At 36.0% G+C, this 55172-nt stretch carries 57 protein-coding genes, 2 tRNA genes and 10 pseudogenes (2 of these 69 only partly in view); 33 read left to right on the forward strand and 36 right to left on the reverse strand.

The genetic code is table 11. The features are described from left to right. The 3 genes in view from RHABOEDO_RS09810 to RHABOEDO_RS09820 are tightly spaced (at most 16 nt apart) and all read right to left on the reverse strand, a layout consistent with a single transcriptional unit that may run on beyond the window. Positions 1-119 carry the beginning of a dihydrolipoamide acetyltransferase family protein gene (locus RHABOEDO_RS09810; protein WP_215217419.1) on the reverse strand. It extends 1045 nt beyond the left edge of the window, so the window shows 119 of its 1164 coding nt (coding positions 1-119); it begins with the start codon at positions 117-119; the stop codon falls past the left edge of the window. Then, positions 116-1165, reverse strand: coding sequence for a tetraacyldisaccharide 4'-kinase (gene lpxK / locus RHABOEDO_RS09815; RefSeq protein ID WP_215217418.1), 1050 nt, complete (start codon positions 1163-1165; stop codon positions 116-118). The genes RHABOEDO_RS09810 and lpxK overlap by 4 nt, the downstream gene beginning before the upstream one ends. Before the next feature lie 16 nt (positions 1166-1181). Next, positions 1182-1784, reverse strand: a complete 603-nt coding sequence (locus RHABOEDO_RS09820) for a D-sedoheptulose-7-phosphate isomerase (RefSeq protein ID WP_215217417.1) — start codon at positions 1782-1784, stop codon at positions 1182-1184. Between the two features lie 81 nt (positions 1785-1865). Between RHABOEDO_RS09820 and RHABOEDO_RS09825 the strand changes: the two genes are divergently transcribed. After that, entirely contained in the window at positions 1866-2876 is a 1011-nt protein-coding gene (locus tag RHABOEDO_RS09825) for an aspartate-semialdehyde dehydrogenase (RefSeq protein ID WP_215217416.1), read from the forward strand. A 1-nt stretch (position 2877) separates the two neighbouring features. Here RHABOEDO_RS09825 and RHABOEDO_RS09830 read toward each other — a convergent pair whose 3' ends face one another. The 3 genes from RHABOEDO_RS09830 to RHABOEDO_RS09840 are packed head-to-tail and all read right to left on the reverse strand — an operon-like array spanning position 2878 to position 5139. Next, complete coding sequence (locus tag RHABOEDO_RS09830; RefSeq protein WP_215217415.1) at positions 2878-3528, reverse strand: RluA family pseudouridine synthase; 651 nt, start codon at positions 3526-3528, stop codon at positions 2878-2880. After that, entirely contained in the window at positions 3506-4330 is an 825-nt protein-coding gene (locus RHABOEDO_RS09835) for a TrmH family RNA methyltransferase (RefSeq protein WP_245397613.1), read from the reverse strand. Before RHABOEDO_RS09835 ends, RHABOEDO_RS09830 begins: the two co-directional genes overlap by 23 nt. Then, positions 4327-5139 (reverse strand): class I SAM-dependent methyltransferase, encoded by an 813-nt coding sequence (locus RHABOEDO_RS09840; protein ID WP_215217414.1) that lies wholly within the window; start codon positions 5137-5139, stop codon positions 4327-4329. Before RHABOEDO_RS09840 ends, RHABOEDO_RS09835 begins: the two co-directional genes overlap by 4 nt. Positions 5140-5478: 339 nt before the next feature. Here RHABOEDO_RS09840 and RHABOEDO_RS09845 point away from each other — a divergent pair. Both RHABOEDO_RS09845 and RHABOEDO_RS11900 read left to right on the forward strand, forming a co-directional pair. Further along, positions 5479-5622: pseudogene (locus tag RHABOEDO_RS09845) on the forward strand (DUF4277 domain-containing protein); the annotation flags it as partial. Between the two features lie 142 nt (positions 5623-5764). Beyond that, positions 5765-5855, forward strand: a pseudogene (locus RHABOEDO_RS11900) (transposase); the annotation flags it as partial. A gap of 191 nt (positions 5856-6046) precedes the next feature. Here RHABOEDO_RS11900 and RHABOEDO_RS09855 read toward each other — a convergent pair. From RHABOEDO_RS09855 to nrdR, 7 genes are all read right to left on the reverse strand, one after another. Further along, a complete protein-coding gene (locus RHABOEDO_RS09855) occupies positions 6047-6226 on the reverse strand; it encodes a hypothetical protein (RefSeq protein ID WP_215217802.1) in 180 nt (59 codons plus the stop codon). 263 nt (positions 6227-6489) lie between these two features. Then, a complete protein-coding gene (locus RHABOEDO_RS09860; protein WP_220017606.1) occupies positions 6490-6909 on the reverse strand; it encodes a DUF4277 domain-containing protein in 420 nt (139 codons plus the stop codon). Between the two features lie 362 nt (positions 6910-7271). After that, a complete protein-coding gene (locus RHABOEDO_RS09865) occupies positions 7272-8519 on the reverse strand; it encodes a nicotinamide-nucleotide amidohydrolase family protein (protein WP_215217603.1) in 1248 nt (415 codons plus the stop codon). Further along, positions 8507-9211: a hypothetical protein gene (locus RHABOEDO_RS09870; RefSeq protein ID WP_215217602.1), complete on the reverse strand. Its 705-nt coding sequence runs from the start codon at positions 9209-9211 to the stop codon at positions 8507-8509. The genes RHABOEDO_RS09865 and RHABOEDO_RS09870 overlap by 13 nt, the downstream gene beginning before the upstream one ends. Then, positions 9208-9717, reverse strand: a complete 510-nt coding sequence (lspA, locus tag RHABOEDO_RS09875) for a signal peptidase II (RefSeq protein ID WP_215217601.1) — start codon at positions 9715-9717, stop codon at positions 9208-9210. The genes RHABOEDO_RS09870 and lspA overlap by 4 nt, the downstream gene beginning before the upstream one ends. Beyond that, positions 9718-10083 carry a TraR/DksA family transcriptional regulator gene (locus tag RHABOEDO_RS09880; RefSeq protein WP_215217600.1) on the reverse strand — a complete coding sequence of 122 codons (366 nt, stop codon included), beginning with the start codon at positions 10081-10083 and terminating at the stop codon, positions 9718-9720. A 13-nt stretch (positions 10084-10096) separates the two neighbouring features. Then, the gene (gene nrdR, locus RHABOEDO_RS09885; protein WP_215217599.1) at positions 10097-10570 is read right to left on the reverse strand and encodes a transcriptional regulator NrdR; all 474 of its coding nucleotides are present in this window, start codon (positions 10568-10570) and stop codon (positions 10097-10099) included. 403 nt (positions 10571-10973) lie between these two features. On the opposite strand from nrdR, the gene RHABOEDO_RS09890 reads away from it, so the two are divergent. Next, positions 10974-11219, forward strand: a complete 246-nt coding sequence (locus tag RHABOEDO_RS09890; protein WP_215217598.1) for a hypothetical protein — start codon at positions 10974-10976, stop codon at positions 11217-11219. 87 nt (positions 11220-11306) lie between these two features. Here RHABOEDO_RS09890 and RHABOEDO_RS09895 read toward each other — a convergent pair. Further along, positions 11307-11578, reverse strand: a pseudogene (locus RHABOEDO_RS09895) (transposase family protein); the annotation flags it as partial. 123 nt (positions 11579-11701) lie between these two features. Here RHABOEDO_RS09895 and RHABOEDO_RS09900 point away from each other — a divergent pair. The 3 genes and pseudogenes from RHABOEDO_RS09900 to RHABOEDO_RS09910 form a co-directional block, all read left to right on the forward strand. Further along, positions 11702-12571 (forward strand): IS630 family transposase, encoded by an 870-nt coding sequence (locus RHABOEDO_RS09900; RefSeq protein ID WP_220017903.1) that lies wholly within the window; start codon positions 11702-11704, stop codon positions 12569-12571. 73 nt (positions 12572-12644) lie between these two features. Beyond that, a complete protein-coding gene (locus tag RHABOEDO_RS09905; RefSeq protein WP_220017482.1) occupies positions 12645-13679 on the forward strand; it encodes an IS630 family transposase in 1035 nt (344 codons plus the stop codon). Between the two features lie 19 nt (positions 13680-13698). Next, a pseudogene (locus tag RHABOEDO_RS09910) lies at positions 13699-13884 on the forward strand (transposase); the annotation flags it as partial. A 21-nt stretch (positions 13885-13905) separates the two neighbouring features. Here the strand turns inward: RHABOEDO_RS09910 and RHABOEDO_RS09920 are convergent. Next, a pseudogene (locus tag RHABOEDO_RS09920) lies at positions 13906-14459 on the reverse strand (transposase family protein); the annotation flags it as partial. 85 nt (positions 14460-14544) lie between these two features. Beyond that, positions 14545-16767: a collagenase gene (locus RHABOEDO_RS09925; protein WP_215217695.1), complete on the reverse strand. Its 2223-nt coding sequence runs from the start codon at positions 16765-16767 to the stop codon at positions 14545-14547. Positions 16768-17186: 419 nt separating this feature from the next. Here RHABOEDO_RS09925 and RHABOEDO_RS09930 point away from each other — a divergent pair, with 419 nt between their 5' ends. Beyond that, positions 17187-17408: a helix-turn-helix domain-containing protein gene (locus RHABOEDO_RS09930; protein ID WP_215217696.1), complete on the forward strand. Its 222-nt coding sequence runs from the start codon at positions 17187-17189 to the stop codon at positions 17406-17408. Between the two features lie 2 nt (positions 17409-17410). On the opposite strand, the pseudogene RHABOEDO_RS11255 reads toward RHABOEDO_RS09930, so the two are convergent. The 3 genes and pseudogenes from RHABOEDO_RS11255 to RHABOEDO_RS09940 all read right to left on the reverse strand — a co-directional run. Beyond that, positions 17411-17566: pseudogene (locus tag RHABOEDO_RS11255) on the reverse strand (hypothetical protein); the annotation flags it as partial. An 18-nt stretch (positions 17567-17584) separates the two neighbouring features. Then, positions 17585-17926: a transposase gene (locus tag RHABOEDO_RS09935; RefSeq protein ID WP_220017608.1), complete on the reverse strand. Its 342-nt coding sequence runs from the start codon at positions 17924-17926 to the stop codon at positions 17585-17587. Next, positions 17883-18236: a transposase gene (locus RHABOEDO_RS09940; protein WP_220017413.1), complete on the reverse strand. Its 354-nt coding sequence runs from the start codon at positions 18234-18236 to the stop codon at positions 17883-17885. Before RHABOEDO_RS09940 ends, RHABOEDO_RS09935 begins: the two co-directional genes overlap by 44 nt. Positions 18237-18408: 172 nt before the next feature. Between RHABOEDO_RS09940 and RHABOEDO_RS09945 the strand changes: the two genes are divergently transcribed. Together RHABOEDO_RS09945 and RHABOEDO_RS09950 are read left to right on the forward strand one after the other, a co-directional pair. Beyond that, entirely contained in the window at positions 18409-19008 is a 600-nt protein-coding gene (locus RHABOEDO_RS09945; RefSeq protein ID WP_215217815.1) for a HipA N-terminal domain-containing protein, read from the forward strand. 137 nt (positions 19009-19145) lie between these two features. Further along, on the forward strand, positions 19146-19766 hold the full coding sequence (locus RHABOEDO_RS09950; protein WP_256439942.1) for a type II toxin-antitoxin system HipA family toxin: 621 nt from the start codon (positions 19146-19148) through the stop codon (positions 19764-19766). 75 nt (positions 19767-19841) lie between these two features. On the opposite strand, the gene RHABOEDO_RS09955 is transcribed toward RHABOEDO_RS09950, so the two are convergent. Both RHABOEDO_RS09955 and RHABOEDO_RS09960 read right to left on the reverse strand, forming a co-directional pair. Next, positions 19842-20634 (reverse strand): IS5 family transposase gene (locus tag RHABOEDO_RS09955; protein WP_220017848.1). Its coding sequence is split into 2 segments (ribosomal slippage): positions 19842-20369 and positions 20371-20634, totalling 792 coding nucleotides; the frame shifts between segments, so codons are not numbered across the junction. Positions 20635-20724: 90 nt separating this feature from the next. Further along, positions 20725-20811 (reverse strand) — tRNA-Ser (locus RHABOEDO_RS09960). Positions 20812-21010: 199 nt separating this feature from the next. Between RHABOEDO_RS09960 and RHABOEDO_RS09965 the strand changes: the two genes are divergently transcribed. The 6 genes from RHABOEDO_RS09965 to obgE all read left to right on the forward strand — a co-directional run bounded on the left by RHABOEDO_RS09965 (position 21011) and on the right by obgE (position 25514). Beyond that, positions 21011-21865: a metal ABC transporter solute-binding protein, Zn/Mn family gene (locus tag RHABOEDO_RS09965; RefSeq protein ID WP_215217557.1), complete on the forward strand. Its 855-nt coding sequence runs from the start codon at positions 21011-21013 to the stop codon at positions 21863-21865. Continuing rightward, the gene (locus RHABOEDO_RS09970) at positions 21858-22586 is read left to right on the forward strand and encodes a metal ABC transporter ATP-binding protein (protein WP_215217556.1); all 729 of its coding nucleotides are present in this window, start codon (positions 21858-21860) and stop codon (positions 22584-22586) included. Before RHABOEDO_RS09965 ends, RHABOEDO_RS09970 begins: the two co-directional genes overlap by 8 nt. Position 22587: 1 nt before the next feature. Then, positions 22588-23400 carry a metal ABC transporter permease gene (locus RHABOEDO_RS09975; RefSeq protein ID WP_215217555.1) on the forward strand — a complete coding sequence of 271 codons (813 nt, stop codon included), beginning with the start codon at positions 22588-22590 and terminating at the stop codon, positions 23398-23400. A gap of 497 nt (positions 23401-23897) precedes the next feature. Continuing rightward, positions 23898-24209 carry a 50S ribosomal protein L21 gene (rplU, locus tag RHABOEDO_RS09980; RefSeq protein WP_215217558.1) on the forward strand — a complete coding sequence of 104 codons (312 nt, stop codon included), beginning with the start codon at positions 23898-23900 and terminating at the stop codon, positions 24207-24209. Positions 24210-24218: 9 nt separating this feature from the next. Then, positions 24219-24470, forward strand: a complete 252-nt coding sequence (gene rpmA / locus RHABOEDO_RS09985; RefSeq protein WP_215217554.1) for a 50S ribosomal protein L27 — start codon at positions 24219-24221, stop codon at positions 24468-24470. A 42-nt stretch (positions 24471-24512) separates the two neighbouring features. After that, on the forward strand, positions 24513-25514 hold the full coding sequence (gene obgE, locus RHABOEDO_RS09990; protein WP_215217553.1) for a GTPase ObgE: 1002 nt from the start codon (positions 24513-24515) through the stop codon (positions 25512-25514). A 19-nt stretch (positions 25515-25533) separates the two neighbouring features. Here the strand turns inward: obgE and RHABOEDO_RS11210 are convergent, their stop codons facing one another. Together RHABOEDO_RS11210 and RHABOEDO_RS09995 are read right to left on the reverse strand one after the other, a co-directional pair. Next, positions 25534-25662: a hypothetical protein gene (locus RHABOEDO_RS11210; protein ID WP_281069552.1), complete on the reverse strand. Its 129-nt coding sequence runs from the start codon at positions 25660-25662 to the stop codon at positions 25534-25536. 288 nt (positions 25663-25950) lie between these two features. Beyond that, positions 25951-26964, reverse strand: a complete 1014-nt coding sequence (locus RHABOEDO_RS09995; protein WP_220017415.1) for an IS30 family transposase — start codon at positions 26962-26964, stop codon at positions 25951-25953. On the opposite strand from RHABOEDO_RS09995, the gene RHABOEDO_RS10000 reads away from it, so the two are divergent. From RHABOEDO_RS10000 to RHABOEDO_RS10010, 3 genes and pseudogenes are all read left to right on the forward strand, one after another. Next, positions 26951-28018 (forward strand): IS110 family RNA-guided transposase, encoded by a 1068-nt coding sequence (locus tag RHABOEDO_RS10000; protein ID WP_220017609.1) that lies wholly within the window; start codon positions 26951-26953, stop codon positions 28016-28018. The two genes, RHABOEDO_RS09995 and RHABOEDO_RS10000, sit on opposite strands and share 14 nt — an antisense overlap. Before the next feature lie 463 nt (positions 28019-28481). Then, a pseudogene (locus RHABOEDO_RS10005) lies at positions 28482-28658 on the forward strand (transposase); the annotation flags it as partial. 53 nt (positions 28659-28711) lie between these two features. Next, on the forward strand, positions 28712-30145 hold the full coding sequence (locus RHABOEDO_RS10010; RefSeq protein WP_215217203.1) for a hypothetical protein: 1434 nt from the start codon (positions 28712-28714) through the stop codon (positions 30143-30145). Between the two features lie 221 nt (positions 30146-30366). On the opposite strand, the gene RHABOEDO_RS10015 is transcribed toward RHABOEDO_RS10010, so the two are convergent. After that, positions 30367-30439, reverse strand: a tRNA-Phe gene (locus tag RHABOEDO_RS10015). A 56-nt stretch (positions 30440-30495) separates the two neighbouring features. After that, positions 30496-32490 (reverse strand): tail-specific protease Tsp, encoded by a 1995-nt coding sequence (gene tsp / locus RHABOEDO_RS10020; protein WP_215217204.1) that lies wholly within the window; start codon positions 32488-32490, stop codon positions 30496-30498. 238 nt (positions 32491-32728) lie between these two features. Between tsp and rpsL the strand changes: the two genes are divergently transcribed. The 5 genes from rpsL (at position 32729) to RHABOEDO_RS10045 (ending at position 37542) form a co-directional block, all read left to right on the forward strand. Then, the gene (gene rpsL, locus RHABOEDO_RS10025) at positions 32729-33100 is read left to right on the forward strand and encodes a 30S ribosomal protein S12 (protein ID WP_138106740.1); all 372 of its coding nucleotides are present in this window, start codon (positions 32729-32731) and stop codon (positions 33098-33100) included. Between the two features lie 130 nt (positions 33101-33230). After that, positions 33231-33704: a 30S ribosomal protein S7 gene (gene rpsG, locus RHABOEDO_RS10030; protein WP_215217205.1), complete on the forward strand. Its 474-nt coding sequence runs from the start codon at positions 33231-33233 to the stop codon at positions 33702-33704. 9 nt (positions 33705-33713) lie between these two features. Then, a complete protein-coding gene (gene fusA / locus RHABOEDO_RS10035) occupies positions 33714-35816 on the forward strand; it encodes an elongation factor G (protein ID WP_215217206.1) in 2103 nt (700 codons plus the stop codon). A gap of 16 nt (positions 35817-35832) precedes the next feature. Then, entirely contained in the window at positions 35833-36183 is a 351-nt protein-coding gene (gene rpsJ / locus RHABOEDO_RS10040; protein WP_215217207.1) for a 30S ribosomal protein S10, read from the forward strand. 255 nt (positions 36184-36438) lie between these two features. Then, positions 36439-37542: a TraB/GumN family protein gene (locus tag RHABOEDO_RS10045; protein WP_215217208.1), complete on the forward strand. Its 1104-nt coding sequence runs from the start codon at positions 36439-36441 to the stop codon at positions 37540-37542. A 116-nt stretch (positions 37543-37658) separates the two neighbouring features. On the opposite strand, the gene RHABOEDO_RS10050 is transcribed toward RHABOEDO_RS10045, so the two are convergent. After that, a complete protein-coding gene (locus tag RHABOEDO_RS10050) occupies positions 37659-38672 on the reverse strand; it encodes an IS30 family transposase (RefSeq protein ID WP_215216525.1) in 1014 nt (337 codons plus the stop codon). Positions 38673-38972: 300 nt separating this feature from the next. Here RHABOEDO_RS10050 and RHABOEDO_RS10055 point away from each other — a divergent pair. Next, a pseudogene (locus tag RHABOEDO_RS10055) lies at positions 38973-39764 on the forward strand (IS5 family transposase). 7 nt (positions 39765-39771) lie between these two features. Here the strand turns inward: RHABOEDO_RS10055 and RHABOEDO_RS10060 are convergent. From RHABOEDO_RS10060 to RHABOEDO_RS10070, 3 genes are read right to left on the reverse strand one after another with little or no spacing between them, the layout of a single operon-like run. Continuing rightward, the gene (locus tag RHABOEDO_RS10060; RefSeq protein WP_215217684.1) at positions 39772-40077 is read right to left on the reverse strand and encodes a hypothetical protein; all 306 of its coding nucleotides are present in this window, start codon (positions 40075-40077) and stop codon (positions 39772-39774) included. Beyond that, the gene (locus RHABOEDO_RS10065) at positions 40059-40502 is read right to left on the reverse strand and encodes a hypothetical protein (RefSeq protein WP_215217683.1); all 444 of its coding nucleotides are present in this window, start codon (positions 40500-40502) and stop codon (positions 40059-40061) included. Before RHABOEDO_RS10065 ends, RHABOEDO_RS10060 begins: the two co-directional genes overlap by 19 nt. After that, on the reverse strand, positions 40502-41635 hold the full coding sequence (locus tag RHABOEDO_RS10070) for an FtsW/RodA/SpoVE family cell cycle protein (RefSeq protein ID WP_215217682.1): 1134 nt from the start codon (positions 41633-41635) through the stop codon (positions 40502-40504). Before RHABOEDO_RS10070 ends, RHABOEDO_RS10065 begins: the two co-directional genes overlap by 1 nt. Before the next feature lie 73 nt (positions 41636-41708). Between RHABOEDO_RS10070 and RHABOEDO_RS10075 the strand changes: the two genes are divergently transcribed. Then, positions 41709-42452, forward strand: coding sequence for a biotin--[acetyl-CoA-carboxylase] ligase (locus RHABOEDO_RS10075; RefSeq protein ID WP_215217681.1), 744 nt, complete (start codon positions 41709-41711; stop codon positions 42450-42452). A gap of 266 nt (positions 42453-42718) precedes the next feature. Then, positions 42719-42886, forward strand: a pseudogene (locus RHABOEDO_RS10080) (transposase); the annotation flags it as partial. A gap of 10 nt (positions 42887-42896) precedes the next feature. Here RHABOEDO_RS10080 and RHABOEDO_RS10085 read toward each other — a convergent pair. Then, positions 42897-43436, reverse strand: a complete 540-nt coding sequence (locus tag RHABOEDO_RS10085) for an IS630 family transposase (RefSeq protein ID WP_320412789.1) — start codon at positions 43434-43436, stop codon at positions 42897-42899. After that, positions 43388-43756, reverse strand: coding sequence for an IS630 transposase-related protein (locus RHABOEDO_RS10090; RefSeq protein ID WP_215216866.1), 369 nt, complete (start codon positions 43754-43756; stop codon positions 43388-43390). The genes RHABOEDO_RS10085 and RHABOEDO_RS10090 overlap by 49 nt, the downstream gene beginning before the upstream one ends. Before the next feature lie 125 nt (positions 43757-43881). Between RHABOEDO_RS10090 and RHABOEDO_RS10095 the strand changes: the two are divergent. Continuing rightward, positions 43882-44322, forward strand: a pseudogene (locus tag RHABOEDO_RS10095) (IS5 family transposase); the annotation flags it as partial. A gap of 16 nt (positions 44323-44338) precedes the next feature. Here RHABOEDO_RS10095 and RHABOEDO_RS10100 read toward each other — a convergent pair. From RHABOEDO_RS10100 to RHABOEDO_RS10110, 3 genes are read right to left on the reverse strand one after another with little or no spacing between them, the layout of a single operon-like run. Next, positions 44339-45106, reverse strand: coding sequence for a NifU family protein (locus RHABOEDO_RS10100; protein ID WP_215217689.1), 768 nt, complete (start codon positions 45104-45106; stop codon positions 44339-44341). Then, positions 45103-46224 carry a cysteine desulfurase family protein gene (locus tag RHABOEDO_RS10105; protein ID WP_215217690.1) on the reverse strand — a complete coding sequence of 374 codons (1122 nt, stop codon included), beginning with the start codon at positions 46222-46224 and terminating at the stop codon, positions 45103-45105. Before RHABOEDO_RS10105 ends, RHABOEDO_RS10100 begins: the two co-directional genes overlap by 4 nt. Continuing rightward, entirely contained in the window at positions 46211-46903 is a 693-nt protein-coding gene (locus RHABOEDO_RS10110; protein ID WP_215217691.1) for a 2,3-bisphosphoglycerate-dependent phosphoglycerate mutase, read from the reverse strand. Before RHABOEDO_RS10110 ends, RHABOEDO_RS10105 begins: the two co-directional genes overlap by 14 nt. A gap of 327 nt (positions 46904-47230) precedes the next feature. Between RHABOEDO_RS10110 and RHABOEDO_RS10115 the strand changes: the two genes are divergently transcribed. Continuing rightward, on the forward strand, positions 47231-47656 hold the full coding sequence (locus RHABOEDO_RS10115; protein WP_220017610.1) for a transposase: 426 nt from the start codon (positions 47231-47233) through the stop codon (positions 47654-47656). A gap of 530 nt (positions 47657-48186) precedes the next feature. Here the strand turns inward: RHABOEDO_RS10115 and RHABOEDO_RS10120 are convergent. Further along, positions 48187-48417, reverse strand: coding sequence for a transposase family protein (locus RHABOEDO_RS10120; RefSeq protein ID WP_215217629.1), 231 nt, complete (start codon positions 48415-48417; stop codon positions 48187-48189). 269 nt (positions 48418-48686) lie between these two features. Between RHABOEDO_RS10120 and RHABOEDO_RS10125 the strand changes: the two genes are divergently transcribed. The 4 genes from RHABOEDO_RS10125 (at position 48687) to RHABOEDO_RS10140 (ending at position 52866) form a co-directional block, all read left to right on the forward strand. After that, positions 48687-49403 (forward strand): pseudouridine synthase, encoded by a 717-nt coding sequence (locus RHABOEDO_RS10125; protein ID WP_215217630.1) that lies wholly within the window; start codon positions 48687-48689, stop codon positions 49401-49403. A gap of 72 nt (positions 49404-49475) precedes the next feature. Next, positions 49476-50150, forward strand: coding sequence for a TIGR00153 family protein (locus RHABOEDO_RS10130; RefSeq protein WP_215217631.1), 675 nt, complete (start codon positions 49476-49478; stop codon positions 50148-50150). A 3-nt stretch (positions 50151-50153) separates the two neighbouring features. Beyond that, positions 50154-51575, forward strand: coding sequence for an inorganic phosphate transporter (locus tag RHABOEDO_RS10135; protein ID WP_215217632.1), 1422 nt, complete (start codon positions 50154-50156; stop codon positions 51573-51575). A gap of 259 nt (positions 51576-51834) precedes the next feature. Further along, a complete protein-coding gene (locus RHABOEDO_RS10140) occupies positions 51835-52866 on the forward strand; it encodes an IS110 family RNA-guided transposase (protein ID WP_220017406.1) in 1032 nt (343 codons plus the stop codon). Between the two features lie 683 nt (positions 52867-53549). On the opposite strand, the gene RHABOEDO_RS10145 is transcribed toward RHABOEDO_RS10140, so the two are convergent. Beyond that, positions 53550-55172, reverse strand: partial view of a peptide ABC transporter substrate-binding protein gene (locus tag RHABOEDO_RS10145; RefSeq protein WP_215217732.1) — the 3' portion only. It continues 48 nt past the right edge of the window; the window shows 1623 of its 1671 coding nt (coding positions 49-1671); the start codon falls outside the window, past its right edge; the stop codon is at positions 53550-53552.

Genomic DNA, 55172 nt, shown 5'->3' on the forward strand with positions numbered 1-55172 from the left:
TCTAATAAAGGCTCATCTAATTGAACCACATCTCCTACTTTTTTAAACCACTGCAATATAACAGCACTGTGAATGCTCTCTCCTAATTTAGGTAATAGTACTTTTATTTCTCCGCTCATCGATGCCCTTTATTTGAAAAAAATTCTATTTTAGCTAACATCTCTTGCCAGATAGCATGCCCGGCTACAATCTCTAATTCTACACGCAAAGCAATTACAGGTATACAACATCTAAAAGAGGATAGTTTAACCCAATCCTTTTCTGTACATACAATCATTTCTCCTGCTTTATCCTTACATCTCTTAGCAAATAAATTAAGCTCATTTAGCCCAAAAGCCGTGTGATCTGGTAGAAATACACAATCTACAATACCACATCCTATCTCTCTTACGGTTTGTAAAAAACGCTCTGGCCTGCCCAAAGCACAAAATACCCCTACTTTTTTTCCAGTCACTTCCTGTGGATTACAAACAACAACGTTCATGCCAATAACTGGCGCTAAAGTATATAAAGATATTTCTTTCTTTAATTCTTCATATTGACAAGCTGAATCAATGTGATTGGCAATAATCCAATCAGCTCGGTCTAATCGGGAAGGAGTATCACGTAATAAACCACTTGGCAAAAATTTTTTTTGACCAAAAGGATCTTTTGCATCAATCACAATAATTTCTAGATTCCGCGCTAACCTTCGATATTGCATCCCATCGTCTAGAATTAAACACTGCATTTTCTCCGTAATGGCTCTATATCCACTTTCAATACGATTTTTGCCTACCCAAATAGGTACTGAGGTTGTCTTTGCTAAAAGATAGGGTTCATCTCCACAATACTGAACGGGTAGAGTACATCCTTTTCCATCAGAAATCTTTTCTACTCTGCCAGAGGTTTCAATCTTTGAAAGAAATCCTCTTGTAAGAATAGCTAATCTGATTTTCGGATCAAGATGCTTTATCATCTTTTGAATCAGTGGTGTTTTTCCGGTTCCTCCAGCTGCAATATTCCCAATACTGACTACACAAGTAGGAAGCTTATGTACTTTAAGCAAACCCTTATCATAGGCTAAATGTCTTAATCGCACTCCTAAAGAAAAAAAAGCACTTATTAAAAAAAAGAAGGGGATGAAAAAAAAAGGTTTTTTTTCTTTTTGAACAACTCGAAACAAATACCGTTTTACCTTTTTAAGAAGAAACACAAATAGCTCTTGGCTCTGTTTGAAAAAGCAATACCTCTACTTGTTCTATAATAATATGAATGGCAGTCATATGGGCTTCTTGAATCCGATCTGAAAACTCAAACCCGGAAACGATCCATTCCAGATCAGCCACCCCTTTTAACTTACCTCCTGTTTTACCAAGAAAAGAGATTGTTTTCAGACCTCTTTTTCGTGCCGTTAACATGGCTTTAAATAGATTTGTGGAATTACCACTTGTCGTTAAAGCGATGAAAAGATCTTCTGGTTTAGCAAAAGCTTCTACTGCTCTTGCAAAAACAAAGTCAAATCCCATGTCATTTGCTGTACAACTTAAATGGCCTGGATCGCTTAAAGCAATAGCTGGTAGAGCTTTTCTTGCATAACGAAATTGCCCCGTTAACTCCTCTGCAAAATGCATGGCATCGCATAAACTCCCTCCATTACCTGCAATCAATAATTTACCACCTTTTGTAAAACACTTAGCAATTAATTGACTGGCATTTTCGATAAAGCTCATGCTTTTTTCTTCTTTTAAAAGTACAATAGCGCGTATTGCTTCATCAACTGCATGCTCGATTTCTTTTTGCATAATAAATTACTCTTTTTATGAGGCAATTATAAAAGGACCCTTGTATTATAGTAAACCTACTTAAAGCATTTTTTAATAATTATGATCTTATTATATCCCCCCGTAAAAATCGCTCTTATCGGAGCTACTGGTATTGTTGGAAGAGAAATATTGGGTCTTTTAGAAAAACGTCATTTTCCGATCAAAACACTACGCTGTTTTGCTTCTTTAGATTCAAAAGATAAATCCATTCTATTCTCCGGAGAAAATATTCCATTAGAAACCCTTTCCAAAGATAAATTACACAACATCGACCTAGCTATTTTTTGCACAAAAAAAGAGGTTTCTAGTAAATGGATCCCCTATCTTGCTAGGCAAAAAACCATTATAATCGATAACAGCGCTGCTTTTAGGCTTGATCCACATGTACCTCTTATCATCCCAGAGATTAATTTAGCAGAGCTAGCCAACCATAATTACATTATTGCTTCTCCTAATTGCTCTGCTTCGATCATGTTAATGGCTCTTTTTCCCTTGCATCAGTACATTCCCATTCAAAGAATTCAGGTAGCTACTTACCAAGCGGTTAGCGGTGCTGGATTTCACGCTATGCAAGAGTTAATTTCTGCTACACAAGCTGTATTAGAAAAAAAGGCTTATACGCCAAAAGCGCTACCTTTTCCATCTGCATTTAACCTATTCTTGCATAACTCTACATTAAACGCAGATGGCTATGTTGACGAAGAATTAAAAATGCTACAAGAAACTCGAAAAATTCTTTCCAATCCTCATATTCGGGTAAATGCAACCTGTGTACGCGTTCCTGTTTTACGAGCACATTCTCAAGCTTTAAATGTCACCTTTACTCAAGAAATCTGTCCAGAAAAGGCTTATGAACTTTTAGAAAAAGCTCCTGGTATAAAAGTACATGAAGACCGCTTAAAGAATCGTTTCCCTATGCCAATTGATGTTGCAGGGCAAAACGATGTGTACTGCGGAAGAATCAGAAAAGATCTTTCCTATGCTAATACTTTAGATCTGTGGGTAGTAGGGGACCAAATACTGAAAGGAGCTGCTTTAAATACGATACAAATTGCAGAACACCTTCTTTGAATCAAAGCAATTTCTGCCAATCTAGAATTTCTTCACATACAATCACTTCTTGTGTAATGGGGTGAGGAAAACTCATACACGCATGATGTAAGGCAATCTTCTGTTTGAGTAAATGCTTCTTACTTCCATACTTGACATCTCCTACAACAGGAGAGCCTATAGCGGAAAACTGTGCACGGACCTGATGATAACGCCCTGTATACAGCTTTATTTTTACCAGTGAAAAATCTCCCTTTTCAAGCATAACAGAATACTCCAGCTGAGCTAATTTTCCTTGAATATGATTGGATTTTACTACTTTAGCACGGTGATTTACATGAGTTAACGTATGCTCGAGAACTCCCGAGTTTTTTAGATTTTCACCTCTTTCTACCCAGGCTAAATAGGTTTTACTCATTTTCTTTTCACGCATACTTTGCTGCAGCCGAGTAAGCGCTTTAGATGTTCTTGCAAATAAAACCAAACCGCTAACCGGTTTATCTAAACGATGAATACATTCTAGATAAACCCCGCCTGGTTTTTTATATTCTTTTTTAACCCAAGTTTTTGTTAAATCGGTTAAGTTATCTTTTATAGGATAGTGAGGCTGCGTACTTAAACCAGCAGGTTTCACAACTATTAAAACATGGTTATCTGAGAAAATGATCTGCATTTTTTCCTTTGCGTTGTCGAACAACTTCGTATAACAAAAGTGTAGTAGCTGTTGCTACATTCAAAGAATCCGCTATGCCATGCATAGGAATACGAACACAGATATCAGCTTGCTTCATCCAAAAATCGGATAACCCCAATTGTTCAGTGCCAACAGCAATTGCCACAGGACCTGTTAGATCTAATTGGGTAAAATCTTGGGAAGCAGAGGGGGTTGCTGCAACAACTTTAATTTTATGCTCACGCATCAGACTTAAAACCTCTTGACTTGTAGCTTCTATTACTGAAGTGGTAAATAATGTTCCTACACTAGCGCGTACAACATTGGGATTATAGATATCTGTACAGCGATCGCATATCATCACCGCATCTACTCCTGCTGCATCTGCCGAGCGCAAAATAGTGCCTAGATTTCCTGGTTTTTCAATCGCCTCAGCAATGACTACAAAAGCTATAGGACTAAACGAAATAGAATGAAGTGGATAGTGCATTTGCTCTGCTATAGCTACAAGCCCATCAGGACGATCTCTGTAAGAGATTTTTTTGAAAACAGATTCAGAACAATGGTAGATAAAAGCTTGATCTTGTTCAATTTGCTCAATTAGGGTTTTTTCATTTATTCCTAAAAATAAAGTCGGGCAAATAAATAAAGAGACAATCTTTACCCTGGCTTGCACAGCCCTAGACAACTCCCGATATCCCTCAATGAGAAAAAGATTTGTTTGATTGCGCGTTCTGCGATTTGCTAGTTGCATTGCTAACTTAATTTTAGGATTTTGCATGCTTGTGATTTTTTCTATCATGGCAGCCACCAAGCAAAACTTCCATAAGGAATAGCAAACTCATTTTCAGAAGGCAATAAGAGCTCATCGCTCTCAATTTTCCCTTTAGGTAATAATTGTTTCATTAAATTTTGAATGACAGTCGGGGTAATTCCAGAGGTATGGGTAGTGAATAACAAAAAAAGAGCATCTTTGCTTAAAAGGTCTTTACACATGTCTAGCAATTCTATAAGACCTTCTTCAATTTTGAAAATTTCCCCCTTATTTCCTCTACCAAAGCTAGGGGGATCTAAAATGATTGCTTCATAGAAAGAGCCCCTTTTGATCTCTCTTTTTATAAATTTTTTCACATCTTCTATAATCCAACGAATCGGTTTATCTAAAAAATGATTTAACATAGCATTCTCTCTAGCCCAACTCACCATTCCCTTTGAGGCATCAACATGGCAGACTTTAGCTCCTACTTTTGCACAGGCTAAAGTAGCTCCTCCTGAATAAGCAAATAAATTGAGAACTCTCGGCTCTTTTCTTGAGATAAGCAACTTTTGCATATAGGTAAAAAGAAGACTGTGTTCAGGAAAAACGCCTACATGACCAAAGTCGGTAGGAGCTACCTTAAAACGTATATCCTCAATAATTACTATCCAATCCTTAGGCAAAGATCTCTGATATTCCCAACGATTTCCTTCGTCTCGAGAAAAAATAGCATCCGCTTCCCATTTTTTAAGAGAAGGTTTCCAAATTGCTTGAGAGCAGGGCCTAATCAAAGTAAAAGCGCCAAAACGCTCTAACTTTTGTTGATTACCGCTATCAATTAGAGAATAAGACATAAATGGAAAAACTTTTTTAGTTAAGCTAGTATTTTAGCATACTTAAGGGATTCTTTACTATTAGTTAAAAAAAAGAAGTAATTTTACAAATTTTTTTGGCTTAGTGAGAAAAAATAACATAGAATCTAATGTTCTGATGATTGGCAAATCAATCATAAACATAAAATACAGACTTCTTTTTCGGTTTTCGATTTGCGTATTTATAATAATGTAACCTACATTCCTACCCCCTAGCGTATATTTTTGGAATTAGCTAAGCCTTTTGTGCTATTATGTCTTTTTTGAACAAAGAGGTGCGGTATGGTAGAGGTTTCAGAAGGAGAAATTCAAACGACAGTAATGGATCATCATGGCTTAGTGGCTGCCATTTGTCAGGACTTAAAAATTGCTGAAAGGATTGACAATCGTCTGCCTTCAGGTGCTCAAAGGAAAGTTAGTCCAGGAATAGCAGCGGTGGCTATGATCATCCATGGTCTGGGCTTTACGAAAAGATAGTACCGATCATGAGCTAGGCTGTGCTCTCGATAATATTGCAGAGTATGGTGCAAGCAAATTATTTTCTGAAGCTGCTTACTATAGGTCAAAAATCGTTGCAAATTACCTAAAAACATCTAGAGTAGAAATCAAATTCTTGCCTCCTTATTCTCCCGATCTCAATCTGATTGAACGCCTTTGGCGATTCATAAATAAAAAAGTCCGCAATAATCGATATTATGAAAAATTCTTAGATTTTAAGAAGGCGATTTGTGCTTTTTTTGAAAATATTCCTAAATATCGGGAAGAACTGCAGCCTCTTTTATCTAAGAAATTTTACTTAGTTAAATCTTAATTTAAAGATAAACGAGTATAACCCCTTCTTTATGTGCAATTATGGCATGTTTATTGGTTTATGGAGCCTAAGCGTCCTCTACTCTCGATAATAAGCTTGCTCCGAAAAAACCAGTAAGCATTGCTGCATAATCCCTCCATATGAAGAGTTAAATCTTGCTATTCTGTATCCATTTCCTGCTTCGATCCAAGGTATGTCTTCTGATGGCTTTTCCACCATTCTTTTTACTTCAGTAATTGTCTCAGGAACTCGTGTCACCCACAAATAGTCATTATTTTTCAGTAGCCTCTCCTTCTTGTACAGAGCCGAATCTGCTATCCACCTGGAGGGCTTATCTAGATCTATTTAAGAACGAAAATTCTCTACGTTTTTGATGGTTTCGTGGAAAGACACTTTGTCAGAGCTATTCCCATCTAAAGGATCCATCCACAAAGGAATAGAACTCGGACCATTTACAACCAATGATAAAAAGACCTGCTTCAAATCTGGCCTGTGGTCTTTGGAAAATCCATGTGTAACCTCTATAATTTTGGGATCATCGTCTCTATGTGATTTATTCCATCCAATAAATGATTATCCAAAGCGATCCCAAAAGCTACTTCAGAAAATAATTTGCTTGCACCATACTCTGCAATATTATCGAGAGCACAGCCTAGCTCATGATCGGTACTATCTTTGGCCTTAAGACCAACTTCTAGGAGCCTTTCTATTGGCTCGGATGCAAAAAACTGATGAGCTAAATACAATGTTCTATTCGTAAAGCCCAGACCATTGATGATCATAGCCACCGCTGCTATTCCTGGACTAACTTTCCTTTGAGGGCCTGATGGCAGACGATTGTCAATCCTTTCAGCAATTTTTAAGTCCTGACAAATGGCAGCCACTAAGCCATGATGATCCATTACTGTTGTTTGAATTTCTCCTTCTGAAACCTCTACCATATCGCACCTCTTTGTTCAAAAAAGATATAATAGCACAAAAGGCTTAGCTAATTCCAAAAAAGTGCCCTAGGGAGTAGGCAGGGCACAGGACATTAAAAGAGTAATTTTAAAATCTTCTCTCGATATACAGGATCGATAGTCCTTTATTAGGGAAATTGTATTAGTAGATTTTTAAGTTTTTAGGGTGTTTGAGTACGGTTTAACGCCTATAAATCAAAAATTAGGTTAATGAATGTTCTAGTTTGTCAAAAACTAAACAAAATTTACTTAAAAATGAGATGATTTTTTTTAATATAGCTTCAATAATAAGGACTGCGGAAAATAAGGAATGGACAATTTCCAGAAAAATTCAAATTACTCTTTTAATGTCCTGTACCCTGAGGTGGAGGTATATTTTTAGCCAATTTACGCCATAAAATACCAAATAAGGAATAAGCTGTTTTTAAAATAATTGTTTGACGATCTCCTGTAATTTGCAATCTAAAAACATAAGGACTGCTCCCTTTTTCTTGCATAGCGGCCCACATAGTCCCTATCTTCTCATGAGAGCTGTCACTGGTAGGGCCTGCTATGCCTGAAATAGCCAATCCTACATCTGCTTGGCTTTTTTCTAAGGCGCCATTTAGCATGGCAAGAACGCATTCGGCACTAATGGTGCCTTTTGTTTCTAGGATTTTTTTAGGTACATCTAGTATGTGCTGTTTAAGAGCAGAAGAGTAGGTTACAAAAGAGCCTAAAAAAAATTCGGATGCCCCTTTAATAGCTGTGAGCAAACTAGCCATGGTTCCTCCCGTACAGGACTCTGCTAAAACAAGTGTTTTTTTTTCTTTGATAAACCAGTTATGAATCGCCTCTTCAATTTTACCTGTTGCTGCTGTATATAAAAAAGAATCTAGCTGGACTTTGAGCAGTTCTTCTGCATATTCCAATGAAGCTTTATTTTCACTAGACAACATAATAGTAACATGAGAATAAGAAGGATAAATACCCATTTCCAATTCCGGTAATTGAGCTTGTAACTCCCTTAAAATGGGATCAATCTGACTTTCTTTAAAGAAGCATGCATACAAATAGACCTCATGTTTATGCAAAGGAGGGTGTCTTTCTTGAAGAACAGGAAGAAATGTATTCACAAACATAGGCTGCATTTCTGCAGGCATGCCGGGAAAGCAAACCACCATCTTATCATTTGTAAGAAAAAGTAATCCGGGAGCTATTCCTACAGAATTGAGCAAAGGTTGAGCTTTATCTGGAATTGTAGCTTGGTTTTGTAGCATATCTAATTCTTTTCCAAAACGCTTCTGTAGATCAGTTATTACTAGAGCATTCACAGACAACTTACAATGAAACATTTCAGCTACGACTATTCTAGTTAAATCATCTAAAGTGGGCCCTAATCCCCCTGTAATGATTACAAGATCTGAGCGCTCATAAGCTTCTTGTAGTCCTTTCCTTAGTATTTGAAGATCATCTGAAAATGTTGTATGACGCTCCACTGTATAACCGAATTTAAACAAACGAGCGCTGATAAATGCTGCGTTTCTATTTACAATACGGCCATCCAAAAGCTCTTTGCCAATAGTAATAATTTCAATCTTCAATCCAGACATAGCACTTTAATCCCTAACTGTTGTAGTTGTGGATGCGAATGAATCCAACTCATACATTTTTTGCCTATTCGAATAGTAGCATTGATTCTCTCTTCTCCTACCAAAAAGGGAGTAGGAATAGTGAATTGTCTCACCCATTTCATTAAAAGAGCAAATAATTCCGTATTAGGAAATAAGTCTTTCTTAATAACTCGTGTGATTTCTTTTGTCTTAGGATCTTGATAAAATTGTGGATAAGAAAATTGAATCCCCCAGCTAACGGTGTTCTGGCCCAAAACCATAGGATAAAATATTTTCTCCGTAAAAGAGAATAAAAACTGATGCATTTGCATTTGAATAACTGGCAAAACTGGTTTGATTAAAAGTCGCTTTTCTGATACGGGCATTGCATAAAATACTTCTTTAGAACGCGTCATTGCACAGGAAAAACATTCTCTAAAATAACTACCTTGAACAAACTTACTTTTTTTTAATAATTGAACATACTCTAAGTAAACTTGCAGAAAATCATTTTGTGCTAAAAGAGCGCTTTGTTCTTTTACAGGTTTGCTAACTGCTACAAGATAAAAAGGATCTAGCTGCTTGAATAAATCTACGATCTCTTCTTGATCTAAAAGAACTTGTACTTTAATCCATTTGGAAACCTGAAGAAGACCTTCTTGAATAGGAGAGCTGATACGAAAAATGGTCATTTTAAAGAGCTCGCAACCGTTTTAAAGCAGGTAGTCTCTAATAGCATCATTAAAATTCCACAAAAAATAGCAGCGTCTGCGATATTGAAAACAGGATAGACATATCCCCAAAAAATAAAGCAAAACATATCGATAACATGACCGTAAATAATACAGTCGAAAACATTTCCCACAGCTCCTGCTAAGATCAGCATCAAACAGACTGTACGGTAATTACTTATCTGCTTTACATACAAATAATATCCAAGGGCTGCGATAATAAAAATCCGAATAGAGACTAATAAAAACTGGCAGTTAGCAAAAAGCCCCCACATAGCGCCTTTATTGATTACATGTGTAATTACAAATTCTATACCCAGTGCATGAAAAACCCCTATTCCTCCATAAGGAAAATAACAGAAGTTCATGGGTGTCACAAAGTAATGCACATACATTTTTAAAAGCGCATCGAATAGAAAAATAGATATTGCTAAAAGACTTAACTTCCAACTCATCTTAAAAGCCATTTACAATAATCCTTTTTCAAGCATCTCTTGAGCTTTCACAGTTGTGTTTGCATAAGGAATTGCTTCTAATCTCTTTAAGGGGATTTCCTCGCCCGTAAGATCGCAAGTCCCATAAGTTCCTTGATCAATTTTATCTAAAGCAATTTCAATCTTCTGCAAAATCTCTCGCTCATTTCCGCTTAGCTGCAGATTAATTGTTCGATTAAAATCATCGGTTCCTTCATCCGCTTGATGTTGAGAATATCCTTTAATTTCATCAGTTGCTCTTACATCTTCTATCGTATCACGAATCAGATGCGTCATTTGAGCTTTTAACTCCTCTAGACGATTTTTAAATTTAGTAATTTGTTCCTTAGTTAATACCATAAACATCCTCTTTTTATGTTTCTGTTGAGTGAATCGTATCTTTGGGGCTAACATCCTCAATGGCATCGATTAATTCATTGACATCTTTAAATCGCCGATAAACACAAGCAAATCGAATGTAGGCAATGCTATCTAGTTCTTGTAAATGTTGCATTACACTCCCCCCTAATTCTGCAGTAGTGACCTCTCTAATTTGACGCTCCATTAAATCAGAGGTAATTTTGTAAGCCAAAGTTCTTAACTGATCATGACTGATGCGCGTATGGCGACAAGCTGCATCTAAACCTTTAATAAGCTTATCCTGGCAAAAATCTTCATATCGCCCATCTCTTTTTTTCACTTGAATTGTTAAGTCTACTGTTTCAAAAGTGGTAAAACGTCGTAAACAGTACAAACATTCTCTTCTTCTACGAACAGCATTGCTCTCCGCTACATTTCGAGAATCAGTAACTTTTAATTCTTCACAAGCACAAAATGGACAATGCATATGTTATATCACGCTTAAATTTTTTATAGAGCCTAGAAAAATTTTACCTATTCTAATGCTTTTATATACATAACAAGTTTTTTTATTTTTTTACCTATTATCTAAAGCTCTATTTTATCCCAAAAACAGATTCCAATCAGCCTGTTTTTTGCGTTTTTTAAATATTTAATCCTTCTAAACATACAAATTGCTTTTAAAACAAGCTTTTATTTAGAGAATTTTATGAGACCGGAAAAATTTCTATAAATTGTTTAAACTATTCTCAATTTAATTTTAATCTTGTTTTTTAATTGTATTAAATTATATGTAAACAAGTTACGTGTAAAAAACCCTTTGTCTTTAGAAAACATACAAATTAACCTAATAAATTTAAATTTTATAATTTATAAGCAAGGAAGGATTTATGACAACAGTCAGTACAGACACACACACTGTGAGAATTTCTATACCGTATAAACCCTCTTTGATCACTTCTATTCTAGAAAACAAAAAACCCCTTCTTATAACAGCAGCTACGCTTGTAATAGGCCTTAGCATGGGAATGCCTATCGGAGGGTTCATCTACGACAGAATAACAAATGCAGGTCTTACAAGTTGTGCTTGCCCAAAAGAGCCCCTCTCATCATGGGGAATTACCTTACCAGGATAAGGTTATGCGCATGGGGAGTTAAAGAAGGGAAAAAGCTGGATGAAAAAACCCATCCAGCTTTTTTTGCAGTAAAGCATTAGACCTCTTTCAAAACCCATTTAGCTCCAGATTATAAATGCCCGCAATTAGATTGAACCGAAGACCAAACCTTTTTCGTCTATTTCTATAACGATCAGCTAAAATTTTGAATGGCTTAAGCAGACCAATAGCATTTTCATTAATTACACGTTCTTTGGAAAGGAATTGATTATTTTTTTGTCTTGTTTTGTTAAAGGATTTTTCTTGCTTCTTCTTTTAGGCATTTGGGTTTTAGCATGAAGCTTTTTAAGTCCTAGATACCCTCCATCTGTTAGAGCCTGTTTAAAATCTTTTCAAAAGTGAGGATATTCTGGAGAAAGATTTACAAAGAGTGTGCAGGAAATATTAGAATATAGTGGTTCCGATTCAATCGTATAGAAAAATATTTTGTTTTGTGTTAAGCTATTGAGTATGAAAAATATGATTCCGAAAATAAAACTGGAAGTAGCCCTCGAGGCGGTAGCAAATCAAAACTTTCACAAGACCAAACAGAGTCTCTACTAAAACACCTACAGGAAAAGACCTATCTTAAAGTCAAAGGGATCATAGCTTATGTGCATGAGCAATATGGGATAAAATATTCCCGAAGTGGCATGACAGATTGGCTCATACAGCACGGATTTGTTTATAAACGTCCTAAAAAGATTCCTGGGAAATTAGCTCCTGAAAAACAACGAATTTTCATAGAACAATATAGGGCTTTAAAGGAGACATTAAACCCTGATGAAGAGATCTATTTCATAGATGCTGTGCATCCTGAACATCAGTCCCAAGCCGTATGTGGATGGATCAAAAAAGGCGTTCAAAAGACTTTGCAGACATCCGGGAAACAATTGCGATTGCATTTTGCTGGAGCTCTTTGCCTGACAGGAATGAAGATTGTTACAGAGGAATATAAGACAGTTGATGCCGATGCAATGCTCGATTTTTTCAAGAAGCTAGAAAAACAGACAGAGGCTCGAATTATTCATGTAATTTTGGATAATGCAAGATCAAACAAAAATAAGAAACTAGAAGAGTTTCTGATGTCTTCTAGGATTAAAGTGCACTATCTCCCTCCTTATTCGCCGAATTTGAATCCTATTGAACGCTTGTGGAAGATCTTAAAGGAAAAGAAGGTATACAATCGATATTACGAAACGTCGGTGACTTTTTTTCAGGCAATTAGAGGATTCTTCTTAGAAGAGATACCGAAAATAACAGATATTTTGAAATGTAGGATAAACGACAAGTTTCAAGTCGTTGACTTAAATCCCATTAAGCTAGCCGTTTGAATCGGCACTAGTATATAGTGGTTCCGATTCAATCGTATAGAAAAATATTTTGTTTTGTGTTAAGCTATTGAGTATGAAAAAACTGATCCCTAGCCAGAGAGCTGACTTAGAACACAAGTTAAAGCATCCAAAAGACTATTCTGAACGGAATAGGCTTTGTGTAATTTTGGGCTATGATGAGGGTATCTCAACAAAAAATCTTGCTAAAACACTCCGGATAAGCCCTATCACTGTTCAGAAATACCTCAGAGAATATGATTCCGAAAATAAAACTGGAAGTAGCCCTCGAGGCGGTAGCAAATCAAAACTTTCACAAGACCAAAAAGAGTCTCTACTAAAACACCTACATGAAAAGACCTATCTTAAAGTCAAAGGGATCATAGCTTATGTGCATGAGCAATATGGGATAAAATATTCCCGAAGTGGCATGACAGATTGGCTCATACAGCACGGATTTGTTTATAAACGTCCTAAAAAGATTCCTGGGAAATTAGATCCTGAAAAACAACGAATTTTCATAGAACAATATAGGGCTTTAAAGGAGACCTTAAACCCTGATGAAGAGATCTATTTCATAGATGCTGTGCATCCTGAACATCAGTCCCAAGCCGTATGTGGATGGATCAAAAAAGGCGTTCAAAAGACTTTGCAGACATCCGGGAAACAATTGCGATTGCATTTTGCTGGAGCTCTTTGCCTGACAGGAATGAAGATTTTTACAGAGGAATATAAGACAGTTGATGCCGATGCAATGCTCGATTTTTTCAAGAAGCTAGAAAAACAGACAGAGGCTCGAATTATTCATGTAATTTTGGATAATGCAAGATCAAACAAAAATAAGAAACTAGAAGAGTTTCTGATGTCTTCTAGGATTAAAGTGCACTATCTCCCTCCTTATTCGCCGAATTTGAATCCTATTGAACGCTTGTGGAAGATCTTAAAGGAAAAGAAGGTATACAATCGATATTACGAAACGTCGGTGACTTTTTTTCAGGCAATTAGAGGATTCTTCTTAGAAGAGATACCGAAAATAACAGATATTTTGAAATGTAGGATAAACGACAAGTTTCAAGTCGTTGACTTAAATCCCATTAAGCTAGCCGTTTGAATCGGCACTAGTATATATAGTAGAAATAGCAAAAAGAAATGCACTTCATACTTTTAAAGTCATTTCTAGAAGATGGGTTGTAGAGCGTTCTTTTGCGTGGATAGAAAAATGTCGCAGGCTATGGAAAAATTGCGAAAGAAAACTACATACAAGCCTGAATATGGTGGTTCTTGCTTTTATTGCTCTAATTTTGAAAAGATTTTAAACAGGCTCTTAGAAGGTTTATTTCGGAATGAAACTTGATTTTAGAATCCTTAAATATCCTAAAATCATGTCTTCTACCTTTGGAAAAAAAGGTACAAATAATCTTTTTTGTGTCCTTGCTCATTACAAGCTGCGTCTTTAAGGTGTGCCTTTTCTTCTTCCCTGAGTAAAAATGTTTTTGTTTTTTTTAGGGCGCTCTATGGGTGTTTCTGTGGCATCTATTAAAATAACATCATATTCCATATCGCTTTTTAATAGCTCTTTACGTCCAAGCAGTGCAAATAGGGGATGTTTTATCAGGGTGTATTCTACCCATTTTATTGTTTTATAAGCTGTACTTTCACTGATATTATAGCTCTGGCTTATGTGAAAATAGGTTCTATACTCTCTTAGATACTCTAAGGTCATCAGTAACATGTCTTCTATTTTTAATTTATTGACGCGGCCTCCTCGGGCTTTTTTCTCTTTGTGACTTATCTCCAAAATCAAGCTCATTTGATCAAATGTCCTACGTTTTACTCCGGTTAATCTTCGGAATTTCTCGTTGTCTAAACTTTTTGCTTTTTCAAATTTCATCATGCCCTTACGTATTTTTAAGGGCATTATTTTATACAAGGGCTTTTTTATTTCCTAGTTTTGAAAGAGCTCTATTGATCACATCTTAAGTATTGCCTTTTCTTTGTAAAGACTTTGAGTCATTACGGAAAAATTCATTTCTCCTGTTATTTCGAAGTCTTATTTCCGGAGGTTTTTCCATAAACTGATTACCTTTTCGATCTCTTATCGCTTTCAAACGATTGCAACCACCTTTTCCCTTTCCACCTTTCTGCTTAGACATATAGGCTAAACATGCGGATGCTAATCCAAACGTTATTACAGATCCATATGTAATTTTTCTAACCGCTTCTCTTCCTTTCTCCGGAGTCCATTTTTCCTCTAGATATTTTGTAGTCTGATTTAATAAAGGATCCAAACTTATCGATTGTATATTGACAGTTGCCAGCATCTGTAGTTCTACTGTTGTTGATTTACGTGTATTTTCTGGAAGGGTCCAACGGGTCATTAGATAAGTGTGATAATCACGCTCCAAAGAATTAAGCTTTTCAAGCTCTTTTTTCAGCAGGTCTTCCTTTTCATTTTTTGTATAAATCAATATTTTATTAAGAGTTGGTTTTTGTTTAGTTAAAAGATACTCTACAAAAGAATAAGAGATCTGATAGTTTTGTCTAGTTGCTTCTATAATATCTTTTATACGAACGAGTCCCTTCTCTATTAGGGTTCTTTTAACACTTTCCGCCAAAAAATTCTTGGGAATTAATACATACGAAAGACCTTCATTCAACCAGTCAAGTCTCCCATATTTTCCAAATTTATCCATTGGATGATTCACTTTAAGACCAGCATGCAAATGAAGCAAGATATGGTTAAATTCATGCTCTAAATTCCAAAGTTCATTGTTTTTTACATAGATAGCAGCGGTTGGAATGCATAAGGGCCCCACGTAAGAACATTCGGTTACACCTCCGTTTCCTGTAGATTTTTCAAGCAAAACATAATTAAAAATCTCATATAAACGATTACTACTTGCAACATATAAATTGCATTTAATCTCTTGAGAATTGATATCTAATACGGATCCAAACTCTTTTATAAAATGAGAGTAAGTATCTTGGAGCTTGCCGTGAATCTGTTTCATTAGATCATGGTTCCAATCTACAGCAGAGGTGACATTAACCTTTATAGGTTTTATAGAGATCTCTTTTTGATAGGGATATATATCTTTAACGGTGGTTTTTTTGCAAAATGGAAATAAAGACACAAGATTTTTTTCTCTAATCGATTTGATTATTAAATAAGATAATTGTTTTACAATTCTTTCCTCTTTGGACGTTAATCCTTTAAAAAGGCTGTCAAAACCTTGTTTTAGTTTATCAACAATCTCATCTTTGAATGCGGTGTCTTTAGTGGCGTGTAGTATGTCTTCAAAAGACATCAAAGCGTTTCTGATAAAATAATATTCGCTTTTTTCTTTTGATTCTTTACATAAGTTAAAAGTTTTTTCTATTACCGCAAACAAGTCCTGTTTGACTATACACCCGTCATCTAAACATTTTTCAATAAATTGATATTTAAATAACGCATTAGCATATTTGTACACAATATTTTGTATCTCTTCGTTAGAACTCGACAGGATTTCCTTTAATTTGATTAGGTAAATTTTAGCTTGGCTAAGATCGTTAAAACCAATAAGATTTTTTAAATTGAAGGAGGATACGCCAACCCAATTTTTAAAACATAAAAACCGCATTTCAGTTGTAATGGGAGTTCTTGAGAAAAAATTACCAACCTTTTCTAAAGTACCTTTCATTATTTCCATATTTTTAGAATCAAAATGTGTACTGCACTGATATTCATAAATAACTTTGAGCGCTTTGGTCAAATCTTCCCATTGCGCTTTGGTCGAATCTTCCCTTTCTTTTTTCCCTTCGCTCTGGTGGAGCAATTCTGGCTTTAGCAGAATTTGATCGATTGTCTTTTTAGCATCGGTTAAAACCCCTGGGTAGAATTCATTTTCTCCTAACCCTTCAAGAGATTTGGGGCTATTATCTTGAGGATCGTTATGAGTACCGGCTGGGTGATCATTTATATTGACAAGCTTCATCAATTTCTCAAATCTACTAGGAGGAACTGTTGAAAGAGAACGCTTTGTACGAAAGCTGTGCTTTGAAGCTGTAAAATTTCTCATTTTAACTACTTCATCTACTTTTTCTATTGTTTGATTTTGATCAAGGAAAACCATCGACTGATTGTTATTACTGTTTGCATGAAGAAAATTCATTCCATGCATTGTACTTATATTTAAAAGAAGATTTGTAGAATTCATTTTTTTATACCTAAAGTAAAATTATTTATTAAAAAATAGTATAGATATGAACCGTAATTTCATTTAATTATAAAAATCTCTTAGTTAAGACAGAGAACTATTCAGTAATTAGCTAGAAACCTCAACAATCATTTTTTATTTTAAGCTCGATATATAAACGGCATTCATATCCCATACTATCTATAAGAGCACACTAGTCAGAACTACTTAATTGTGTAAACAGGTAAAGTATTTTCTATTAATTTAAATCTCGATTGAGATATCCATTTTCTGTCGCTAGAAGAACTTGCGTTCATTCTCTTTCAGGCTCCTAAGATAAAAACTTCTTCTACTGAAATTAGGAAATCACTCTTGATTTAATTTATTAAGGATATTATTATAATCATTATAAGATGTTTTTCTTTATAAAGGATATAATAATGACTGTATTTATGTTAACACCATGGGAAATTCAAAAACACATTGCAAAACAAGCACAAGAAAAGCGCTTATCTCTTAACTTTAGTCAGCAAACCTTATCAGACCGCTCTGGAGTCAGTTTTGGGGTGCTGAAAAAGTTTGAACAGACAGGAAAGATATCTCTTGAGTCCCTTCTTAAAATTGCACTTGTGTTAGGAACACTTGAACCTATCTTGAATTAAATTTACTGTTTTAAAGATACTTGCCGACTTAAGAAATTCATCCAATATCCCAGTAGTCCAAACATTAATAGTCCGTTCCAATATATTGCCTTTCTTTCCCAGCGCACTGTAAGACGACGGAAGCATGTCTTTAACCAAGAAATCGTTCTCTCAACGACCCAACGTTGCTTTTCAAGTTAGCAAATGCCTTTTATCTTATATCCCTTGGTGTTTCTTTTCCGAGCTATCAGAGGAAAAACCTCATGGGAAAGAACATCGATACGTGTTTGCTCTGAGTCATAACCTTTATCTGCTTCAAGTATGGGTACTTTTCCCTGATTCCATGCTTTTTTAATGAAGGGAATGACTTTCCTAAGCAGAGGGATCACTTGTTTTTTCTCATCCCCGGATGCTGATGTAAAAGTGATTGCAAGAGGCTTTCCTGATTTTTCTACCAGTAAATGCGATGTCACGCCTTTACCTTTGTAGCCATAATCAACTTGCTCTCCTCCTCCGCGTCCGCTGGAAAAAAAAACCATCTACAGAGAGTCTCTGGACATCAATACACTCCAGTTGTTCGGCAAGCTTAAGCAGCTCTTCTAAAAATTGATCTAAAAATCCAGCAGATTGCATTCTTCCAAGCCATGCGTGTGCTGTTGAGGGATGAGAAAACTCCTTGTTTCTAGGTGCATCTTTCCAAGGAGCTCCTGTCCGAAGCACCCAGAAAATAGTATTCACTACAGGTCTCCATGGCGCTAATTTTCTTCCATAATGGTTACGATTTACCCATTTTTCCATTTGAGGTTCGAGTATTTTAAACTGTTCTTCATTTAATCCTTGCTTGCTCATGTCATCTGTCTTTAGTTAAAAAATAAAAAGATCTGGTATCATAGCGAAAATTTATATTCAATTCAAGATAGGTTCTTGAAGAGTTTAAGGATTTGTTTAAACAAACAAAACTAGAGCATTTAACATCACTCGATGAGCTGCTTAAAAGCAAAAAACGTAAAAGAGGTCGAAAATGACCTTTCAAAATACATCTGTAGTCCATGTATATTTTATATGTGGACAAAAGAAGCTTTCCATGGGAAGACTTGTTTTAAAAGATCGAAGAATATTTTTTGAATACACTCTTGAATTCATTAAAACAGGATTAGAATTATCTCCTCTTAAACTACCTCTTCAGCCAGGTATTATCATGTGTGAGGATAGAGTTTTTGAAGGTTTATTTGGTGTATTTAACGATAGCTTACCTGATGGATGGGGAAAATTGCTTTTAGATCGTAAGTTAATGAGTCTGCGTCTCAATCCTGGCGACCTTTCACCTTTAAACCGTTTATGCTATGTAGGTAAAAATGGAATGGGCGCCCTTGTGTATGAATCAGAAATAGAAGGAATAAAGCCATTTTATCACGAGAATTTAGATGAGATTGCTGATAAGGTGGTGCAATTTCAAGAGAAGGATGACGATCTTTTTATTGATGATTTATTAGCTATGAACGGCTCATCCGCTGGCGCTCGTCCTAAAATTGTCACCACCATAAGCAAAGAAGACTGGATCATTAAGTTTCGCTCCTCCTCAGATCTAAAAGATATTGGACTCATTAGATTTCTTGCATAACCCCTTATTTTAAAGCTTTCATTTATAGATTCCTAATCTTAACAAAAGCATTTCCAGCTATATCGCTCAAACAATCATATCTCCTGGATTAAAATACTTTAAAATTTTAGATTGCTTATTGGTTATGCAAGAGATCTATTGAATACGCCTATCATTTAATGGCTAAAACAGCTCATCTTTGTGTCTCAGAAGCAAAGCTTTTCCCATCTAAAAAAGGACCGGGGTATTTTGGTGTAAAGCGATTCGATCGCGTAGATGGTAGAAGGGTACATATGCATACAATTAGCGGCTTAGTCCATGCAGACTATCGCTTTCCAAGTCTTGACTACGAAACTATTATGAAAGCAACGTTGTGGCTTACTAAAGATTCCCAAGAAGGTGAAAAGCAATTTAGAGCAACTGTTTTTAATGTCTTGAGTCACAACCGCGATGATCATTCCAAAAATTTTTCTTTTTTGATGGATGAAAAGGGCGTATGGCGAGTCTCACCTGCTTATGATCTGACTTTTTCATCGGGCCCTAGCGGAGAGCACTGTAGCATGATCATGAAAGAAGGCAAAAATCCAACACTTTCCCATTTACTAAAGCTTGCAGAGATAAGCAATATTAAAAAACAAAAAGCTTTACAAATCATTGATGAAGTAAAAATGGCAATGGCAAAATGGAGAAACTTTGCAAAAGATTTAGGATTAAGTTCAACCTCCTTTAAGATGGTTCAGACAGCTCTTAATCATGTTAACAAAACCGTCTTTTCTTAAAGAAAAAGTTCACACATGAAGATTTACCGTTTCTTTCTTAGGAGGAAATGCTCTTTTTTTCTGCTAAGAGCCTGTTTAAAATCTTTTCAAAAGTAGAGCAATAAAAGCAAGAACCACCATATTCAGGCTTGTATATAGTTTTCTTTCGCAATTTTTCCATAGCCTGCGACATTTTTCTATCCACGCAAAAGAACGCTCTACAACCCATCTTTTGGAAATAACTGTAAAAGTATGAAGTGTATTTCTTTTGGCTATTTCTACTATACATCCTAATATCTCCTGCACACTCTTTGCAAATTTTTCTCCAGAATATCCTCCATCTGCTAAAACATTTTTTACACCGAATAAATGGTTTTTATGTAGTGAAAATGCTTCTATACACCCATTTCTGTCAGTGATATTAGCGGTGGTAATGTGAATCGCATGAGGAAGCCCTTGGCTATCGACTGCTATATGTCTTTTTATTCCTGATATTTTTTTCCCTGCATCATATCCTGTCTTCTCCGCTGTATCAGTATTTTTAACACTTTGAGCATCAATAATTACAAAGCTTGTTTTCTCTTTCCGACCACTGCTTTTTCTGGCCTCGCCAACCAATTTTTTTTAAAACTATTTCAAGAATACTCTTAGAATTTTTATCCTCTTTTTTATTCCAAAGATGGAAATAATAATAACACAATTCCCATTTAGGATATTCTATGGGTAACATACGCCACTGGCAACCACTTTTTAAAATGTACAAAATTCCACAAAAAATATCATATAGATCAACTCTTCGTGGACGTGTTTTTTTGCGTGTAGACTCAAGTATTAGATGGATTTTGCTAAATTGTTTACGAGAGATATCGCTTGGATAAGAGCGGGTCATAATTACCTCCAAAGGTTTTATGAAAACTATCATTATACCTTAATGAGAAGATTTTAAACAGGCTCTAAGGCAGTATCATTTTAGGAAGAACGGAGGAGGTGGGATTCGAACCCACGATACGTTTACACGTATACACGCTTTCCAAGCGTGCTCCATCGGCCGCTCGGACACTCCTCCAAAAAGCCTTTAAGCGTGTCTGAGGTTACCTTAACTACACTTTATCTTACAAGAAAAAATCCAAAGAGCTATTATGGCTTAACTTTAAATAAATTACTTACTATATCTTGTGTTTGAAGTTTAATAGAGAGTTATTTCTTTTCCAAAATCGCTTAAAAAATTATGATCCTCAATTGTAGCTTTATCAGGTTTTTAAAAAATGTTTCTTTGTTTATTTATTAGTTTTTTTTGTATTATTCCTATTTTGGGTTATCCACAAGCTCCTGTTGTTTTGGTTAGCGTTCCCCCTTATCTTTATTTTGTAAAAAAAATCGCAGAGAACACCGTCTCAGCTCAGTCCCTTATTCCTTCTGGAGCAAATCCTCATTTATATGAACCTACCCCCAAACAAGTTCAATTGCAAAAACAAGCCGTATTGTGGTTAAAATTAGGAGAAAAAGCAGATCAAAAAGCTCAAAGGGTCTTTCAAGAAATGAAAACCCCACCTCTGGTCCTTAATTTGACAGAGGATCTTGCGCTTTTATCTTACAAAGATACAAAAAATCATTGTTGTACTCAGCATAGCACCAAAGATCTACATATTTGGCTCAGCCCAAAAATAATGCAAGCGCAAGCAAAAAAAATTACACAAGCCTTAATTCAGCTATTCCCCATACATACAGAATTGTACCAAAGCAACTCAAATAAGTTACTCAAAGAACTAGAGCAAGTTGATCAAGAATTAGCTATCCTACTTAAAAACAAACAAGGCAAAGCCATTTTAGTCTCTCATCCGGCTTTTGCTTATTTTTGTAGAGACTATAACCTTGAGCAATTATCTCTTGAAGAAGAGGGCAAGGACTGTTTGCCTCAATATATTCCAGAACTGCTGCATAAGATAAAAACGCTAGGTATAGGCGGCATAATTATAGAACCTCAACACGGCAGCAAAGCAGCTAAGCTGCTTGCTCAAAATCTAGCGATACCTACTTACCTCATCGATCCTTATTCTGAAGATTATATAGAGAATTTAAAACAGATGGCAGAAGTGGTTAAAAATATCATTCATGACTGATATCATCTCTATTCACCAATTGTTTTTTAGTTATAATCATCAAAGTATTCTTGAAGATGTCAATATAACTGTGCAACCGAATGAATTTATTGTCGTTTTTGGCCCTAATGGCGGCGGAAAAACCACTTTTTTTAAATTAATCTTAGGGCTTTTACAACCTAAAAAAGGTTGGGTGAAAGTTTTAAATAAGCACCCTAAACACATTAGGCATTTAATGGGATATGTCCCTCAAATGCAACAAGTAGATCGCAATTTTCCGATTTGTGTTTTAGATGTAGTGATGATGGGATGCCTTGCTGAATTGACTTGCTGGGGAAGATTTCCTAAGGCAATGCGTAAATTAGGTCTACAGGCCTTGGAAAAAGTGAACCTTTTGCATAAAGCAAAAGCTCCCTTTGGTTCTCTATCAGGTGGAGAAACACAAAGAGCTCTTATTGCAAGAGCAATTGTCGACCATCCTAAAATCCTACTACTCGATGAACCAACAGCTAATGTAGATTCTCAAGCGGAACAGTCTATTTACCAGCTGTTAAAAGAGTTAAATGCTGATATGACTATATTAATGGTATCTCATGATTTACAAACAATTATTGATAAAGCCAGTCGACTCATTTGCGTAAATCGCCAAGCAACCTCTCTTCAGGCTAAAGAAGTATGTGAGCATTTTGCTTTAGGTCTTTATCACACTCCTTTAACAAACCCTCAACACTTTTCTTTTTAATATGTTTGATAATCCTTTTCTCTTACATACGTTATTAGCAGGTTGTGGGGCTGCGTTAACCGGCGGCATTATCGGTTCCTATGTAGTAGTTAAAAGAATTGTTTCTATTAGCGGTAGTATTGCCCACTCCGTACTTGGGGGAATGGGCCTTTGTCTATGGTTAAAAATCAGATTTGGGCTTACCTTTCTCACCCCATTCATTGGGGCATTAACAGCTGGATTGATTTCTGCATTTTTAATGGGCTGGATTCATTTAAAATACAAAGAAAGAGAAGACACAGCGATTGCTGCTATTTGGGCTATCGGAATGTCTATCGGAGTCATTTTCATTGCTATTACCCCGGGCTATAACACAGAGCTAATCGATTTTTTATTTGGAAACATTCTATGGGTTAGCAGCAGTGATATTTTTTTACTATTTGCTTTAAATGCGCTCATTTTATCTATAATTGCTAGATTTTATAAACCGCTTTTAGCCATTTGTTTTGATGAAGAACAAGCTACACTAAAAAAGCTTCCAGTACAAACCTTTTATTTTCTACTACTAGGTTTAGTAGCTGTCTCGATTGTGTTATTAACCCAAATAGTTGGGGCCATCTTGGTTGTAACTATGCTAGCGATACCCGCTGCCATTGCTGCTATTTTTACCCGCAGTTTATTGCAAATGATGGCTTTAGCAACAGCATGCGGTCTTACGCTCACATTTACCGGCATCCTGCTTGCTTATCAATTAAACTGGCCCCCAGGGGCCACTATCTCACTTGTTTCTTCTTCCTGCTATGCGGGCGCACTTTTATTCAAAAAGAAGCCTTGAGATTACATGGAGCAATAACGGTTCCAGAATTGCTTCCAGGCTGATTTCTTATGCGTTCTATGATTTGTTTTTCTTTTTGCTGATGCTTTTTTACTATTCTGGACGCTCTCGCCACTATTATGCTTTTTAGGCATAAACCCTCCTTAAGCTTTTTTATCTTGTTCTAACTTAATTTTAGACTCACTTTCCTGCTCTTTAAAAAATGCACGGTTATGATGTTTTCTCAGAGTAATTTTTGAGGACTTAAGTGTATTTATTCTTTTTCTAAGCCCCTTCATAACCATCCCTATTCATTTATGCTCTTACTTTTCATACTATGTATAATTTAATTATTAATCAAATAATTAATTTTTTATTTTTTAATAAAAAATGAATTAAAAACCCTCTCTTTCTATCCTTGTTTACATTTACATCTTTTCAAGTTGACTTTGATTCAAGACTGTCCTATCATGTTTTTTTCTGCATGCGAATCTTTAAAGTTTATTTTAGGAGACCAGATGTACGCGATTATCGAAACAGGCGGTAAGCAATACCGTGTTGAAAAAAATGACACCATTGATGTAGAACTGCTAGATATAGAGGACAATGTTGTAGAGTTTAAAAATGTTTTACTTATTAGTGAAGCAGGAAATGTTAAGATTGGAGCCCCTTATCTCGCTGATACTGTTGTACAAGCAAAGCTTATAAAACAAGATGCTAAAGGGCCAAAAGTGGTTGCATTCAAATACAAAAGACGCAAACCGATTCGTCGTAAAGTGGGCCATCGCCAACGCTATACCCGACTCAAGATTACAGATATTATTGGATAAGGAGCAACAATGGCACATAAGAAAGGTCAAGGATCTAGCCGAAATGGTCGCGATTCTCATTCGCAACGCCTTGGAATTAAAGCAGCTGGAGGACAGTTTGTCACCGCTGGTAGCATTATTGTGCGTCAAAGAGGCACAAAATGGCATCCAGCAAAAAATGTAGGACGTGGACGCGATGATACGATATACGCTTTAGTTGACGGTGTTGTTTCTTATCGCAAAACCAATCGCACATATGTTTCCGTTCAACCCGCTCTTTAATACTTCGTAGCCCTCAACTAAGCCAGAGGGCTTGTAAAATATATGTTTATCGATTCAGTTATAGTTACGCTGCGCGCTGGAAAAGGCGGTAATGGCGTCGTTGCCTGGCGAAGAGAAAAGTTTATTCCCAAAGGAGGCCCTGTTGGTGGAAATGGAGGCCAAGGCGGCTCTATCATTCTAAAAACCAATGAGAACGTCCTCTCTTTAGAGGGATTTCGCAATCGCCGTTTAATCAATGCAGAAAATGGCATTTCAGGAGGAAGAAACCTTCAAAGAGGACGTAATGGCAAACACCTTATTTTACACATCCCCTGTGGCACTATTGTTAAAAATACTAAAACACAAGAAGTATTAGTCGACTTTACTGATAAAAACCAAGAGTATGTTTTATGCAAAGGAGGTAAAGGAGGCAAAGGAAATGCTTGTTTTAAATCTCCTACTAACCAAGCCCCCAACATATGTACTCCTGGCTATGAAGGTGAAATACATGAGGTTCAACTCGAGTTAAAATTAATCGCTGATATTGGCTTTATTGGCATGCCCAATGCAGGCAAATCCACTCTTTTAAAACAAACTACTCATTGCCCTGTTAAAATTGGAGCTTATCCTTTTACAACACTATACCCAAACCTAAGTTATATTCAGTTTGAAGATTTCTCCAGGATTTTAATTGCAGACATTCCGGGCATTATAGAAGGAGCCCACCTCGATCGTGGGTTGGGCTTATCTTTTCTCAAACATATTGAACGCTCTTCTGTTTTGGTCTATTTAATCGATATTTCTGGGATAGAAGAAAGAGATCCATTTAAAGATTTTCAAATTTTACAAAACGAGATAAAGACTTATCGAAAAGAATTATTAGACAAACCCTTTCTTGTTGTATTAAACAAAATAGACTGCGAAACAGCCATGCAAAATCTAGAGACATTTACACAAAAATACCCCTACTCAAAGACAACACTCTTTCCTATTTCTGCTATGCATAGAGAAGGCATTGAAGCTCTTCTTAAAGCTATGCAACAGCTTGTTCCCCGTAAGTTTTAGTTGAAGCGAAAAGGCCCTTTTAACCTCGAAGTGCACAAAAAAGAACATATAAATACTTGAAAAAATATCTATTTTGCACTTCGAGGTTGAAAGGGCCACAGATAAAAGTTCTTTTCATTGATACATCTAATCCAATATAATGCTTCATGGGTTGCTCCTCATTTTTTTGCTCTTTAATGAGCGGTTTTGAGATTTGAAAAAATCTCGTTTATATTGGAGAGTTTAACCTACTCCGTTTAAGGAGCAACCCCTTCTTTGTGTGCAATTATGGCATGTACTTTAATAAGCAATCAGATTTTATTAGAGCCTATTTAAAATCTTTTCAAAAGTGAGGATATTCTGGAGAAAGATTTGCAAAGAGTGTACAGGAAATATTAGAAGGCCCTTTCAACCTTGAAGTGCACAAAAAAGAACATATAAATACTTGAAAAAACATCTATTGTGCACCCGAGCATAGCATGTTTGTAGATAATCTCCTAAACACTTCTAGTGGAGTTTCGAAGTTGAGAGCCTTTCTAGGTCTGTTATTTAGTAAAGTTTCCACCCTTTCTATATCCTTGGAAGTCGTATCTAAAAAGCTTTGTGTTTTAGGAAAATATTGCCTAACTAGTCCGTTTGTATGCTCATTTAAGCCTCTTTCCCAAGAATGGTAGGGCGTTGCAAAGTAGAAGTCTGTCTCTAGCTCGAAACTAACCATTTGGTGATAGGCAAATTCTTTTCCGTTGTCTGCTGTTAATGTGTGTACAAAATCTTTGATAGGTTTAAGTTGTTCAATTAACGCTTGACTTACTTCCTCTGCAGTTTTATGAGAAACTTTGGCGAGCTTAGTTAGCTTGGAAGTTCTTTCTACCATTGATACAATTACGCCTTTATGTCCTGCCCCTATGACTGTATCTAGTTCCCAGTCTCCTAAACGAGTCTTTTTTTCTACAATACAAGGCCGTTGCTTAATATCTATACGACCAGGCATGTTCCCTCTTCCAGAAGCTCCCTTTCTCTGCTTGTTATATTTTTTCCCTCGATGACGGAGCTCTCTATAAAGCTGTCCTCCCTGTCGTTTATCTTTCCAGATATGATTATAGATGGTCTCATGACTAACATGTTCTTTACCATGTCTTTTAAGCCATCCGGATATTTGTATAGGGCTCCATTGCAACTTGATTTTTTCTTCAATACGGGTAACTATTTGAGGAGTCATTTTTTTATTGGGCTGAGAATTTTTTCTAAGAAATGCTTTTTCTTGAGCTTGCTGATGACGGTATCCTCGTTGCCCTTTATTTCTCTTAAGTTCCCTACTAATAGTGCTATGATGAACTTTTAGAATGTTTGCTATTGAGCTAGATGTATCTCCTCTAGCTTTTAAAATATAAATCTGACATCTTTGGTCATAGGTTAGGTGATGGTAGCCTTTAGGCAAGGTCTCTCCTTGTGTTTGATTGTTAAAAATCACAATAGAGATTCTTTCATCGCCTGCCTATTCTTTTTTTAATTCTTCTGTGCACTTCAAACTTGAAAAGACTTGTGTATTAAATGAACAAGGTAAGATTGTCCATGAAGGTTCAGAAAAAACAGATCCTGATTTACTAGCAGATTATTTTTCCAAAAGAGATTTTCAAGAAATCGTTGTTGGCTTTGAAAGTGGATGTTTATCTCATTACCTAGTCACAGGATTTAGAAAAAGAGCTATAGATCCCCTATGTATGGATGCAAGGAAGCTGAGTACGATTCTTGCTTTGAAAATAAATAAGACAGACAAAAATGATGCACGAGGAATCGCAGAAGCTCTTCGATCAGGTATGTATACACGAGTACACTGTAAGCCCCAAGATTCAGTAGAAAAAAGTATTTTGTTAGTTTCCAGAAGAGCGCTAATTAAACAGCAAACGCAGTTAAAAAATACTGTAAGGGGCTTGCTTAAAAGTTACGGAATACGATTGGGATCTGTGGGATCCAAAAGATTTTCGTCTGTGGTTGTAAAGCAGATAGAAAAACAGGAAAAAAGTATTGTTCTGAGCATAACCTCTCTATTAAATACCTTTGATAAGGTAGTTGAGGAAGTAGAAAAACTGGATAAAGAAATGCTTAAGCTGGTCAGTCAAGATAAAGAAGTACAACGGCTTATGACAATCCCTGGCGTAGGACCTGTAACAGCATTAACCTATAAAACAGAAATTTTTGATCCCACTCGTTTTAACGATTCTAAATCAGTAGGAGCCTATCTTGGTATGACGCCTAAACAGTATGCCTCCGGAGAGGTGCAAAGACAGGGAAGAATTTCAAAATGTGGATCCAGTGAACTTAGATCTCTATTAGTTGAAGCCGGAATAGTAATGCTGACACGAAGTAAGAAATGGAGCAAGCTAAAAGCTTGGGGATTAAAAATCATGAGAAAAAAAGGAATGAAGAAAGCCGCCTTAGCAGTAGGTAGAAAGTTATCCGTAATTATGCATAAGATGCTGATTGAACAAAAAGAATTTATTTACGGTGAGCCAAAGGCAGCTTAAAAACGCATTTTTTTAGAAATAAAAACATTAGGAAAAGTGACTAAAATTTTTTGCAGGAGAAAAACGAAGAAATAGGTAAAGACGACAAATGAGTTGGCTCTTAGAAGCCGTAATATACATTGTCTTGCCCATTTCATTTCGGATAGCATAATGGAGCGAAGAATCTAAAATAGTTTTCTTCAAAAAGACTCCGCAGAGAACCCTGGACTTATCTCCCGCATTAAACTTTGCTGTCCTAAGATCTTAAAAAACGCCTTTTATTTTGCAAGCAAAATATCGGCTCGGAGAGCTTATGAAGAATTAAGAGAATTTATATTCCCCTTGTGTGCAATAAAATCTATTTATGCAATTCTTAATTTGAAATCAAACTAGTATATTATTATTTCCATCTTTGGAATAAAAAAGATGATAAAAATTCTAAGAGTATTCTTGAAATAGTTTTAAAAAAAATTGGTTGGCGAGGTCAGAAAGAAATACACTTCATACTTTTACAGTTATTCCCAAAAGATGGGTTGTAGAGCGTTCTTTTGCGTGGATAGAAAAATGTCGCAGGCTATGGAAAAATTGCGAAAGAAAACTACATACAAGCCTGAATATGGTGGTTCTTGCTTTTATTGCTCTAATTTTGAAAAGAGTTTAAACAGGCTCTAAGAGCCTGAATATATTAACATTTTTATACAAGGAAAATATAATATGATCGAATTGCCAGCCGTTCAATCACAAGACCCAAGGTCCTTTTGGGAATTACGCCATGGAGAGATTAGAGCTGTTGCACGTCGTGTAACTGCTGCAGTGTCTAGCTTCTTCCAATTGGGTCTGCGCATTATTTCAGAAAGCTGGCGTCAACTCAGAGATAGAGTTATTGCACTTCTTCCAGAGAAAATGGCAATAAGGCTTGACCCTAGAATAATGCTCATTCGCATCATACTAGAAATGCCTCTTGATAAAAGAGCAGACTTTACTTGCAATATACTTGAGCTTATCTCACCTCAAATAGATCAAAATATCAAAAACACATTTATTAAAACTGTGGCAGAAAGTCTTACAAACGATGAAGGTAAGTTAGTGAGAAGTATTCTTCCATTTGTCACTATCGAAATGTACTCTTCTAAAAATATAGAAATTACTCAGAAGAAAGTAGCTTCTATCCCTGTGAATGATAGAGAAGAAGTGATCAGAATCTCTCGCTTACTAATGACCCCGGAAATGACAGCATATGACAGAGCCAGAATGCTTCGGGAAGTAGCTGCCTCTTTCTTACTAATCACTTCGAAAATGATAGCAAATGAGATAGCCTCAATACTTCGGGAAGTAGCTGCTATCCCTGTGAATCAGAAAGAAGAAGTGATCAGAAGATCTCGCTTACTAATCACTCCGGAAATGAATACATATGACAGAGTCAGAATACTTCGGGAAGTAGCTGCTATCGTTGCGAATGAGAGAGAAGAAGTGATCAGAGTTCCACCCCGTATAGGAATGAACGTACACGAAAACGATCGTGATCAGCGAATGAAAGCAGCCATCGAATTGTTGTTTGATCGTCAAAAAGATATAACAATTGCCGAGATTCATGAGGCTAAGGATAACTTTGTTGCCTATCTTAAGAAATGCTCAATCGATAGCGAAAAAAAAGCGCTAGCACAACGAGCTCTTCTAGAACCAAGAAAGAATAATCAAGATTTTGGTCCTCTTATTAATGATGAGGGCTTCACTATACTGGGATTACAAATGTCAGGAGCAGATCTAATTGGTCGCCTTAGGATTTTTATATCGAAACTACCTGAGAATGAACAAATAAATGCGCTAACCAGTATGATTTCTGCATTGAGCGACTCATATAATGACTGTAATACAAGAGTGTGTAATCAAGGAAAAACACAAAGATTGGTAGTTGCTGTACTTCAAGGACGCCTTCCAGGAGTCAATATTGAAGGGGATGTTATTTCAATTACAACCGAGGCGGCTATGGAGATGTTCTTTAACATAAAAGCTCATCAGGAGATTGATAAATTTAAAGACTTGATAGAAGCTGCTAATCAATTTTGCAATGAGCATGTCCTTGTGAATAAAGATACCTTTATTCTAGAGATCAAGGAATACGCTAGAGTGCAAGAAATAGAAAATTAAATTTATTTTTTCTTAGAGCCTGTTTAAAATCTTTTCAAAAGTGAGGATATTCTGGAGAAAGATTTGCAAAGAGTGTACAGGAAATATTAGAATATAGTGGTTTCGATTCAATCGTATAGAAAAATAGCAGAAAACTTCAAAGTTCGATCTCTTAAGAATTTCAAAGATCAATTTTTTAAAAAACTTACCTCAGGGAATCTAGTACTATAGCTCAAGAGATGTGGCCAGAGCCGGATTTGAACCGGCGACACAAGGCTTTTCAGGCCTCTGCTCTACCGACTGAGCTATCTGGCCATACGGATGTGAATCAAGAAAGATATAAAGCCAGATGATTTTTTGCAATAGATTGTTTATCTTTTATTAAAGTTTTGAGCACTGCTTTCTAATAACGCCATATCCTTTAAAATATTTAATGCCTCAGACATTTGCAGATCTTCTATTCCCCAATTGCGATTTGCTGTTAAAGCATTTTGTTTTCCTTCTTTTTCTTGTTTTTTAATATCTAAAAATAGAGAAAAATTTTTATCACGACTAAGCCTTTGACTACTATTTATTGTTAAAAGCGATTCCATTTGATTCCAGATAGAAACCTTTTTCTGCAGATTTGGCAAATAATGTTTTTGAAACCAATTAATCTGTTGAGGATTTATATCTACTAAAGGATCTGCATACACCGATGGAATTCGATCGCATTTTAGAGGGTATTGCAAAAATCGCTCTCCTACATCATAGATAAAATACCGGGTAGGAACTACAATGTTAGCTTTTACTCCTTCGATTTGCGTAGAAGCTCCTGAAACAGTGTAATATCTACCGACGGTTACTTTAAAAAAAGAAGGCGCCTTTTCCCTTGTCACAGTTTGAAATTGAATCGTACCTTTTCCATAAGTTCTCTCATCCCCTATTACTAAGGCAACACCATAGTCTTGCAATGCTTGTGCGACAATTTCAGCAGCAGAAGCTGAAAGTTTTGAGGTCAAAATAACCAAGGGACCATCGTAATAATTCCTTCCATCTAATTCCCGCAAATATTGTATTTCTTCTTGGGCATATTTAGAAACAACGATCACCCCATTAGAAATGAAAAGACCTGCAACTTTAACTGCTTGCGTTAAAAACCCACCAGAATTATCCCTTAAATCTAACACCAAACCATGCAGCTTACCTTGTTTTTTTAACTCTCTTAAAGCAGATCGAATATCTGCTTCACAACTTGAGCTGTCTTTACTTTCATAAAAAGAAGGAAGGGTAAGCTTTCCAATAATTCCATCCCCAAATGGCTCAAAAGCATATTTCAAACGATCTTGCTCCATAATGATTTTTTCTTTTTGTAGCGCTACAAAATAACTCGTCTCTTGCTTATCTTGTATTCTTTTTAACTCTAATTCAATCTTGCGTTTGCTCCCATTTTGTAGGCTGTCTAAGACCTGTTCATAAGAGAGCTGAGAAGTAGATTTCCCATCAATGGATATAAGCACATCTCCCGGCATAATTTTTCCTGTGCGATAAGCAGGCCCTCCTTTAACTAAATCGCTAATGACAACCCCTTCAACAGATTCGGTTAATACTACACCAATTCCTTCGAATTGTTTTTCTAGACAAGTGCGCATTTCTATAGCTTCTTTAGGACTAAAATAGCAGGTATGTGCATCTAAACTCTTTGCCATAGCTTTAAGAACATGCATAGACATCTGTTCTTCTAAAACATTTTTAGTCAGCTTTTTACCCTGAGCGTCTACATCCAGATAAGCATTCTCTAAACGAGATAAACGCTTTTCCCACAGAGCAAATACCTTTTGAATATAAGCACCATCAAATTTTCTATTTGGGTTTTGTTTCCTCTCAAATGCAATGATTTTTTGTAAATGGCTTTTAATCCTTGCTTGCAGTTCATCTTTACTACGAGGATAATCGGAATGAGCTTTGTGATTTGTGAATTCTTCGCCTGTTTTTATAAGCTCTTTTTGTATCAATACTCGATAAGCACGTTCTCTTTTAATAGCATTTTTAATTATGTTGTTTAATTCTTGAAAAACTGTGAAATAACCTTGTTTATATTGCTCTACCATTTGAGTTAACAATTCGTGGGATGGGTTAAGATAAGCATCAATTTCATCAAAAAGTAAATAATTTTTATTGTTATCAAACTGCTCGATATAAATTCTTAAACTACGTTTAGCAAGCAACTCATTAAATTCTTTATGCTCTACATGGTAACGCAGCATCTCTTCCATGTTATTACGGATAGAAAAAACTGCTATACTTGGTTTTTTAAAAGTCCCCGTATTACCGGATACTAAAACCAGACCGAGTAAACTTATTAAAAAATTTTTAAATATCTTCATCCTATATAACCCTTGTTTATCTTTAATTATATGATAAGTCTAATTTTTAAAATTAAATTTCTCAATAAATGCTTAAGAAGCCTAGCTTAAAAATTTTTTAAACTAGGTTTTTGATAATCTTTTTGCAAGAAATGTTGTTCCCAGTTATATTTTCTTCCATGTTGTATGCTAAGAAGTAGCAGAAGCTTTTTCCTAAGGCTTCTTTTTTTAATTAACTCGCTCAAGGAGAAGGGCAAAGATGCCAACAATTAATCAATTAGTGCGTTTTGGACGCAAGTCAAAAAGAAAAAGAGAGAAGTCGCCTGCTCTACAAAATTGCCCGCAAAAGCGCGGTGTTTGTGTTCAGGTAAAGACAAAAACTCCAAAAAAGCCAAATTCTGCTTTAAGAAAGGTTGCATGGATACGCCTATCTAATGGAAAAGAAATCATTGCTTATATCGGAGGAGAAGGCCATAACCTGCAAGAGCATAGCATCGTACTGGTCCGCGGCGGAAAAGTAAAAGACCTCCCCGGTGTACGTTACCATATTGTAAGAGGAGCTCTTGATTGTGCTGCGGTAAAAGATCGAAAGCAATCCAGATCTAAATATGGCGCAAAGCGCCCTAAGTAAAGTAATCTTAGGATATCCAACATATGGAGATCCTGGCCCTCAACTGTCTCTTTTTTTAAGATAAAAGAGTCAATCGTGGGCCGAGCAAAGCAGCTCAAGTGAAGATCATTATTTTGAAAGAAGGAAAATTATGTCAAGAAGACATCGTGCTACTAAAAGACAACCTGAGCCAGACCCACATTATAAAAGCGAAGTTGTGGCTAAATTGATTAATAAGACTATGATTAGCGGTAAAAAATCTACTGCTCGCCGTATTGTATATAATGCTATTGAAGCTTTTGCAAAGAAAATTAAATCTACCGACACTTTAAATGATTTTTTACAAGCTCTAGAGAATGCAAAACCTTCTTTAGAAGTAAAATCTCGCCGCATTGGTGGAGCTACTTATCAAGTTCCTATTGAAATCCCTGCCGATCGTCGAACTTCAATGGCCATGACTTGGATTATCAACTATTCTCGTGCTAAAGCCGGAAGGTCAATGGAAGAAGCTCTTTGTGCCGAACTTGTGGATTGTTACAACAATCAAGGTGCCACTATTAAGAAAAAAGATGATACACACCGCATGGCAGAATCAAATCGTGCATTTGCCCACTATAAATGGTAAAGGAGTTATATGAGTCAACGACCGGAAAAAGATAAGTTAGAAAGGGTACGCAATGTTGGTATCATGGCGCATATTGATGCTGGTAAAACGACTACAACTGAACGTATCCTCTACTATTCTGGACGCTCTCACCGCATTGGTGAAGTACATGAAGGTGCTGCAACTATGGATTTCATGGAACAAGAACGCGAAAGAGGCATTACCATTACTTCGGCATCTACCACTGTATATTGGCCGGATAAAGATGGGGAAGATTGTAAAATCAATATTATAGACACCCCAGGGCACGTCGATTTTACAGTAGAAGTAGAGCGTTCACTTAGAGTTCTAGATGGCGCTGTTGCGGTATTCGACGCAGTAGCGGGAGTACAACCTCAATCAGAGACCGTTTGGCGTCAAGCAGAGCGTTATCAAGTTCCGCGTATTGCATTTATTAATAAAATGGATCGCGTGGGAGCTGACTTCTTCATGGCTGTTGATTCTATGAAAGATAAACTAGGTGCTAATGCTATCCCTGTTCAATGCCCCATTGGGGCAGAAGGTAATTTTAAAGGGATGGTTGATTTAATCAAAATGAAAGCATATCTCTTTTTAGATGAGACTTTAGGTGCTAAATATGAAATAGCAGAGATCCCAAAGGATCTACTCTCTAAATGTCAAGAGATGCGTCAACAATTGCTCGAAGAACTAGCAACTGTTGATGAAAATGAAGAATTTATGACAAAGGTGTTAGAAAACCCAGACATCCTAACAGAAAATGAAATTCATATAGCTATTCGTAAGGCGGTTTGTCAAAATCGATTAAATCCAGTTTTGTGTGGAACAGCATTTAAAAATAAAGGGGTACAACCTTTACTGGATGCAATTGTTAACTGGATGCCCTCTCCCATTGATCGAGGGTTAATTAAAGGAATTAATGCTGTCACAGATGAACAAATGACTTTAGAGCCCAAAGACGATGGGCCCCTAGCTGCTTTAGCATTTAAAATTGCAACTGATCCTTATGTAGGGAGATTGACTTTTGTACGCATTTATTCAGGCGTTCTTTCTAAAGGAAGTACTTTAATGAATACAACAAAAGGCAAAAAAGAAAGAATCTCACGTCTATTAGAAATGCACGCGAATCAACGCAAAGATCGTGACGATTTCTTTACAGGAGATATCGCAGCTTGTATTGGCCTAAAATATACTAGTACAGGGGATACCTTGTGTAGCGAAAACTCCCCTCTTTTATTGGAAAAAATGGAGTTTCCAGAACCTGTAATCTCTATGGCAATTGAGCCAAAATCAAAAGAGAATAGAGAAAGACTCTCCGTGGCTTTAGGAGCGCTCTCTGAAGAAGATCCTACGTTTCGCGTATTTACCAATGAAGAAACAGGTCAAACAATTATTGCAGGAATGGGAGAATTACACCTAGAAATTCTTCGAGATCGCATGTGCCGCGAATTTTCTGTGGAAGCAAATGTGGGTAAGCCAGAAGTTGCCTATAAAGAAACTATTACAAAACCTTGTAAAACAGAAACAAAATACGTTAAACAATCTGGTGGACGTGGTCAATACGCACACGTTGTCTTGGAAGTCGAACCTAATGAACAAGGTAAAGGCAATGAAGTCGTTAGCAAAATCGTCGGTGGCGTTATTCCTAAAGAATACATTCCAGCGGTTATTAAAGGGGTTAACGAAGGACTTACAACAGGTGTCTTAGCGGGTTATGGCCTTGTCGATGTAAGAGTTTCCATTGTTTATGGCTCTTATCATGAAGTTGACTCAAGTGAAATGGCTTTTAAAATCTGTGGATCAATGGCTGTTAAGGAAGCTGCGCGCAAGGGTTCCCCTATTTTACTCGAACCAATAATGAAGGTCGCGGTATCTACCCCAGAACAGTTTATGGGAGATGTTATAGGTGATATTAATCGTCGCCGTGGTAAAATCCTCAATCAAATTACGCAAAAAGGGATAATTCTCATTGAATCAGAGGTCCCTTTAAGTGAAATGTTTGGATATTCTACACAGCTTCGTTCTATTAGTTCAGGACGTGCCAATTATGTAATGGAGCCTTCTCATTTCGAGCGCGTTCCTCAAAAAATTCAAGATACAATTGTGAAAAAATAAAAACAAACAAGTATATATGGCTAAAAAAGAAAAGAAGAAAATACGCATTTGCCTTAAAGGCTATGACCAACGCGTTTTAGACCGTGCTGTAATTGACATTGTCGAGACAGCAAAACGCACCGGAGCTAGGGTAGCAGGCCCCATTCCTCTACCTACTAAAAAGCAAGGGTATACTGTATTAAGATCTCCTCATGGCGATCGTAAATCTCACGAGCAGTTTGAAATACGCACCTGTAGCCGTATGTTAGAAATCCTGGATCCAACATTAGATACACTTGACAAACTAAAAGTGCTTCCTGTTGCAGCTGGGGTACATATTACAGTTAAACAATTATCTTCTACAGGCAAACCGGCCAAAGCTGCTTAAAAAATAATAAAAAACGATGAATATCGCTTTTTATTTTTAAGGAAGGATATAACATTCGTTGTATCCCTCTATTGCTTATTTATTTCTCTATAAAATAATATTTTCTTAAGATTTAAAGGTCATTACGAAATTCCCATTCATCATTTCTAATGAAAATGCTAGACACATTATATCAAATTGACGCTGTCAATTAAGTTTTGCAATTAATATGTATAATCAATATTATTAATAATAATAAACCAACTTAGGACTATTATGATAATAGAAAAATGGGCAAAATTAGAAGGAAACTACTTTAACGATCAATTAGAATATACAAAAAACAAATCAGATAAACTAATCTTATCTGATCTTTTTCAAAGAACTATTACAGAAATTAAAAGTATTGAAGCGGAAGTTTCTTTAGAAATTATTATACCCGCTTTTCAACAAATAAATAAGTGCTTTAGAGAGAGAAATTCTGAGAAAGAACTTTCTTCTATAGTCTCTTCTTATGAAAGTTTAATCGAACTTTTGGTTTCTAAAACAGCAAAAGCATATGAGGGTAATTACCGAAAACTTGCAGATCAAAGTCTCAAGTTTAAAAATAATGATCAGGATATAGAAGCAGATTTTTTAAATAAATGTTTGGAATCCATGCAAAATAATATGGAAAAGTATTCAATGCCCAAAGGCATTATATATGAAATCATAAATGAAAAAGGCTTTACTGGGTATTTAATTGGAACTATACATTTCCTCAATTTTTCTTATCTTGAAACAAATGCACCTTGGTTACTCGAAAGAATCAAAGATTCTAGCGAATTGATTACTGAAATAGGAACTAGTTATCAAAACCTTCCAATAGATGAATTAGAATGCATACGACCTACAATGGACATAGGTTTATCTGAGTTAGCAATAGAAAATAAGACAGACTTACTGGGCTTTGAGACATTAGAATGGCAAAAAAGTTTTTTCTCGCCTACGCAAAAACTCACTCAATTAACGGACTACCCTAAAAATTTTTCCCCCTATTTGTTAGATAGATATAATCATACTTCGATTCAACAAATATATGAATCAATAGAAGCGTGGCAACATGGTAATATAGATGAACTGAAACTAATAACTACTAAACTAGTTGGGCCAGCGGCTAAACAAGTAGCTTTTAAAGAAAGAAACAAAAAATGGCTTTCAGAGCCTACCATTAACGTGATAGAAAGACTGGAAAATATGGAAAAGCCTATTTCTATAGCCGTAGGAGCTGGTCATCTTGTAGGTAAAACAGGATTTATTAAAGCTCTAGAAGCTACAGGAAAATTTCAAATAAAAAAAATTGATATGGCACTTTTAACAAGTGTTTTAGACAGAACTTGAGTTGACAGTCAGTACTTTATTGAAAGTAGATTTCTTGCATAACCCCTTATTTTAAAGCTTGGCCCTTTCAACCTTGAAGTGCACAAAAAAGAACATATAAATACTTGAAAAAACATCTATTGTGCACCCGAGCATAGCATGTTTGTAGATAATCTCGTAAACACTTCTAGTGGAGTTTCGAAGTTGAGAGCCTTTCTAGGTCTGTTATTTAGTAAAGTTTCCACCCTTTCTATATCCTTGGAAGTCGTATCTAAAAAGCTTTGTGTTTTAGGAAAATATTGCCTAACTAGTCCGTTTGTATGCTCATTTAAGCCTCTTTCCCAAGAATGGTAGGGCGTTGCAAAGTAGAAGTCTGTCTCTAGCTCGAAACTAACCATTTGGTGATAGGCAAATTCTTTTCCGTTGTCTGCTGTTAATGTGTGTACAAAATCTTTGATAGGTTTAAGTTGTTCAATTAACGCTTGACTTACTTCCTCTGCAGTTTTATGAGAAACTTTGGCGAGCTTAGTTAGCTTGGAAGTTCTTTCTACCATTGATACAATTACGCCTTTATGTCCTGCCCCTATGACTGTATCTAGTTCCCAGTCTCCTAAACGAGTCTTTTTTTCTACAATACAAGGCCGTTGCTTAATATCTATACGACCAGGCATGTTCCCTCTTCCAGAAGCTCCCTTTCTCTGCTTGTTATATTTTTTCCCTCGATGACGGAGCTCTCTATAAAGCTGTCCTCCCTGTCGTTTATCTTTCCAGATATGATTATAGATGGTCTCATGACTAACATGTTCTTTACCATGTCTTTTAAGCCATCCGGATATTTGTATAGGGCTCCATTGCAACTTGATTTTTTCTTCAATACGGGTAACTATTTGAGGAGTCATTTTTTTATTGGGCTGAGAATTTTTTCTAAGAAATGCTTTTTCTTGAGCTTGCTGATGACGGTATCCTCGTTGCCCTTTATTTCTCTTAAGTTCCCTACTAATAGTGCTATGATGAACTTTTAGAATGTTTGCTATTGAGCTAGATGTATCTCCTCTAGCTTTTAAAATATAAATCTGACATCTTTGGTCATAGGTTAGGTGATGGTAGCCTTTAGGCAAGGTCTCTCCTTGTGTTTGATTGTTAAAAATCACAATAGAGATTCTTTCATCGCCTGCCTATTCTTTTTTTAATTCTTCTGTGCACTTCAAACTTGAAAAGACTCTTTCATTTATAGATTCCTATCTTAACAAAAGCATTTCCAGCTATATCGCTCAAACAATCATATCTCATGGATTAAAATACTTTAAAATTTTAGATTGCTTATTGGTTATGCAAGAGATCTAATATAACGGATAGTTAGGTTCTGTTTCATAAAGGAGATTATAAGAGCCTGTTTAAAATATTTTTAGTAAGGTATAATGATAGTTTTCATAAAACCTTTGGAGGTAATTATGACCCGCTCTTATCCAAGCGATATCTCTCGTAAGCAATTTAACAAAATCCATCTAATACTTGAGTCTACACGCAAAAAAACACGTCCACAAAGAGTTGATCTATATGATATTTTTTGTGGAATTTTGTACATTTTAAAAAGTGGTTGCCAGTGGCGTATGTTACCCATAGAATATCCTAAATGGGAATTATGTGATTATTATTTCCCTCTTTGGAATAAAAAAGATAATAAAAATTCTAAGAGTATTCTTGAAATAGTTTTAAAAAAAATTGGTTGGCGAGGTCAGAAAAAGCAGTGGTCGGAAAGAGAAAACAAGCTTTGTAATTATTGATACTCAAAGTGTTAAAAATACTGATACAGCGGAGAAGAAAGGATATGATGCAGGGAAAAAATATCAGGAATAAAAAGACATATAGCAGTCGATACCCAAGGGCTTCCTCATGCGATTCACATTACCACCGCTAATATCACTGACAGAAATGGATGTATAGAAGCATTTTCACTACATAAAAACCATTTGTTCGGTGTAAAAAATGTTTTAGCAGATGGAGGATATTCTGGAAAAAAATTTGCAAAGAGTGTGCAGGAGATATTAGGATGTATAGTAGAAATAGCCAAAAGAAATACACTTCATACTTTTACAGTTATTCCCAAAAGATGGGTTGTAGAGCGTTCTTTTGCGTGGATAGAAAAATGTCGCCGGCTATGGAAAAATTGCGAAAGAAAACTACATACAAGCCTGAATATGGTGGTTCTTGCTTTTATTGCTCTACTTTTGAAAAGAGTTTAAACAGGCTCTAAGAAGGAGGGACTCTACGTACCAGACGCTTGCTAATTACCCTGTCATCTTTTACAAGTAAAAAATAATGCTTTTCCATAACAAGGCCATTGCCTAAGTCAATCCTCTCTATATATTGATATTCCTCTGCTCCATCTTCGCGTAGGCAAACCGCGTAAGGATTTCCTACCTGACACTGTATTTCATGAATAGAAATACCCACTTCAATTTTACAAAAACTTCTATCCGTCATTGCAAAATAAGAAGAACAGCATCCTGTTAATAATGCTATATAAGTAATAGCTACTAATTGACTTTTTGCCATACACATCCTTGAATAATAGTACGAAATTGATCTGCTGTTGCATATTCTGCTCGCAGTAAATAACTCCGGTTTTCTTGTTTTTCATAAACCTCAAAGCCCTCAAAGCCGATTTCATTGACTCGAAATTCCCAAGCAATGATTTTATCATTGATTAAACCCTTACCTTGAATTTTACCTACTGCTTGATTTTCTAAACCGATGATAAATTCTCCGTGTTCCATATTAGAAATACAAAATTGATTACGCATCATATCGGTAAAACCCTTGATTTGTATTTCTTGTTCGCAAGCAATCTTATTTGAGTTATCTTTATTTTCTATATTCCAACGGGTAAAAAAAGCAAGTTCTTCTGCCACCATATTTAGTTGAATCGTTCCTTGCCCTAACCAAATACCTGCATTAAAAAGAAATGAATGTTGATTCATTAAAACATAAACCTTCTGCTATAAATACTTTGTAAGATTCCTAAAGCTGCCATTGTCGAAATTACCGATGATCCACCGTAAGTAATCAATAGCAAAGGCACTCCGGTAATAGGTAAAAAGCCACACATCATCCCCATATTAATAATCATATGTATAGCTAAATAAGCTGTAATTCCTGCAGATAGCAAGCGTCCAAAATCATCATTTGCTATTGCAGTTACCTGAAATCCAAAATAGATCAATCCAGAAAAAAAGAGCAGCAAGAAAAATACTCCTATTACACCAAATTCTTCAGAAAAAGCAGCAAATACAGAATCTGTATGAGCAGCGGGTAGCCACTGTTTGCCAGAAAAATCGCTATTACGCCAACCACTACCAGTCCAAGATCCTAATGCAGTTGCTGTTTGAGAAGCTCTCTGATGATAGGTATTTGGATTAAGTCTTTCATATTGATATTCCTTTAAAACCTTAGTTGCATAAGGACGGATCTGCTCATGGGATAAAATATTAAAAAAAACCAAACTCACACAACCCAAAGCAAATAATGCCAAATAAGACATAACTTTAATCACTTTTTTTCGCACTCCTCCTAAATAAAATAAAATAATTGCAATAGGATATAAAACAAGAGCTGTGCCTAAATCGGGTTGTTTTAAAATCAAAAAAAAAGGAACAAGGACAATTAATAAAGCTTGGTAAGGAATACATATATATTGGATATGCCTCTTATGATTCTCCAAATATAAACTCAAAGCCATTATCACCACCAATTTTGCTCCTTCAGATGGCTGTACATCAAAAGGAATACCGGGAATTCTATACCATCTTTGCACATTATGTATCTTAGGAATAAAAAAAAGTCCTATCAGTAGGATGAGTATTGCTAAATAAAAAAGCCATACCCATTCCTTAAATTTACGATAGTCTAATGCAGCAATTATAAAATAGACAATCCAGCCGATAATAAAAAATCGTATTTGCTTCATGACCCGTATGGTAAATACAGTAGTCTCTTCTTCATCAAAATTAGCACCGGTCATAGAAGCAATAACCAGAACGCTAATTACCATTAAAACCAATATAATGGGAATCATTCTAAAATCAAGGCGACTTAAATACCGATGATCCCACATAATTAGCTTCTTTAAATATACCTATTGGACACAAATTACGTACTTGATCTAATTTTTGTCTAGGATAACTCCCATGGATCTATCTGTTAAGCCAAAATTTGACTATATCCATTTTGCAACAATTGATTCTACAAGCAGCTGGACTAAAAAAAATACGGCTCTTTTAAATCAGAATCACATAACTGTCATTACCGCTAATCAACAGACGAAAGGGTACGGCAGATTTAAACGCGACTGGATTTCTCCTCCTGGAAATATCTATGCAACCTTATTTTTTACACTTCCTTTAGATTACTCTTATCTTATAAATCTAGGGCAAATTTTAGCATTAGCTTGCAACCATGTTTTAGAAAGCAAAGAATTCCCTCTACAACTTAAATGGCCAAATGACCTCTTGCTCGGGGGAAAAAAAATAGCAGGCATTTTAGTAGAGATCCTTCGTTCTGAAAAGCTGGAAATTGTACTTGGAATGGGCCTTAATGTAAACATGAACAAAGAGCATTTGAAAAATGTAGATCAAAAAGCTACCTCTTTAATGCTCTTTAGTAAAAAAACATGGGGACTAAGTAGTATTTTAAATCCTATTTTATATACATTTTATAACTATCTCAGACTACTTTCTTCTTCTGGATTTACTCATTTTCAACCCATTTACCAAAAACTGCTCGCTTTTCAAGGTAAAGAGATTGTCTGCCAATTAAGGAATCAAAAAATACAAGGAATCTGTCATTCCATAAACCCTGATGGCACGCTGAACTTGCAACTCCCTTCTGGTTCTATGATCTCTCTTAATGCTGCAGAAATCTCTACTTCTTAAATACCTGGCCCTTTCAACCGCGAAGTGCACAAAAAAGAACATACAAATACTTGAAAAAACATCTATTGTGCACCCGAGCATAGCATGTTTGTAGATAATCTCCTAAACACTTCTAGTGGAGTTTCGAAGTTGAGAGCCTTTCTAGGTCTGTTATTTAGTATAAGTTTCCACCCTTTCCATATCCTTGGAAGTAGTATCTAAGATCCTGTTTAAAATCTTTTCAATAAGGCATAATGATAGTTTTCATAAAACCTTTGGAGGTAGTTATGACCCGCTCTTGTCCAAGCGATATTTCTCGTAACCAATTTAGCAAAATCCATCTAATACTTGAGTCTACACGCAAAAAAACACATCCACGAATAGTTGATCTATATGATATTTTTTGTGGAATTTTGTACATTTTAAAAAGTGGTTGCCAGTGGCGTATGTTACCCATATAGTTATTTAAATCGACATTGATAAAACAGCTTGATCTAAGGCTTCGGATAAATTAGCTACAGTAGGTAAAAGTTCTCGGATTTTCGTTTTCATATTGGCCCAATATTTTTCGATAGGATTTAAGTCCGGTGAATAAGGCGGGAGAAAGAGCATTTCGTATCCACTTTCCTCTATCAATGTTCTAGTTGTCTTTGATTTATGAAAGCTCGCGTTATCGAGAATCAAAACTTGGCCATGAGTCAAATTTGGAATCAATTCCTGTTTTAGCCATACATTAAATAGATCCGTATTGCAAGTTCCTTCAAAACACATCGGTGCCAGCAATTTCTTCCCTTGTAGTGCCGAAATTACACTCTGTCTACCAAATCGTTTTCCTGAAATTCCTCCAAATATTTGTTTTCCCCTCGCGCTCCTCGCATATTGCCTATGCACATATTGACTGATTCCGCTCTGATCCAAATAGACCCTTTTTTCAGGAGAAATTGCTTCTATCTTTTTTAGATATTCCGCTCTTGCTTCCGCATTCCTTTCCTTATAAAACGCAATCTTTTTTTTCTTGTGATCTTGAGTCTTTTCAAAGCGTAAAAGATTGCTTGCAAAGTCAAACCAAAATGCTTTGCAATCTCTGATAAAAAATGATCGGGGTTTTTTTCTACATAAGCGATTAATCTCTGATCATCAATTTTCTTATAAGTGCTTTTCTTTTTTAGAGGTTCTACGTTTCCTCTTTGTTTCTTACGCTTTACCCATCGGTAGACAGTTGCAATCCCAACTTGAAATAGCTGGCTGGCCTTCATTTTGTCGTTATTTTCTTCTAGGTATTGAAGCACTCGTTTTCTTAGATCCATTGAATAAGGTTTAGGCATTTCTCTACCTCCATATATTTTGTTGGAGAAAAATATACAACTTTATCAATAATATTTTAAATAACTATAGAATATCCTAAATGGGAATGATGTGATTATTATTTCCCTCTTTGGAATAAAGATGCTCAAATACAGCGGAGAAGAAAGGATATGATGCAGGGAAAAAAATATCAGGAATAAAAAGACATATAGCAGTCGACACCCAAGGGCTTCCTCATGCGATTCACATTACCACCGCTAATATCACTGACAGAAATGGGTGTATAGAAGCATTTTCACTACATAAAAACCATTTGTTCGGTGTAAAAAATGTTTTAGCAGATGGAGGATATTCTGGAGAGAAATTTGCAAAGAGCGTGCAGGAGATATTAGGATGTATAGTAGAAATAGCCAAAAGAAATACACTTCATACTTTTACAGTTATTCCCAAAAGATGGGTTGTAGAGCGTTCTTTTGCGTGGATAGAAAAATGTCGCAGGCTATGGAAAAATTGCGAAAAAAAACTACATACAAGCCTGAATATGGTGGTTCTTGCTTTTATTGCTCTACTTTTGAAAAGATTTTAAACAGGCTCTAAGACCTTTAATAATTTAATAAGGAAAGATCTGGTTTAACCGATAAACCAGAATATACCTTTGCTTGCAAAATTTCTTCAATAGCTTGCAATGTTGATCCTATTGCAGAAGGACAAGAAGTACAAGCCCCTTGATAAGCAATAATCACTTGATTATCCAAACTGAGTTCCTTAATCTCAATTCCACCTGCGTCTAATTCTATGTAAGGGCGAATATCATTTGCAATTACCATTTCTAATATAGCTATTTTTTGCTCATGACTAAGCTCTTTCCATCCAGGGTATTCCTCTTGATTATGTAAAAGGGAAGTCAAAGGGGTTGGTACATAATTATCTGGAAGAACAATATCTCTACAAGACTGTACTGCATCTGCAATTGCATCAATGACAAACTTTAAATAAGAAAAAGCAGATTCAGGAAAAGCAGGAATCTGACTCTTATCGCGTACTTGCTTATCAATTAAATCCGCGTTTAAAAGAGCTGCCTGATCGTAATTTTTGCGCATTAAAACTTCACAGGCAGCTTCTAGAGCACCAATTAAGCAAGAAGGACCAAACATCTGAAATTTTGCATCAGCAATAACACCATCGCTCTCATCTACAAGCAAGTAAATTTTAATCCACTGTCCTAGTTGATAATTACCCTGTGTTCCGACAGCTAATCTCATCCCTTTAGATTGTGCTTCTACAAGAGAAAATGCGCCTACATGCAAAGGCTTTTCAATTTTTTGCGCAAGACGTTTACTATATTGCATCCAGAGATGACTTTCTATCATAAGGCATCTCCTAAAAGAGTCATTTTTTTTAATTGCCTTACACAGTCTACAATGATACAAACAGCTACTTGTATTTGCTCTTCTGTTGTTTCATAAGAAAGGCTAAAGCTGATTGCCGTATAAGCTGAATCAGGTGCAATATGACATTTAATCAGTATTTGAGAAAGCGATTGATACTGCCCGGATCCTATAGAAGCAAATATCCCTTTACGGTTTAGCAAATACAAAAGCGCTTCTGCATGGATGGCTGGAAAGGCAATAACAGAGCAATTAGGTAGTCGCTCTACATGGGTAAAGAGAATTTTGGCATCGCTGATTTGCAGAGAGATCTTTTCTTCAAATTCATCGCGCAGTCTTGCGGTTTCTAAGCAAATAGATTCAAAAAGAGCAATATTTTCTTCAACAGCCGCTACTAAACAAGCTAAGGAAGCGGGCATTGGTTGCTGTGAGCAGGAAAATAAAGCATGCTCTTTAACAATCATGACAGAAGTTCCTCGAGGTGCCTGGATCAAAGATCCTTCTAAAGTCAAAAAATCAATAGGAAGATCGCGCAAACAAAGATGAACCTTCCCTAATACAGAGCTTGCATCCACATGCAAAAGAATGCCTCTTTCTTTACACAGCTCCGCTAAATCAGCCACTGGGTGGATGACACCAGTCATAGAATTTGCCCAGGATAAACTTAAAATAGAAACTTTAGGAAGTAAAGCTTTATCTAATATCTCTTGAGTGATTTGTCCTTGCTCATTGACCTCAATTTGTCTACATATACACCCTATATTTTCTAACTCCCGCCAAATTTCTAAAGACCCCCTATCTTCTATATTAGTCGTTAAAATTTGGTTTTTACCGGTCTGATAAACCGTATTTCGGTAATGAGAAAATGCCAAATGAGATAGCGCTTCTAGACGGTTTTGAAAACAAAAAATGCGGTCTTGGGGGTTTAATCCTAATAAATCAGCAAAACGTTTAGTATTCTTCTTCATAGAAACTACCATCTGCTGTCCCATGAAATGAGGTGCCAAAGGGTCTCCCCAATCATTTTTAAAAAATACGAGCATTCTTTCAATAGCGGATAGAGAAGGCTTTGTAGCGCTATGATGATCAAGATATATCATTTTTTTCCCAAGTATTATGCATAAAAGTATAAAAGAGAGGTTCCCCTGTAGCAAGCTCCAATTCCACTACCTGCTCTTTAGACAAATGATCTAGATACATCACAATCGAACGTAAAGAATTTCCATGAGCTGCAATTAAAACGTTTTTCCCTTGTTCCAAGATAGGTAACATGTGTTTTTTAAAATAAGGTATTGTGCGCTCAGCTGTCATAGCTAAACTCTCCCCTTCTGGAGGGGGAATATCAAAACTTCTGCGCCATTTTTGTACTTGTTCTTTTCCAAACTGCTCAATCGTTTTTTGCTTATTTAAGCCCTGTAAGTCTCCGTACATTCTCTCATTTAATTGCCACGCCTTTACAACGGGTATACAATGCTTTTTTACATTTTCATCGTGGATTTGAGACCATTCTTCCGGTTTATTTTTTTCTGGCTCTATAAAATAAGGAACTTTACCCGATTGATGATACGCCATCGAAATCGTCGCAGTCATTTGTGCCCTAAACAACGTAGAAGTAAAAATATAATCGATAGGAATATGAGCAATTTTTTTACCAGCTTCAATTGCCTCTTCAATTCCCTTCTGGCTTAAAGGAATATCCACCCATCCAGTAAATAAATTGTGCTTATTCCATTCCGATTGTCCATGACGCATCATGATTAAAGTAGCTTTTTTTGACATATATCTTCCTTTTAAAGTATCTCTATTAGAATCATATTAGCAAAAACTAGAAAAAATCAAAAAACGAAACAAAAATTTAAATGGGAAGAAAAAGAACACCGACTCATTCTGGAGAGATCCTTGATAAACTTTACATTCAACCTCTTAGATGTTTAGTCCCAAAGTGGGATGGAGTGGATTAATTCTAAAACTTTTTGGTTTTTTTTGCCAACTTTTGATAATATACATGCCATAATTGCACACAAAGAAGGGGTTGCTCCTTAAACGGAGTAGGTTAAACTCTCCAATGATAAGGTAGTTGAGGAAGTAGAAAAACTGGATAAAGAAATGCTTAAGCTGGTCAGTCAAGATAAAGAAGTACAACGGCTTATGACAATCCCTGGCGTAGGACCTGTAACAGCATTAACCTATAAAACAGAAATTTTTGATCCCACTCGTTTTAACGATTCTAAATCAGTAGGAGCCTATCTTGGTATGACGCCTAAACAGTATGCCTCCGGAGAGGTGCAAAGACAGGGAAGAATTTCAAAATGTGGATCCAGTGAACTTAGATCTCTATTAGTTGAAGCCGGAATAGTAATGCTGACACGAAGTAAGAAATGGAGCAAGCTAAAAGCTTGGGGATTAAAAATCATGAGAAAAAAAGGAATGAAGAAAGCCGCCTTAGCAGTAGGTAGAAAGTTATCCGTAATTATGCATAAGATGCTGATTGAACAAAAAGAATTTATTTACGGTGAGCCAAAGGCAGCTTAAAAACGCATTTTTTTAGAAATAAAAACATTAGGAAAAGTGACTAAAATTTTTTGCAGGAGAAAACCGAAGAAATAGGTAAAGACGACAAATGAGTTGGCTCTTAGAAGCCGTAATATACATTGTCTTGCCCATTTCATTTCGGATAGCATAATGGAGCGAAGAATCTAAAATAGTTTTCTTCAAAAAGACTCCGCAGAAAACCCTGAACTTATCTCCCGCATTAAACTTTGCTGTCCTAAGATCTTAAAAAACGCCTTTTATTTTGCAAGCAAAATATCGGCTCGGAGAGCTTATGAAGAATTAAGAGAATTTATATTCCCCTTGTGTGCAATTAGAGAACTCGTTTACATTCAAATTAAGAGCTTGAATATATAAAAATTTTTATACAAAAGATAATATCTTCTTGCAAGATAGAGCAGTTTTTTCAAAAAAACCTAGTTATGCAATTCTTAATTTGAAATCAATCTAGTATAACATCCAAGACCCAATGTAATAAATTTTCTATTCCCCATTGACCGCGACTGATTCAACTATTCTTTCATTGAATGGTCCTGTAACACAATAGCTTCCCAATCATCAGCACCACACAAAGAACAAACGATTGTGATAAAAAGTATCGTTATAAAAGGATGAATAAAATTGCAGGATACTCCTCTAGGATCAGTAATGGTATCAAGACTTTGAATAAGTTTAAGATCAGGCTGAGGAGTCAATCCTGAATGTTTTTGAATGTGCCTGAGTGGTAATCGTTTTTTATTCATGAAGAGATCCATATTGTTTTTTTCGCAAAAGAAACAATATGGCTGATTTCTACAAAAACTCAAATTACTCTTTTAATGTCCTGTGCCCTGTAGGTGATGGTAGCCTTTAGCCAAGGTCTCTTTTTGTGTTTGATTGTTAAAAATCACAATAGAGATTCTTTTATCGCCTGCCTATTCTTTTTTTTAATTCTTCTGTGCACTTCAAACTTGAAAAGACTTAAATTTAAATCATTGAAATTTACTGTTATCCCTTATATAATCCTGCCCTTATGGAAGATAAAAAACGTTTAAGCAAGGTCCTTGCTGCAGCTGGAGTAGCTTCTCGAAGAGCTTCGGAAGAATTAATTTTTAAAGGTAGAGTGACCGTTAATGACGAGGTCATACTTGTTCCTCAAACCCTTGTTTGCGCGCAAAAAGATCAAATTTGTGTGGATAATGAGCCAATCCAAGCTGAAGGGAAAAAAGTTTATTACCTTTTAAACAAACCCCATGGCTTTATTTGTTCCAATGCTCCTTTAGGAACAAAAAAAAGAGTTGTCGATTTATTCGCTCATCTTCCTTATCGTCTATTTACCATTGGACGATTAGATAGAGATACAACCGGGCTCTTATTAGTGACTAATGATGGACATTTTGCAAATAAGGTGATCCATCCATCTTCTAATATTCAAAAAGAATATTTAATCAAAACACTACAAGAAGTGACCGATTTGCATCTAAAGCAAATCTCTAAAGGAATTTTTATAGAAGGGTCCTTTATAAAACCTATACGAGTGGTAAAAGTACGTAAGGGCACATTAAAAATTGTAGTTAAAGAAGGAAAGAAGCGAGAGGTTCGCTTGCTTGTACAAGCAGCAAATCTTGAGATTTTAGAATTATGTCGCATTCGCATCGGTGGGTTGCTCCTAGGCTCCATTGCCGAAGGCGATTTTCGGTCCATGTCAGAAACAGAAAAGCAGATTATTTTTCAATCTTCTGATCTTTGAAAAAGAGTTGTATTCAATTGGCTTTAAAGCTAGATTCCGATATGAGATTTGAGTATTTTATAACAGGATTGTATGCTTAACATCGCACGCCTTTTTGGCAAGTCTCCCTTCGCTCCCCTGCAAACCCACATGAAAAAAGTAGCTCACTGTGTGGAAAAGCTCTCACAGATGTTTGCTAATTTAGGAAAAAAAGATGCAGAAAAGATTGCAAAAGCAGCCCATGAAATTTCTCGTCTTGAACACGAAGCTGATCTAGCCAAAAATGATATCCGTAACCATCTTCCCAAGAGTATCTTTTTACCTATTGATCGGGCACAATTCCTCGATATTTTATCTATCCAAGATGATATATCCGATAAGGCAGAAGACATTGCTACCCTACTTACTTTAAGCCCTCTAGAAGAATGCAATGGATTTCTTCCACAAGTACAAAACTTTTTTTATAAAAATGAAGAAGTGTTTAAGCATTCTAAGCGTATCATTGAGGAGATCGATGAATTACTGGAATCTTCTTTTGGGGGAATTGAAGCAGAAAAAGTAAAAACAATGGTAGAAGAAACCGCCTATCTCGAACATGAAGCAAGCAAAATGCAGCATGTACTCACAAAAGAGTTGTTCACTAAAGCTCATTCTCTTTCTAATGCAGGTTTCTATTTATGGGTAAGCTTGATTGAAGAAATAGCAAAAATCTCTCATCTTTCCGAGAGCTTAGCAAACCGCATTAGAATGGTCCTAGAACTAAAATAAACGATGGACACTGCAACAATACTTACACTGCTTGTTATAGCCATTGGTTTTTATATGGCTTGGAATATTGGAGCCAATGATGTTTCTAATGCTATGGGGACATCTGTTGGCTCAGGTGCTCTTACCTTAAGAAAAGCGGTTATTCTAGCAGCTGTTCTAGAGTTTAGTGGAGCTTTCTTCCTTGGATCTCATGTCTCAGAAACTATGCAAAAAGGATTGATTCACACTCAATTGTTTGCAGAAGATCCCTTGATCTTAGTCTTAGGAATGTGCGCTGCACTATGCGGAACTGGGGTCTGGTTACAAATAGCTTCTTTTTTTGGATGGCCTGTTTCTACAACGCATGCGATTGTAGGAGCTATTTTAGGCTTTGCTGGCGTGATTATGGGAATCAACGCTATTCAATGGAGTGCGGTGAATTCCATTGCAGCTAGTTGGGTTAGCTCGCCTGTTTTAGCAGGTATGATCTCTTATTTTGTATTTAATATGTTGCAACGCAATATTTTATATGCAATGAACCCTTTAGAAGCAGCAAGAAAATTTATCCCCTTATTAACCTTCATTGTTCTTGGTGTATTTACTCTAAGTTTACTGTTCAATGGGCTTACTCGTTTGAATTGGCATTTTTCTTTTATCCAAGTACTAGCTTTTGCCTTCGTCATTGGTAGCATTGCTTCTTTTATCGCCTTTCTATTAGTTCGTAGAGTGTATTCTTCCAATGAATCAAACCCTATTTCTCGTTATTCCCCTCAAACGGTTATCAGTCTAGAAAAAGCACTTAAGCACCTACAGCGCGTTCATGTGGTATCTTATGATGAAACCCATGCAAAAATAGGACAATTAGTAGAAGAAGTACAATCGCTCTCTCAACAGCTAAGGCAAGAAACAAACTTTTTAGAACGTACTTCTGAATATACTTCTGTAGAAAAAATGTTTGGTTATTTGCAAATTCTAAGTGCCTCTTTTGTTGCTTTTGGTCACGGGGCTAATGATGTTGCTAACGCTATAGGCCCTGTTGCAGCTGTTCTAGATATCATTAATAGAGGTATTGTTTCTCAAGCAACAACGGTTCCTTCTTGGCTACTTGTATTTGGAGGCTTAGGAATTGTAACAGGTCTTGCAACCTGGGGTTGGCGCGTCATTGCTACCATTGGCAAAAAAATCACTGAACTTACCCCCACCCGTGGCTTCTCTGCTGAATTTGGCACCGCTATTACCATCCTTTTAGCTTCCAAACTAGGCCTCCCCGTCTCTACTACACACTGCTTAGTCGGTGCTGTTCTAGGGGTAGGATTAGCTCGTGGAATCCGCGCCTTAAACCTTAGAATGCTTCGCTACATTGCACTATCTTGGGTAATTACTCTTCCTGCTAGTGCAATAACTAGTGTTCTTATTTTCTATTTACTAAAAGCTATTTTCATATAAATACTTATTTAAAAAAAATAGCCAGACTAACTTACTTCATGTTAAGTCTTTTCAAGTTTGAAGTGCACAAAAGAATTAAAAAAAAGAATAGGCAGGCGATGAAAGAATAGATCTCTTGCATAACCAATAACCTACATTCCTACCCCCTAGCGTATATAGTGGTTCCGATTCAATCGTATAGAAAAATATAGGATTAACGACAAGTTTCAAGTCGTTGACTTGAACCCCATTAAGATAGCCGTAAAATGAGGAGCAACCTATGAAGCATTATATTGGATTAGATGTATCAATGAAAAGAACTTTTATCTGTGTATTAAATGAACAAGGTAAGATTGTCCATGAAGGTTCAGAAAAAACAGATCCTGATTTACTAGCAGATTATTTTTCCAAAAGAGATTTTCAAGAAATCGTTGTTGGCTTTGAAAGTGGATGTTTATCTCATTACCTAGTCACAGGATTTAGAAAAAGAGCTATAGATCCCCTATGTATGGATGCAAGGAAGCTGAGTACGATTCTTGCTTTGAAAATAAATAAGACAGACAAAAATGATGCACGAGGAATCGCAGAAGCCCTTCGATCAGGTATGTATACACGAGTACACTGTAAGCCCCAAGATTCAGTAGAAAAAAGCATTTTGTTAGTTTCCAGAAGAGCGCTAATTAAACAGCAAACGCAGTTAAAAAATACTGTAAGGGGCTTGCTTAAAAGTTACGGAATACGATTGGGATCTGTGGGATCCAAAAGATTTTCGTCTGTGGTTGTAAAGCAGATAGAAAAACAGGAAAAAAGTATTGTTCTGAGCATAACCTCTCTATTAAATACCTTTGATAAGGTAGTTGAGGAAGTAGAAAAACTGGATAAAGAAATGCTTAAGCTGGTCAGTCAAGATAAAGAAGTACAACGGCTTATGACAATCCCTGGCGTAGGACCTGTAACAGCATTAACCTATAAAACAGAAATTTTTGATCCCACTCGTTTTAACGATTCTAAATCAGTAGGAGCCTATCTTGGTATGACGCCTAAACAGTATGCCTCCGGAGAGGTGCAAAGACAGGGAAGAATTTCAAAATGTGGATCCAGTGAACTTAGATCTCTATTAGTTGAAGCCGGAATAGTAATGCTGACACGAAGTAAGAAATGGAGCAAGCTAAAAGCTTGGGGATTAAAAATCATGAGAAAAAAAGGAATGAAGAAAGCCGCCTTAGCAGTAGGTAGAAAGTTATCCGTAATTATGCATAAGATGCTGATTGAACAAAAAGAATTTATTTACGGTGAGCCAAAGGCAGCTTAAAAACGCATTTTTTTAGAAATAAAAACATTAGGAAAAGTGACTAAAATTTTTTGCAGGAGAAAACCGAAGAAATAGGTAAATCGGATAGCATAATGGAGCGAAGAATCTAAAATAGTTTTCTTCAAAAAGACTCCGCAGAGAACCCTGGACTTATCTCCCGCATTAAACTTTGCTGTCCTAAGATCTTAAAAAACGCCTTTTATTTTGCAAGCAAAATATCGGCTCGGAGAGCTTATGAAGAATTAAGAGAATTTATATTCCCCTTGTGTGCAATTAGAGAATTACTATATATTTTGTTTTTCCTGTTTAGATCAGACTTTATATGCTGGGTCCAGTCGCGCAATGTGCTACAAGGAACTTTAAACCGTTTTACAGCTTCTTTTTTTTTCAAACCATTATTAACTGCATCTACAACTTTTTGCTTAAATTCTTGATCATATATTTTGTTTTTCCTGTTTAGATCAGTATTTAATTCATCTAAATCTAGATCAGTCTTTTGTGTTGTTTCTGGGCTTGGGTAGACTTTTTTTCTGATCCTAAAAGAAGTCGATACCCAAAGGCTTCCTCATGCGATTCATATTACCACCGCTAATATCAGTGATAGAAATGGGTGTATAGAAGCATTTTCACTACATAAAAACAATTTGTTCGGTGTAAAAAGTGTTTTATCAGGCTTTTACACATTATTTTTTTACTGACGGATTTTTAGATTTTTGCTTTATACAAGAATGTTTGTTCTCTTTTTGCACGGGAGACATGGGAAATAGTAACCTATCTCCCCACAAAGAGACATTAAATTCTAGTTCTGGATTCATAAGATATACATAATTTCTGTGATATAATGGAATAACTGGCATATCTTCGATCAGTACTTTTTCGGCCTTTTCCAGGGTTAATAGGCGCTTATCTCCTTCCTCATAGTTAGAGCGGTTGATTAATTCGATAAATTTGGGATTTTCCCAACCCGTGCAATTCCTTGTATAATTTTTATACTTAAATCTTTGAAGAACGTCCATAGGATCATCATAAGAAGCAAGGGCGCATGAAAGACACATAGAATAATCTTTATTATATAGCTTATCTAAAGCAACGCTAAAATCCAGCTTTTCTAGCTTAATAAAGATTCCAAAAGCTTTTGCCCATTGCTGTTGGATGACTTGTATCATCTCATTCGCTCCATAAACCCGGGAGTAATAAAGGAAAGTCAGTGATTTAAAAGCCTCTTTGGTAATACCCAGCTCAGCCATTCCTTCATTGAGCAGAATATTAGCTTGGATTACATCGTTATCTTTGAAAAACTCGGAGAATCGATTTCCTTTTAAGCAAGGCGCTACTAGATTTGTTGCAGACAAGCCCACTTTGTAAGCTGGATTAATGGAATTCGTTTTAATATTTTTCTTACATCCTTTCCCCAAAATTCCTAGTAATTCTTGGCGATTAATGGCTAAAGCAAAAGCTTTTCGAATCTTCGCATTATTAAAAGGTTGCTTGGTTGTATTGAGATAAATAAATACAGAATAAGGTTGTGGCTCTGAGTTAAAGGTCCATTTTTTTTCTAGCTTAGATACCTCTTCTAAAGGAATATCCGTTAAAGAGTCACCAATCATATCAACTTTTCCTTTCTTAAACATTTCTAATGTTACATGATCACTTTCGATGATATTAAATACGATTTTTTCTGGGTGCTTATCCTCTGTTTTTCTATATTGAGGATTAGCATTTAGAACGATTTGATCCCCTTGCTTAAAGCTTTCCAATATAAAAGGTCCATTACACAAAAATTGAGTGCCTGTTTGGATTGCCCAATTAGGATTTTTTCGATCTTGCTCAATATTTACAGGATAAAATCTAGGATTTGTAAGCAGTTTAAGAAGATGAGGAGTCGGGTGCTCTAGTTTAATTACAAGGGTTTTTTCATCGAGAGCTTTAATACCAACTTGATCTAAGGAAATAAGTCCTTTTTTAGCGCTTTCCGCATTTTTAATAGGAGCAAATAAATAATCTCCCATTGAAGGAAACTTTGGATTGAGAATATCTTTCCACGACTTCTCAAAATCATAAGCAGTAACGGGCTTGCCATTAGACCAAAGGTTATCTCCTAAAATAAATGTATATGTAAGCTTATCATCTGATACTTTATAAGACTTGGCTTGAGCTAGTTGAATCGATCCATCAGGATATCGTTTGACAAGACCTTCAAAAAGCAAGAGAATAATTTGACAAGAAAAAACATCGCCAGCTTTACGAGGATCGAAGGTCTTAGGAGATGTTTTCATATTTAAATTGAGCATAGGCAAACCATGTTT

This window comes from Candidatus Rhabdochlamydia oedothoracis, from assembly GCF_019453995.1.
In the GTDB taxonomy this organism is placed as follows: Bacteria; Chlamydiota; Chlamydiia; order Chlamydiales; family Rhabdochlamydiaceae; genus Rhabdochlamydia; species Rhabdochlamydia oedothoracis.

Bases quoted from the DNA above. Each gene is read 5' to 3' on its own strand.
- RHABOEDO_RS09820 (WP_215217417.1), bottom strand. From the start codon at position 1,784: ATGCAAAAAGAAATCGAGCATGCAGTTGATGAAGCAATACGCGCTATT.
- RHABOEDO_RS09825 (WP_215217416.1), top strand. From the start codon at position 1,866: ATGATCTTATTATATCCCCCCGTAAAAATCGCTCTTATCGGAGCTACT.
- RHABOEDO_RS09830 (WP_215217415.1), bottom strand. From the start codon at position 3,528: ATGCAGATCATTTTCTCAGATAACCATGTTTTAATAGTTGTGAAACCT.
- RHABOEDO_RS09835 (WP_245397613.1), bottom strand. From the start codon at position 4,330: ATGATAGAAAAAATCACAAGCATGCAAAATCCTAAAATTAAGTTAGCA.
- RHABOEDO_RS09840 (WP_215217414.1), bottom strand. From the start codon at position 5,139: ATGTCTTATTCTCTAATTGATAGCGGTAATCAACAAAAGTTAGAGCGT.
- RHABOEDO_RS09860 (WP_220017606.1), bottom strand. From the start codon at position 6,909: ATGGTAGAGGTTTCAGAAGGAGAAATTCAAACAACAGTAATGGATCAT.
- RHABOEDO_RS09865 (WP_215217603.1), bottom strand. From the start codon at position 8,519: ATGTCTGGATTGAAGATTGAAATTATTACTATTGGCAAAGAGCTTTTG.
- RHABOEDO_RS09870 (WP_215217602.1), bottom strand. From the start codon at position 9,211: ATGACCATTTTTCGTATCAGCTCTCCTATTCAAGAAGGTCTTCTTCAG.
- lspA (WP_215217601.1), bottom strand. From the start codon at position 9,717: ATGGCTTTTAAGATGAGTTGGAAGTTAAGTCTTTTAGCAATATCTATT.
- RHABOEDO_RS09880 (WP_215217600.1), bottom strand. From the start codon at position 10,083: ATGGTATTAACTAAGGAACAAATTACTAAATTTAAAAATCGTCTAGAG.
- nrdR (WP_215217599.1), bottom strand. From the start codon at position 10,570: ATGCATTGTCCATTTTGTGCTTGTGAAGAATTAAAAGTTACTGATTCT.
- RHABOEDO_RS09890 (WP_215217598.1), top strand. From the start codon at position 10,974: ATGACAACAGTCAGTACAGACACACACACTGTGAGAATTTCTATACCG.
- RHABOEDO_RS09905 (WP_220017482.1), top strand. From the start codon at position 12,645: ATGAAAAAACTGATCCCTAGCCAGAGAGCTGACTTAGAACACAAGTTA.
- RHABOEDO_RS09925 (WP_215217695.1), bottom strand. From the start codon at position 16,767: ATGAATTCTACAAATCTTCTTTTAAATATAAGTACAATGCATGGAATG.
- RHABOEDO_RS09930 (WP_215217696.1), top strand. From the start codon at position 17,187: ATGACTGTATTTATGTTAACACCATGGGAAATTCAAAAACACATTGCA.
- RHABOEDO_RS09935 (WP_220017608.1), bottom strand. From the start codon at position 17,926: ATGGTTTTTTTTTCCAGCGGACGCGGAGGAGGAGAGCAAGTTGATTAT.
- RHABOEDO_RS09940 (WP_220017413.1), bottom strand. From the start codon at position 18,236: ATGAGCAAGCAAGGATTAAATGAAGAACAGTTTAAAATACTCGAACCT.
- RHABOEDO_RS09945 (WP_215217815.1), top strand. From the start codon at position 18,409: ATGACCTTTCAAAATACATCTGTAGTCCATGTATATTTTATATGTGGA.
- RHABOEDO_RS09965 (WP_215217557.1), top strand. From the start codon at position 21,011: ATGTTTCTTTGTTTATTTATTAGTTTTTTTTGTATTATTCCTATTTTG.
- RHABOEDO_RS09970 (WP_215217556.1), top strand. From the start codon at position 21,858: ATGACTGATATCATCTCTATTCACCAATTGTTTTTTAGTTATAATCAT.
- RHABOEDO_RS09975 (WP_215217555.1), top strand. From the start codon at position 22,588: ATGTTTGATAATCCTTTTCTCTTACATACGTTATTAGCAGGTTGTGGG.
- rplU (WP_215217558.1), top strand. From the start codon at position 23,898: ATGTACGCGATTATCGAAACAGGCGGTAAGCAATACCGTGTTGAAAAA.
- rpmA (WP_215217554.1), top strand. From the start codon at position 24,219: ATGGCACATAAGAAAGGTCAAGGATCTAGCCGAAATGGTCGCGATTCT.
- obgE (WP_215217553.1), top strand. From the start codon at position 24,513: ATGTTTATCGATTCAGTTATAGTTACGCTGCGCGCTGGAAAAGGCGGT.
- RHABOEDO_RS11210 (WP_281069552.1), bottom strand. From the start codon at position 25,662: ATGAAGCATTATATTGGATTAGATGTATCAATGAAAAGAACTTTTATC.
- RHABOEDO_RS10010 (WP_215217203.1), top strand. From the start codon at position 28,712: ATGATCGAATTGCCAGCCGTTCAATCACAAGACCCAAGGTCCTTTTGG.
- tsp (WP_215217204.1), bottom strand. From the start codon at position 32,490: ATGAAGATATTTAAAAATTTTTTAATAAGTTTACTCGGTCTGGTTTTA.
- rpsL (WP_138106740.1), top strand. From the start codon at position 32,729: ATGCCAACAATTAATCAATTAGTGCGTTTTGGACGCAAGTCAAAAAGA.
- rpsG (WP_215217205.1), top strand. From the start codon at position 33,231: ATGTCAAGAAGACATCGTGCTACTAAAAGACAACCTGAGCCAGACCCA.
- fusA (WP_215217206.1), top strand. From the start codon at position 33,714: ATGAGTCAACGACCGGAAAAAGATAAGTTAGAAAGGGTACGCAATGTT.
- rpsJ (WP_215217207.1), top strand. From the start codon at position 35,833: ATGGCTAAAAAAGAAAAGAAGAAAATACGCATTTGCCTTAAAGGCTAT.
- RHABOEDO_RS10045 (WP_215217208.1), top strand. From the start codon at position 36,439: ATGATAATAGAAAAATGGGCAAAATTAGAAGGAAACTACTTTAACGAT.
- RHABOEDO_RS10060 (WP_215217684.1), bottom strand. From the start codon at position 40,077: ATGGCAAAAAGTCAATTAGTAGCTATTACTTATATAGCATTATTAACA.
- RHABOEDO_RS10065 (WP_215217683.1), bottom strand. From the start codon at position 40,502: ATGAATCAACATTCATTTCTTTTTAATGCAGGTATTTGGTTAGGGCAA.
- RHABOEDO_RS10070 (WP_215217682.1), bottom strand. From the start codon at position 41,635: ATGTGGGATCATCGGTATTTAAGTCGCCTTGATTTTAGAATGATTCCC.
- RHABOEDO_RS10075 (WP_215217681.1), top strand. From the start codon at position 41,709: ATGGATCTATCTGTTAAGCCAAAATTTGACTATATCCATTTTGCAACA.
- RHABOEDO_RS10090 (WP_215216866.1), bottom strand. From the start codon at position 43,756: ATGCCTAAACCTTATTCAATGGATCTAAGAAAACGAGTGCTTCAATAC.
- RHABOEDO_RS10100 (WP_215217689.1), bottom strand. From the start codon at position 45,106: ATGATAGAAAGTCATCTCTGGATGCAATATAGTAAACGTCTTGCGCAA.
- RHABOEDO_RS10105 (WP_215217690.1), bottom strand. From the start codon at position 46,224: ATGATATATCTTGATCATCATAGCGCTACAAAGCCTTCTCTATCCGCT.
- RHABOEDO_RS10110 (WP_215217691.1), bottom strand. From the start codon at position 46,903: ATGTCAAAAAAAGCTACTTTAATCATGATGCGTCATGGACAATCGGAA.
- RHABOEDO_RS10115 (WP_220017610.1), top strand. From the start codon at position 47,231: ATGCTTAAGCTGGTCAGTCAAGATAAAGAAGTACAACGGCTTATGACA.
- RHABOEDO_RS10120 (WP_215217629.1), bottom strand. From the start codon at position 48,417: ATGAATAAAAAACGATTACCACTCAGGCACATTCAAAAACATTCAGGA.
- RHABOEDO_RS10125 (WP_215217630.1), top strand. From the start codon at position 48,687: ATGGAAGATAAAAAACGTTTAAGCAAGGTCCTTGCTGCAGCTGGAGTA.
- RHABOEDO_RS10130 (WP_215217631.1), top strand. From the start codon at position 49,476: ATGCTTAACATCGCACGCCTTTTTGGCAAGTCTCCCTTCGCTCCCCTG.
- RHABOEDO_RS10135 (WP_215217632.1), top strand. From the start codon at position 50,154: ATGGACACTGCAACAATACTTACACTGCTTGTTATAGCCATTGGTTTT.
- RHABOEDO_RS10140 (WP_220017406.1), top strand. From the start codon at position 51,835: ATGAAGCATTATATTGGATTAGATGTATCAATGAAAAGAACTTTTATC.